At 63.3% G+C, this 46,395-nt stretch carries 46 protein-coding genes and 2 pseudogenes; 21 read left to right on the top strand and 27 right to left on the bottom strand.

Annotated elements, in window-relative coordinates; all coding sequences use genetic code 11:
• The 8 genes from AC0L3S_RS34340 to AC0L3S_RS34305 all read left to right on the top strand — a co-directional run.
• Positions 1-216, top strand: a 216-nt coding sequence (locus tag AC0L3S_RS34340) for a hypothetical protein (RefSeq protein ID WP_473284146.1), incomplete at its 5' end; no start/stop codon positions are given.
• A gap of 593 nt (positions 217-809) precedes the next feature.
• Positions 810-1,073 carry a hypothetical protein gene (locus tag AC0L3S_RS34335; RefSeq protein WP_473284144.1) on the top strand — a complete coding sequence of 88 codons (264 nt, stop codon included), beginning with the start codon at positions 810-812 and terminating at the stop codon, positions 1,071-1,073.
• A gap of 192 nt (positions 1,074-1,265) precedes the next feature.
• Positions 1,266-1,463, top strand: coding sequence for a hypothetical protein (locus AC0L3S_RS34330; protein WP_473284142.1), 198 nt, complete (start codon positions 1,266-1,268; stop codon positions 1,461-1,463).
• A 49-nt stretch (positions 1,464-1,512) separates the two neighbouring features.
• Entirely contained in the window at positions 1,513-1,851 is a 339-nt protein-coding gene (locus AC0L3S_RS34325) for a Rap1a/Tai family immunity protein (RefSeq protein ID WP_063995445.1), read from the top strand.
• Positions 1,852-2,947: 1,096 nt separating this feature from the next.
• Positions 2,948-3,580, top strand: coding sequence for a response regulator transcription factor (locus AC0L3S_RS34320; RefSeq protein ID WP_106945058.1), 633 nt, complete (start codon positions 2,948-2,950; stop codon positions 3,578-3,580).
• Between the two features lie 331 nt (positions 3,581-3,911).
• A complete protein-coding gene (locus tag AC0L3S_RS34315) occupies positions 3,912-4,142 on the top strand; it encodes a hypothetical protein (RefSeq protein WP_473284139.1) in 231 nt (76 codons plus the stop codon).
• 266 nt (positions 4,143-4,408) lie between these two features.
• Positions 4,409-4,777 carry a response regulator transcription factor gene (locus AC0L3S_RS34310; RefSeq protein ID WP_473284137.1) on the top strand — a complete coding sequence of 123 codons (369 nt, stop codon included), beginning with the start codon at positions 4,409-4,411 and terminating at the stop codon, positions 4,775-4,777.
• Between the two features lie 1,044 nt (positions 4,778-5,821).
• Complete coding sequence (locus AC0L3S_RS34305; protein WP_473284135.1) at positions 5,822-6,019, top strand: hypothetical protein; 198 nt, start codon at positions 5,822-5,824, stop codon at positions 6,017-6,019.
• Positions 6,020-6,789: 770 nt separating this feature from the next.
• On the opposite strand, the gene AC0L3S_RS34300 is transcribed toward AC0L3S_RS34305, so the two are convergent.
• Positions 6,790-8,373, bottom strand: a complete 1,584-nt coding sequence (locus tag AC0L3S_RS34300; protein ID WP_473263686.1) for a porin — start codon at positions 8,371-8,373, stop codon at positions 6,790-6,792.
• A 506-nt stretch (positions 8,374-8,879) separates the two neighbouring features.
• Between AC0L3S_RS34300 and AC0L3S_RS34295 the strand changes: the two genes are divergently transcribed.
• On the top strand, positions 8,880-9,359 hold the full coding sequence (locus AC0L3S_RS34295; RefSeq protein WP_106942150.1) for a MarR family winged helix-turn-helix transcriptional regulator: 480 nt from the start codon (positions 8,880-8,882) through the stop codon (positions 9,357-9,359).
• Positions 9,360-9,435: 76 nt separating this feature from the next.
• On the opposite strand, the gene AC0L3S_RS34290 is transcribed toward AC0L3S_RS34295, so the two are convergent.
• Both AC0L3S_RS34290 and AC0L3S_RS34285 read right to left on the bottom strand, forming a co-directional pair.
• Positions 9,436-9,993, bottom strand: a complete 558-nt coding sequence (locus tag AC0L3S_RS34290) for an alpha/beta hydrolase family protein (RefSeq protein ID WP_473284133.1) — start codon at positions 9,991-9,993, stop codon at positions 9,436-9,438.
• Positions 9,974-10,507 carry a hypothetical protein gene (locus AC0L3S_RS34285; protein ID WP_473284131.1) on the bottom strand — a complete coding sequence of 178 codons (534 nt, stop codon included), beginning with the start codon at positions 10,505-10,507 and terminating at the stop codon, positions 9,974-9,976. Before AC0L3S_RS34285 ends, AC0L3S_RS34290 begins: the two co-directional genes overlap by 20 nt.
• 860 nt (positions 10,508-11,367) lie before the next feature.
• Between AC0L3S_RS34285 and AC0L3S_RS34280 the strand changes: the two genes are divergently transcribed.
• The gene (locus AC0L3S_RS34280) at positions 11,368-12,432 is read left to right on the top strand and encodes a ketopantoate reductase family protein (RefSeq protein WP_007595931.1); all 1,065 of its coding nucleotides are present in this window, start codon (positions 11,368-11,370) and stop codon (positions 12,430-12,432) included.
• Between the two features lie 287 nt (positions 12,433-12,719).
• Positions 12,720-14,228: a helicase HerA domain-containing protein gene (locus tag AC0L3S_RS34275; RefSeq protein ID WP_473284129.1), complete on the top strand. Its 1,509-nt coding sequence runs from the start codon at positions 12,720-12,722 to the stop codon at positions 14,226-14,228.
• Between the two features lie 16 nt (positions 14,229-14,244).
• Here AC0L3S_RS34275 and AC0L3S_RS34270 read toward each other — a convergent pair whose 3' ends face one another.
• The 9 genes from AC0L3S_RS34270 to AC0L3S_RS34230 all read right to left on the bottom strand — a co-directional run bounded on the left by AC0L3S_RS34270 (position 14,245) and on the right by AC0L3S_RS34230 (position 23,299).
• Positions 14,245-15,276 (bottom strand): HoxN/HupN/NixA family nickel/cobalt transporter, encoded by a 1,032-nt coding sequence (locus tag AC0L3S_RS34270; RefSeq protein ID WP_473284150.1) that lies wholly within the window; start codon positions 15,274-15,276, stop codon positions 14,245-14,247.
• Positions 15,277-15,447: 171 nt separating this feature from the next.
• Positions 15,448-16,188, bottom strand: a complete 741-nt coding sequence (locus AC0L3S_RS34265) for an ABC transporter ATP-binding protein (RefSeq protein WP_473263690.1) — start codon at positions 16,186-16,188, stop codon at positions 15,448-15,450.
• Complete coding sequence (locus AC0L3S_RS34260) at positions 16,185-17,027, bottom strand: ABC transporter ATP-binding protein (RefSeq protein WP_473284127.1); 843 nt, start codon at positions 17,025-17,027, stop codon at positions 16,185-16,187. Before AC0L3S_RS34260 ends, AC0L3S_RS34265 begins: the two co-directional genes overlap by 4 nt.
• Positions 17,027-18,850 (bottom strand): ABC transporter permease, encoded by a 1,824-nt coding sequence (locus AC0L3S_RS34255; protein ID WP_473284125.1) that lies wholly within the window; start codon positions 18,848-18,850, stop codon positions 17,027-17,029. The genes AC0L3S_RS34260 and AC0L3S_RS34255 overlap by 1 nt, the downstream gene beginning before the upstream one ends.
• A 13-nt stretch (positions 18,851-18,863) precedes the next feature.
• A complete protein-coding gene (locus AC0L3S_RS34250) occupies positions 18,864-20,021 on the bottom strand; it encodes an ABC transporter substrate-binding protein (RefSeq protein WP_473284123.1) in 1,158 nt (385 codons plus the stop codon).
• A 60-nt stretch (positions 20,022-20,081) separates the two neighbouring features.
• Positions 20,082-20,666: an alkylhydroperoxidase domain protein gene (locus AC0L3S_RS34245; protein WP_473284121.1), complete on the bottom strand. Its 585-nt coding sequence runs from the start codon at positions 20,664-20,666 to the stop codon at positions 20,082-20,084.
• 12 nt (positions 20,667-20,678) lie between these two features.
• Positions 20,679-21,296, bottom strand: coding sequence for a CMD domain protein (locus AC0L3S_RS34240; RefSeq protein WP_473284148.1), 618 nt, complete (start codon positions 21,294-21,296; stop codon positions 20,679-20,681).
• Positions 21,297-21,333: 37 nt separating this feature from the next.
• Positions 21,334-22,368: a putative FMN-dependent luciferase-like monooxygenase gene (locus AC0L3S_RS34235; protein WP_473284119.1), complete on the bottom strand. Its 1,035-nt coding sequence runs from the start codon at positions 22,366-22,368 to the stop codon at positions 21,334-21,336.
• Positions 22,369-22,504: 136 nt separating this feature from the next.
• Positions 22,505-23,299 (bottom strand): MetQ/NlpA family ABC transporter substrate-binding protein, encoded by a 795-nt coding sequence (locus AC0L3S_RS34230; RefSeq protein ID WP_473263731.1) that lies wholly within the window; start codon positions 23,297-23,299, stop codon positions 22,505-22,507.
• A gap of 389 nt (positions 23,300-23,688) precedes the next feature.
• Here AC0L3S_RS34230 and AC0L3S_RS34225 point away from each other — a divergent pair, with 389 nt between their 5' ends.
• Positions 23,689-25,476, top strand: a complete 1,788-nt coding sequence (locus tag AC0L3S_RS34225) for a peptide ABC transporter substrate-binding protein (RefSeq protein ID WP_473284118.1) — start codon at positions 23,689-23,691, stop codon at positions 25,474-25,476.
• A gap of 55 nt (positions 25,477-25,531) precedes the next feature.
• Here AC0L3S_RS34225 and AC0L3S_RS34220 read toward each other — a convergent pair whose 3' ends face one another.
• The 3 genes from AC0L3S_RS34220 to AC0L3S_RS34210 all read right to left on the bottom strand — a co-directional run bounded on the left by AC0L3S_RS34220 (position 25,532) and on the right by AC0L3S_RS34210 (position 26,551).
• Entirely contained in the window at positions 25,532-25,717 is a 186-nt protein-coding gene (locus AC0L3S_RS34220) for a hypothetical protein (protein WP_473263699.1), read from the bottom strand.
• Between the two features lie 336 nt (positions 25,718-26,053).
• A complete protein-coding gene (locus tag AC0L3S_RS34215) occupies positions 26,054-26,236 on the bottom strand; it encodes a hypothetical protein (protein ID WP_473263732.1) in 183 nt (60 codons plus the stop codon).
• Between the two features lie 120 nt (positions 26,237-26,356).
• Complete coding sequence (locus AC0L3S_RS34210) at positions 26,357-26,551, bottom strand: hypothetical protein (RefSeq protein WP_473263700.1); 195 nt, start codon at positions 26,549-26,551, stop codon at positions 26,357-26,359.
• A gap of 71 nt (positions 26,552-26,622) precedes the next feature.
• On the opposite strand from AC0L3S_RS34210, the pseudogene AC0L3S_RS34205 reads away from it, so the two are divergent.
• Positions 26,623-26,790: pseudogene (locus tag AC0L3S_RS34205) on the top strand (DUF892 family protein); the annotation flags it as partial.
• 103 nt (positions 26,791-26,893) lie between these two features.
• On the opposite strand, the gene AC0L3S_RS34200 reads toward AC0L3S_RS34205, so the two are convergent.
• Together AC0L3S_RS34200 and treZ are read right to left on the bottom strand one after the other, a co-directional pair.
• The gene (locus tag AC0L3S_RS34200) at positions 26,894-27,751 is read right to left on the bottom strand and encodes an SDR family oxidoreductase (protein WP_473284116.1); all 858 of its coding nucleotides are present in this window, start codon (positions 27,749-27,751) and stop codon (positions 26,894-26,896) included.
• 63 nt (positions 27,752-27,814) lie between these two features.
• Positions 27,815-29,626, bottom strand: a complete 1,812-nt coding sequence (gene treZ, locus AC0L3S_RS34195) for a malto-oligosyltrehalose trehalohydrolase (RefSeq protein ID WP_473284114.1) — start codon at positions 29,624-29,626, stop codon at positions 27,815-27,817.
• 276 nt (positions 29,627-29,902) lie between these two features.
• Here treZ and AC0L3S_RS34190 point away from each other — a divergent pair, with 276 nt between their 5' ends.
• The 4 genes from AC0L3S_RS34190 (at position 29,903) to AC0L3S_RS34175 (ending at position 34,256) form a co-directional block, all read left to right on the top strand.
• Complete coding sequence (locus AC0L3S_RS34190) at positions 29,903-30,184, top strand: hypothetical protein (RefSeq protein ID WP_473263703.1); 282 nt, start codon at positions 29,903-29,905, stop codon at positions 30,182-30,184.
• 19 nt (positions 30,185-30,203) lie between these two features.
• Entirely contained in the window at positions 30,204-32,441 is a 2,238-nt protein-coding gene (glgX, locus tag AC0L3S_RS34185) for a glycogen debranching protein GlgX (RefSeq protein ID WP_473284112.1), read from the top strand.
• Positions 32,442-32,545: 104 nt separating this feature from the next.
• Entirely contained in the window at positions 32,546-32,839 is a 294-nt protein-coding gene (locus AC0L3S_RS34180; protein WP_473284110.1) for a hypothetical protein, read from the top strand.
• A 145-nt stretch (positions 32,840-32,984) separates the two neighbouring features.
• On the top strand, positions 32,985-34,256 hold the full coding sequence (locus AC0L3S_RS34175) for a DUF892 family protein (RefSeq protein ID WP_473284108.1): 1,272 nt from the start codon (positions 32,985-32,987) through the stop codon (positions 34,254-34,256).
• 3 nt (positions 34,257-34,259) lie between these two features.
• Here the strand turns inward: AC0L3S_RS34175 and AC0L3S_RS34170 are convergent, their stop codons facing one another.
• Positions 34,260-37,376, bottom strand: a complete 3,117-nt coding sequence (locus AC0L3S_RS34170) for a DEAD/DEAH box helicase (RefSeq protein ID WP_473284106.1) — start codon at positions 37,374-37,376, stop codon at positions 34,260-34,262.
• Between AC0L3S_RS34170 and AC0L3S_RS34165 the strand changes: the two genes are divergently transcribed.
• Positions 37,375-37,605: a hypothetical protein gene (locus AC0L3S_RS34165; protein WP_473284104.1), complete on the top strand. Its 231-nt coding sequence runs from the start codon at positions 37,375-37,377 to the stop codon at positions 37,603-37,605. The genes AC0L3S_RS34170 and AC0L3S_RS34165 overlap by 2 nt on opposite strands.
• A 158-nt stretch (positions 37,606-37,763) precedes the next feature.
• Here the strand turns inward: AC0L3S_RS34165 and AC0L3S_RS34160 are convergent, their stop codons facing one another.
• Positions 37,764-38,024 (bottom strand): hypothetical protein, encoded by a 261-nt coding sequence (locus AC0L3S_RS34160; protein ID WP_007614033.1) that lies wholly within the window; start codon positions 38,022-38,024, stop codon positions 37,764-37,766.
• 120 nt (positions 38,025-38,144) lie between these two features.
• Between AC0L3S_RS34160 and AC0L3S_RS34155 the strand changes: the two genes are divergently transcribed.
• The gene (locus AC0L3S_RS34155) at positions 38,145-38,876 is read left to right on the top strand and encodes a DUF3750 domain-containing protein (RefSeq protein WP_473284102.1); all 732 of its coding nucleotides are present in this window, start codon (positions 38,145-38,147) and stop codon (positions 38,874-38,876) included.
• 272 nt (positions 38,877-39,148) lie between these two features.
• On the opposite strand, the gene AC0L3S_RS34150 is transcribed toward AC0L3S_RS34155, so the two are convergent.
• The 7 genes from AC0L3S_RS34150 to AC0L3S_RS34120 all read right to left on the bottom strand — a co-directional run bounded on the left by AC0L3S_RS34150 (position 39,149) and on the right by AC0L3S_RS34120 (position 44,169).
• Positions 39,149-39,457, bottom strand: coding sequence for a DUF2934 domain-containing protein (locus AC0L3S_RS34150; protein WP_473284100.1), 309 nt, complete (start codon positions 39,455-39,457; stop codon positions 39,149-39,151).
• Between the two features lie 261 nt (positions 39,458-39,718).
• A complete protein-coding gene (locus tag AC0L3S_RS34145; RefSeq protein WP_007595988.1) occupies positions 39,719-39,880 on the bottom strand; it encodes a DUF2934 domain-containing protein in 162 nt (53 codons plus the stop codon).
• Positions 39,881-40,026: 146 nt separating this feature from the next.
• Positions 40,027-40,683: a hypothetical protein gene (locus AC0L3S_RS34140; protein WP_473263711.1), complete on the bottom strand. Its 657-nt coding sequence runs from the start codon at positions 40,681-40,683 to the stop codon at positions 40,027-40,029.
• Between the two features lie 14 nt (positions 40,684-40,697).
• A complete protein-coding gene (locus AC0L3S_RS34135; protein ID WP_473284098.1) occupies positions 40,698-41,192 on the bottom strand; it encodes a type II 3-dehydroquinate dehydratase in 495 nt (164 codons plus the stop codon).
• A gap of 32 nt (positions 41,193-41,224) precedes the next feature.
• The gene (locus AC0L3S_RS34130) at positions 41,225-42,505 is read right to left on the bottom strand and encodes a TRAP transporter large permease (protein WP_473284096.1); all 1,281 of its coding nucleotides are present in this window, start codon (positions 42,503-42,505) and stop codon (positions 41,225-41,227) included.
• A 61-nt stretch (positions 42,506-42,566) separates the two neighbouring features.
• On the bottom strand, positions 42,567-43,076 hold the full coding sequence (locus AC0L3S_RS34125; protein WP_007614042.1) for a TRAP transporter small permease: 510 nt from the start codon (positions 43,074-43,076) through the stop codon (positions 42,567-42,569).
• A gap of 76 nt (positions 43,077-43,152) precedes the next feature.
• Positions 43,153-44,169 carry a TRAP transporter substrate-binding protein gene (locus tag AC0L3S_RS34120; protein ID WP_018453915.1) on the bottom strand — a complete coding sequence of 339 codons (1,017 nt, stop codon included), beginning with the start codon at positions 44,167-44,169 and terminating at the stop codon, positions 43,153-43,155.
• Between the two features lie 226 nt (positions 44,170-44,395).
• Between AC0L3S_RS34120 and AC0L3S_RS34115 the strand changes: the two genes are divergently transcribed.
• Together AC0L3S_RS34115 and AC0L3S_RS34110 are read left to right on the top strand one after the other, a co-directional pair.
• Positions 44,396-45,055, top strand: a complete 660-nt coding sequence (locus tag AC0L3S_RS34115) for a GntR family transcriptional regulator (RefSeq protein ID WP_473284094.1) — start codon at positions 44,396-44,398, stop codon at positions 45,053-45,055.
• Positions 45,056-45,088: 33 nt separating this feature from the next.
• The gene (locus AC0L3S_RS34110) at positions 45,089-45,988 is read left to right on the top strand and encodes an SMP-30/gluconolactonase/LRE family protein (RefSeq protein WP_473284092.1); all 900 of its coding nucleotides are present in this window, start codon (positions 45,089-45,091) and stop codon (positions 45,986-45,988) included.
• Positions 45,989-46,036: 48 nt separating this feature from the next.
• Here AC0L3S_RS34110 and AC0L3S_RS34105 read toward each other — a convergent pair.
• Positions 46,037-46,123: pseudogene (locus AC0L3S_RS34105) on the bottom strand (short-chain dehydrogenase); the annotation flags it as partial.
• Positions 46,124-46,395: the final 272 nt, after the last annotated feature.

Here is a 46,395-nt window from a genome sequence, read left to right as displayed (position 1 = left end):
GGAGACGGTGAACTGTATCGGCTGTTCTTCCGGTGGCGCTCGTCGGAGGCGAAACTTACACGCCGTCAGCGCATTCGTCTGCTCACGCGTCTCAACCGGCTCACTGAAGCTAACCCAATCGAGGCGTTCAGTGACCGGACATCACCTGTGCACACCGAACTCGTGGCCATTCTCCACCAACTGGCTTCGCCGCCCGCCGCGTCGGCGCACGCCTGATTGCGACATGACGCTACCAGGACCCGGCTTCTCCTTTTGGGCAGATAGCCTCATTTTGCTGAATTGCGGAGTTTGATTGCTGCGGGGGTTGGCGCATTTGAGTAGCACGACCCGCGCTACACACTGCTGCAACTGCAACCATGGATTTTCTCGCACCGGATAGCCTCGATGACTGGCGTCGCGCGGTCCCCGCATTGCCGGGCTGTCGGAAGGACGCAGCCGTCGCTCTCAGCGAGTTTTCGGCCGCCGTCTTTTGGCCTCGTTAGCCTTACCAACGGTTTGGACGCCGGGTTTAACCCTTACGCTGCCGCATTGGCTTAAAACCTCCTGAGAACAAAAGGGAGAGAGAAATGCGTCGAATGGCTTCAGCATTGGTAGCGGCGGTTGCCGTGATGATGACCGCTGCCGCTGCGCCCGCGATGGCCTGCGGAGGCGGACTGTTTCAAAGTTCGTGCTCGCCTTGTGGCTCCACCGCTTGCGCGCCGGTCTATGTCGCTCCTGTCTATTCAGGCTGCAATGCAGGATGCGGCGGCGTTGGATACGAGGCATTTTCTGACGCAAGCAGTCTTGCTATCGAGCCCGCCTATGAGACGATGCCCGCTTACGCTGGCTACGGCTATGGCGCGGTGGGCTACGGTTACGGCATCCGTCGCAGCATCGGCTATGGCTACGGTGCGGGTTATGGTCTGGGACGCGGCTATGGTTACGGTTATGGCCTCGGTCGCGGCTACGGTTACGGCGGGCGTTACATTGGCGGCGGCTTCGGCGGACGCTACGGCTTCGGCGGGCGCGGTTACGGTGCGCGCTACGGCATGGGCTACGGCGGCTATCGCGGCGGGCGTCTCGGCCGCTACTGATCAGGATAGCTAAGAGTTGCTCCGCCCGTTCGCCTCCAAAGGCGAGCGGGCGTTTGCGCGTGGCTGCGCCAACGGTTCCAGGACCAAACCAAGCAAAGGTTGGCAAGCGCGCCGCGACGCGGCATCCTACGGCGGGGCAGGAGCGGGGCACATGGATCGGACACCAGCAAGCCCGGCGCAGCGCAGCCCGTCATGACGGTTGCCATCGTGCTGACGGCTGGCGGCATCATCACCATCGCGCTGATCGTGGCGATCCTCATCCTTGCGGCGGGAGCGCTCTGGCGACAGCGGCGGCGCAAGCGGCTGCAGGCGAAGCAGCAGGCCGCCTTGCTCAAGGCCGTCGAGAAGTCGGTGCGACCATCGCGCTGGCCGTGGATCAGAGGCACCTGATCCATGATCGACCAACCACTGAGCGCCACGGGCGCATTGAGAGGGACAGATGCGCCTTGCGATCCTGACCGGCATGTACCTGCTCGCGATCACTCCGGCTGATGCGGGGGCAGCGTGGAGAACGCCCGGCACCGAAATGTGGGGCGCTTGTGCTCGCGCGCTGCTTCCAATGACCACGACGGACAAGGCCTACAACGCCGGTCTTTGTGGTGGAGTAGTCAATGCCGTGGCGTTCACGAAGGACGACATCTGCCTGCCCGAGCAAGTTACACGCTATCAAGCCACCCGCGTTGTAGTTCGCTACTTCGAGACGCACCCGGAGCAGCTCCATCTCGACGGGGTCGCCCTTGTGGCCACGGCGCTGCGCGAGGCGTGGCCATGCAAGTGATAGAGCCCGTCGATCACCGGGCATCTCGCTCACCGTTCGGGAACCGCGGACTGCCGGACAAGGAGCGGCATCACGCCAGCGTCGATCGCCCACCATCGCGCCAGCCGTAAGGCCGTAGGAAGCCCGTACAGCGGTCCGCCAGCGCAGGGCTACAGACACACCGGGGTAAGCCGGGCCAGTTTGCCAGCCGCTGCCTCCGTCGTGCGTTGTGTCAATGCGCTGGCAAGGCAGGCATCTGTACACGCGCAGGCTTTATGAATTCCGATCTCTGGCGATCTTCGAGCAGCGTCATTTCGCGCTCGCAGTTCTCGCACGCGGGAGGTCGCTGGGCATCATCGTGTGGTCGCATGAAGATTGCGATTACTCGATCTGCGAAGGCCGGGACACTCGGAGTTCCACGCGGGAGGCTTGCCCGGATAGCGAACGAGCCGCATGGTCGAGCGACTTGGGCAGCGGCGTCGCCGGTTGCTCATCGGCTAAGTTACTTTCTGACGGGTTGGCTGCCGCTCGTCTTCTTTGAAGCGCTGCGCCGACTAACCCGGCGAACACGAGCAAAGCGCCGCCGATCATAAGCCAGTGTGGGAATTCCATGTTTACTTCCCCAGCTCTGGATCATCCATCCAGCGGCAGCACCGACTGCAGTAGTTGATCAGGATCAACGTTCGGCCACCAACCGGGACCGGGCTAGCTGCGGGCGACGGGCCACGCCGTCAGGCGTCAGTGTCGGGCCACAGGAAGGCCGCAGGGAGGCCCCCACAGCGCGCTGCCAGCGCAGGGGCAGGCCCGGCCATCGCATCCAGTAGGCCCGCCGACGCGATCCGCCGGGCCACCGCCAGCCGTAGCGCGTCAGCCCGTCTGTCGAGCAGATCAGGTTCGACCAACCAACTGGTACATGGTTTCAAGTTGAGCCATTTTTTCAGGTCACCATCACCTCGTCATCGTCACCACGACAGGCGACGCGACGCGGTAGCGCGGCAGTGGCACAAACTGCATAGTCGTCTTCGAACGGACAGATCAGCCATGCCCCCAAAGAGGAAAAAAAGATAATCAATTACTCTGAATTGCCCGGTACCATCCTTTCAACGGAGGGGGACCGGTGCAGGGGCTCGTGCATATTGTTGACGACGATCTATCCTTTCTGACGGCGATGGAGCGTCATTTGAAGCACGCCGGTTACCAGGTCGCAGCCTATTCGTCGGCGCAGGAGCTGCTCGACCGACTACCGAGCGACGGCATTCCGGGTTGTATTCTTCTCGACGTGCAAATGCCCGATCTGGACGGCTCGGCCTTGCAAAGAAAATTGGTCGAACTCGGCTCGGCATTGCCGATCATATTTCTCTCCGGCCATACCGACATTCCTCTCACCGTGCGGGCCATAAAGGCGGGTGCTCGGGATTTCTTGAGCAAGCCGGCAAGCTCCGAAGACCTTCTTCGCGCAATCGCAGGAGCGTTGGCACACCATCAATCGACGCTAGACCTGCAAAACAAAATAAGTGCGGCCCGTGCTCGTCTCGCTACATTGACGCCGCGCGAGCGACAGGTCTTCAACTTTATCGTTCGTGGCAAAATCAACAAGCAGATCGCTCACGCGCTTGGAACAACGGAGCGCACGATCAAAGCTCACCGTCACGGTGTGATGGAAAAAATGCAGGTCCGGTCGTTAGCCGAGCTGGTGTCTCTTGCCGAGAGGATCGGAGCTCTTTCCCCAGCCACGGAACAGACCCTCTAAGCTGGAGCGATTATCACAGTTAAACGCCACGGCTCGGCACAGTCTGATAGCGCTTATGCACCCAGAGCGACCAAAGGGCGCGGCGTTCGAAGCAGGCAAGTCATAGTGATGACGATCCCGGAATTCTGAGGGCAGAAGCGGAGCACGACGGAACCCTTCCATGAACCCCGCTCGCAAGATTGCGGCTCTGTCCGCGCGGGAGGTTGATGTAGATCAATGGGCGTCCTTGCTTTGATGGAACCTCTTGCGTCCGTAGCGATAGCACCGAACTCAACTGAACTTGGGTCTCAACGCTGTACTCTGAGTGCAATCGTCCAACTGAGCGCTGGAAATGAACTGGTTTCGTATCTTGTTCGGCATTGCAATCGCGTTGTTTGGCCAAGATGCCTTCGCCAAGCAACGTCTAACCGACCCCATCAAGATCGCACGAGAATGCAAAAGCGACATCGAGCTTTTGTGCAAAGGACTTCGCCCCGGTGGCCAGCGCATTATTAATTGCCTCAAGGAGAAGGCGACTGAATTGTCGCCCGCGTGCTGGGGGGCGATCAGATCAACGGAATAGCTGAGAATATATTTGGACGCCGGGCCTCTGATGGCGACTGGCGGAGCTTGTCTCAGTTCCTGACCGGGCGGGTGTCTCAGGTTGCGCATCCAACAGCAAACATGCGGCCTCATCACCTCCAGCAGCTCTACAAGGGCCTTCAGTACAATGGTAAACTAAGCGCTCCGGGAGTACCCATTCGCTCCGCCGGGTCATTTTGGCGATTTGGTAGTTCTCTACTCGTAGCGACAAGCGTCCGTTGACACCTCTGGCAAACGGAAAACTTCTTGTGCAACAAGAATGTCGTCCTTGTCGTCGATGACGACGCCGCAATGCTGAGAAGTGTAGCCCGACTCCTGCGACAGTTTGGCTACGCCAGCGTTCTGTTTCCGTCTGCGGAGGCTTTTGCAAACTGCAGCGAGTTTGACAGCGCGCTTTGCGTCGTTCTCGACATCAATCTGCGCGATGGATCAGGCATCGACTTGAGGCACCGCCTCAAGGCGGCTGGGAACAGTGTGCCAGTCATCTACATGACCGGGAACGATAGCCCTTCGGTTCGCGAGGCCGCCCTTCGATCCGGCTGTCTCGCCTATCTCACCAAGCCATTCTCGTCGCGCGAACTGATCGAGCCGCTCAAGAAAGCGTCGGGAAGGTAATGCTAAGTGCCCGAGTTCCGGGCCCTTGCACTCTGTACTTTGGGACAATGCACCACAGGACAACTTTCGCTAAGTTGATTTCTGAGTTTGGATTGTCAGGTACCAGCCCCCCAATCAATACAGGTACACAGCCCCCCGTGGCCCCAGTTTCCCCAAGGACTGGGGCCACACCCTTCACGGTCTCGGCGCTCGTTTTTGTTCAGCGGCGAGCGCGAAAAAAAGTCGTCACCGCTTCCTCCCCGTGGCGGCTTTCCTTTTGTCCGGCGCGAATAGGCAGGGGCGGCATTACAGCGTGAAACACACTTGGTACGTCACTTTTGAAGTGCCCCCAAATGGCACGCTGTCAAGACGGCGACATCCGCGCCTAACCAAGATGTTTTCAACCAAAGCGGAGGCGCAGGATTTTGCGCGAACCAAATATTACGACGGGCTGATCGTCACTGCGGGGACCATCATCCCGCACCTGCCGAGAGTGTCGATCCCATCGACCGAGATACCAGCATGGCTTGAACGATCCGGCCAAGTTGATCCAAATCAATAAGCAAGCCGACGACGGTAGTGAGACTGCTCAGGTGGGGCAGCAACCGGGAGCCTGACAATGAGTGACCGTTCGGGGCCGAAACAGGTCTGTCGTCGCAACGCACTAACCTTTCTTGGACACGCAGGGCTGTTTGGGCTCGTGGCTTCGTCCTCAATTTTTGCGGCCTCAGAGGCTGTGGCCCAAACCGCCGCGCCAGCCGCCGCGCCTATTGCGCCGCCAGCGGACGCGCCGAAGTCAGGCACAGAACGCCGTCAGGAACGGCGCAGCGGGCGAACCGAGCGGCGGCAGGAACGCCGCACCGGACGCACAGAGCGGCGTCAAGAGCGGCGCACAGGCCGCGACGAGCGACGGGATGCGCGCGACGGCACCACAAGCACCCCAACCACCACCGAGCCGAAAAAGTAGTCCCGTTTATCGGTCCAACTTCGGCAACCGGGCCGCCTCAGCGCAGGCCCGGGAAAACCGTAGAGCGGGCCGCCAGCGCAGGGCCAAGCGGGATAACCATGTCCGAGTTGCGGCAAGCTAGATTCAAAACCACATCCGTTTGGGCCGACCAATCCATGCTGGATATCCAATTAAACAGCGGCCTACATGACGATTGGCGCATTGTGACAGTTGTTTTCCAACCTGATTTCACAGACGCGCTGGCAAACAAGCATCGCGCCTCATACGTCACGATTTGGGAGCGCAAAGATGCCTAGAGCCGCGCCGAGGGGCGGCTCGCGCCAGCACGTCCAGCAGGCCAGCGCCGCGATCCGACGGCCATCCAAGCGCAGCCGACCGGGTCCGCGCGGACCTAGCCCCCAAACTCTTTCTTAAGCGGCAGCATGTCAAACTAGGGCCTAATAGGGCCCGGCGGGTTTCCGCCAGCAGCGGTCGCGGACGCCGCCACCAACTAACCCCTTTCATTAAAAAGGGTTTTGTATTTTTCCTCACGGCACGAAATCGCTGGACGACAGGACCACACGGTTTTGCCGTACGCACGGTTCGCCATTTCGCCGCAGTATTCCCAGCCCTGTCGACGGAGCCAGAAACTTACAGACGAGACGAAGCCTGACAGCGCCGCTCGTCGGAACGCAGCCTTGGGCTCACGGAGAGCAATCCGCCCTGCCCTTGGCCACTCGCACCCGAACGCTGCCGCGTCCACCGCAAGCCCGGCTCGCGAACATGACGACCACAAGATCGCCCCTCGAGGATGAGCCGGGGTGGTCGACACATACGCCATTTCCGAATTTCGGTAAAGCGGGATATATTTGCATGAGCGGATTGACAGAGGCGACACAGAGGAGGTCCGGTAGCCGGATGGAGCGCAAGCGTAATCCGGGAAGGTGCCCGAGGCAGCGCGAGCAGCCCCGGATCATACTTGCTCCATCCGGGCGCCGGGGCTTCGCCGCCTGACATCATCTGCCTTGCGCAAAAAAAACACCCGGCGGTTTCCCGCCGGGTGTTCGTTCATGTGTTTCGACAGATCTTACCAGTTGCGCTGAGCGCGGAGGATCATGGCGATCGAGTCCTGGTCCTTCAGTTCGTAAACCGCGGCGGGCTTGGCGGTCACGACGTTCGGGACGAGGCCAACCGTTCCAGAATACTTCTGGTCGAGATGGGTCCAGGACACGTCCGCCGAGAAAGTCAGGTTCTTGACCGGGGTCCACCGGGTGACGACACCCAGCTGGCCGATCGCGAAGTCCGGGTTGCAACCCGTCACACCCGCCAGGCCGCCGAACACACCGCCGCCGCCGCCAGCACCGCAGAGAGTGGTCTTGGCCAGCGTGCCGAACTGGGCCTGAGCGTAGGCACCGTACAGCGAGGAGTTCCAGTATGGATCCCAGTTGTGGGTGTAAGCGCCGCGGAAGCCCCAGGTCTTGACGGTTTCCTGCGAACTGCCGGTCACGAACACCGTATCGGGAGCGCTGGCGAAGCCGATGCTGCCGTAAGAGCCAGCAATGCCCGAATTGCCGTACAGCGCGTAGCTGCTGCCCGACAGATTCTGGAAGTTGTAGCGGGTCGCACCGTCGGTGTAGACGCCCTGAATGTTGATCGTGTCACCCGCGCCGGTCGGGATGTTCTTGATCGACAGAGCGAGCTGAACCGCCCAACCCCATTTGTCGTCGGGGTGGCCGGTCGTCTCGGTCGCGCCGTAATAACCGACGTGGTTGTCATGCGCGGCCACCGACGCCTGGAACAGGCCCCAGGCTTGGTCGACACGAACCTGACCGACGAGGTTCGGCGAACGAGTGCCGCCGATCGCGTTGGTGCCGTACGAGCCGCCGATCATGCCGCCCGCGGTCGCGCCCGTCATGTTGACGTTGCCGGCCTGATAGTAGGCCGAGACGTCTTCAGCCGAGAACGACGCCGTGATGCCCTGACCGAAGTCGGCGGTGTAGGTGAACTGGTTGACACCAGTGACCGTGCCGCTGCCGCCGACGAGGTTGTCGGTGAGATTGCCCGGATAGTTGGTCCAGGGCGCGTCGAACTGCGACACGGCCTTACCCATGGTGAAGCCGGCGAACTGGATGAAGGCATAGTACACGCCGAGCGCACCACCCGAGGTGTTGCCGTCGGTACCGTTGACGTTGCCGCTACCGTTCGAACCGACGAGGGCGGTGCCCGCAGCGTTCAGACCGAGCGTACCGCTGTATTGAGTGCCACCCGTTGCCGAACCAGTCGGGGTGTAGTTGCCGCTCGTCCAGGTGAAGACACCGTCGAAGAAGGTGCGGACCACGCCGTACTCGGTCGCGGTGCGGGTGTCGATGTTCAGGTCTTCACGAGCGCGGAAGGTGTAGTAGTTCATCAGACGGTTGCGCGCACCGGCAGTACCGCCCTGGTTCGGATTGAAATCCGAGTTGGTGTTGAAGTTCGCGTCAGCGCGCACGTAGCCGCCGAGCTTGATGCAGGTATCGGTGCCCGGGATGTAGTAGAAGCCGGCGCCGTACAGCGAGCAGATCTTCACGTATTCGACCGCCTTGGCCTTGACGGGAAGATCGGCAGCGAACGCCCCGGAGGCGGCCATCAGGCCGGCAGCCGAGCCGAGAAAGAGTGTCTTCGTCAACTTCATTAGTAAACCTCCAGGTCGGTTCAGTGGGCTCGGGGTCCTCGGTGGACGCCGCTTTACCCTCTCAATTTCGATCAATTCAGATCCGCACGAGGGTCCGGACTGAAACGACAGTGAGGTGCCCCCCCTCCGTCGTGGCTTCACATATAGTTTATAAAAACAACTGCCTCAATTTATTGATTTGATGAATCGACAGTTCGGGCCGCGATGTGTCTTGAGAGCAACAGCGGCGATATCTCCTGAGAAAAACCATGCAGAAAAACGAGTAAAGCCCTCGGGGGGCATCCCGAGGGCTTCTTGGAGGTCTCGCATCGCTGTCCATCGCGTGGGTCAAGAGCAGCGAAATAGAGTGGGGTAGTCGATAATAAAATTAATTGTTCTTTGCAAGCAATAATTGAGCCTACGATTCCTTCCCTGCGGTATCTCTCTTTGGATCGGCGCGCGATTTTCGAGACGCTTCCAAGATATCCCACTAAAGATAGGCAAGGGATAAACGGGGAGGGAGCCACATGATCGAGAAGAAACTCGACAGGGCGATTACGGACTTCATCTGGAACGTCGTCGAAATTCATTCCCAGCTGGAAGACATCCACACCAGCTGGGCCGGACTGCTGGGCATTACCGAGCCGCAGTGGCTGATCCTGATGGCCATCACGGAACTGGACGAGGGGCGAGGTGTCGCCGGAATCGACATCGCAAACAAGCTGCGGGTCCACCCGGCCTTCGTGACCAACCAGACCAAGGCCCTCGAAAAGGGCGGTTTCCTGTCGCGACGGCCGGCAGCAGACGACGCACGCTACGTCCTGATGTCGCTGACAGCGAAAGCAACGACGGAAATCGAAAAACTGTCGAAGAGAAAGCTCGCCTTGAACTCGACCATGTTCAACGAGCTCGACGAGAAAACCTTAGCCGATCTGAATGCCGCGCTCGCAACGATTGCCAAGAATGCCCGGCTGGCCGCACGGTTGCTGGCCATCGACGCGTCCTGACCCACTGACGTCGGGCGCGGAGCGTGGGCCTCGATTCATCCTCAATCTCTTCTTGCCTTCGCAATCTTTTGGCACCCTAGAGGTAGGTCACAGAATCCAGCTGACGGGCAATTCCAAGTTTGCTGTCGAGCCATTCGAAAATGAAATCGTCCACCGCGATGAAATTCTCGACCTCGCCCAAAGGGTGAGGAATGCAGTTCGGCACGAGGGTCGCGCAATCGGCTCCGGCCTGCCGATAATCGGCTTGCAGCTCGAGAGCATCCTCCTCCCAAACCATTGAGCGGCTCCCGACGACCATCAGAAGCGGGCAAGGTATCCGACGCGACGGCAGCAACGAACCTGTCGAGGTCCCGGCACGGACCGCCTGCTCGACGCCGATCATCCAGCGCAGCGATGCCCGGCGCATGACCGGCGTCGCAATGCCGCCGTCGCACACGGCGGCAGCCATCCTGCGATCCAGGAGGGCAAGACGGGACGCGTGACTGGCGGCCGCCCCCTCGCCGTAGACCGCGATCTGCTGCGAATCGACGTCCGGACGAGCTTCCAGGTAATCCAGCCAGCATTGCAGAATATGCGCCGGCTTGAAGGGGCTGCGACCGGATGAATTGCCGGTATCAACGAGCAGGAGTGACATGTTCCGTCGCCCTGAGGCCGGCCATCATCGAGCCCACGGTGATGTCCTCGTCGCTGACACAAAGAACCGCGGGTGCGAAAGACCGATCGGGGAACGCCGGCAGAAAATAGCCCGCAAGCGAGCCTTGATCAAAGCAGTCGATCTCCACGCGCTCGATCGCCGAACCGGCGTCCGCCTCGAAGCCCCTCAGGCTGAGTCCGACCTTGTCTACGAGGTCGGTACTCCCGGGATCTCCGGGCCAAGACAGGTTCCTCGCGACTTCAAGAGCCGTCAGCGAGCACAGCCACGCTTCCCGCGCGGTCTGAGCCGAACCGGTTACGCGCGTCGATTCGGCGAATATCCGGTACTCGCCTGAGATCCTCAACCAGTCCGAAATCCACCGATGCCTGTGCGCCTCGCGCACGAGTTCCGCGACCGACAAGCTTTCGAAAAAATCGGACGCGCGTTTCCGCAAGCACGCCAAGCTTCGACCGGCGCCGTCGCACGCGCCGTGAGGCCAATGATCATGTTCCATGTCAGTCCCCGAACGGCGCGGCGGCGGTTGCTTGGACCAGGCGCAGCGCTGTCAGCGCAACGCCCTGCATGTCTGCTCGAGGCGATGTCACGCGTGCGTGATCGCGCTTGCGTCTGCCGTCCCGATGATCGTTCCGCTTTCCCTTCGCGGGCGGGGGCACTGGACCAGACGGACTACACTCCGAACGAGCCGGTCGCAAAGCCAGTGTCACGCCGACTCCAACTCAATCGTCACGTCTCAGCTCCGTTGCTGACACACAGTTTGGGCCCCGCACCACTCTGCCATTTTTTGCTGTCTCGCGTTTGCAGTTTTTTGTTGCGATGGACGACTAAAATTGGAGCTCATTTGACGAGGGAGAAGGCATCGCCTGTATCGGCTTCCATCATGAATTTCTCATGACGCCGATCCCGCGTGCCACCAATCACACCGGCGATAAAAGATGCTACGGGTTGCCGCCTGATCGATGCCGACGGCCTTCGCCAAGGGACTTTCCGGCTCTCAGCGCCGTAGGAAAACCGGTGCGACAAAATCCTCGAAGTCGCTCATGCGCACCCGGCGCGCGAGACGTGACGAGGTATGATCGCGTTTTGGGTGAGCCCGGGCGAACGGGACGTGCAACATTTTCTACTTCGGTAAGCCAGTTATTTGAGCAACTCAAGGACCTGCAGAGCCCGTCGCCGGTGAAGCGTCGTCGCGCTTTCGGCGCCAAGCAACACGCCGGGCCACCTGCTGAGCCCTCCGCGGCCTTGTATCCATTATCCCAGTTGCCATCGCCTGGCACTTTGCCTTACATGCCCGCCAAACTCGCCTGCGGATGACGGCCGGGGCTCAAAAATCACAAATTGTCAAAGGGACGAGACATGGCACGTAACATCCTGATTCTCGGGGCTTCCTACGGCTCCCTGCTGGGCACGAAGCTGCTGATGGCGGGGCACAACGTGACCTTGGTATGCCGCGCCAAGACCGCGGAGCTGATCAACCGCGAGGGTACCGAGGTGCGCATTAAGTTGCGTGACGAGGCGGTTCACCGCGCCATCTTCTCGCGCGACCTGCCGGGCAAGCTCGACGCCGTGACGCCGGCCAATGTGGACTTGTCCCGTTACGACATGGTCGGCCTTGCGATGCAGGAGCCGCAATACACCAACCACACGGTGCGCGTTCTCATGGTCAGGATCGCGGCGGCGAAGCTGCCGTGCCTGTCGATCATGAACATGCCACCGCTGCCCTATCTGAAGCGGATCCCCTCGCTCGCAGACATGGATCTCGAGGAGGCCTACACCAATGCGCAGGTGTGGGAGCGCTTCGAGCCGGGGTTGGTGACCCTGTGCTCGCCCGACCCGCAAGCGTTCCGTCCGCCGGAAGAGGCTGCGAACGTGCTTCACGTCGGTCTGCCCACGAATTTCAAGGCATCCGTGTTCGCCGACGAGAAGCACAACAAGGTGCTGCGCGAGCTCGAAGCCGACATCGACGCGGTGACCCTCGATGGTCACGACGTGCCGGTGAAGCTGAAGGTGTTCGATTCTCTGTTCGTGCCGCTGGCGAAATGGTCGATGCTGCTGACCGGCAACTACCGCTGCATCACGCCGCACGAGCCGCAGTCGATCCGCGATGCCGTGCACGGTGATCTCGCGCGCTCACAGACGATCTACGAGCATGTCGACGCCATCGCCCGGCGTCTCGGCGCCGATCCGCAGGACCAGGTGCCGTTCGCGAAATACGCCAAGGCTGCCGAGAGCCTGCTCAAGCCGTCGTCGGCCGCACGCGCGGTGGCCGGCGGCGCGCCCTTCATCGAGCGCGTCGATCTCTTGGTGAAGCTGATCTCGCATCAGCTCGGCGCGCCCAATGCAGAGATCGACCGCACGGTCGAGACCGTGGACCTGAAGCTCAACGAGAAGATCGTGCAGGGCGGATCTGGCGCGCTGTAGCGCCGCGATCCCCTGGCCGGACTTCGCGGACCGCTCATTGACGGGGCGCATGCCCGGCGCACGGCGCAATGGCGGTTTCGCACATCAACGGGTCAGGCTGGAACTCGGCTCGAGCGATACCCGAGGACGACGATCCGCAAGCCCTCTATCGGCCCGCACTTCTACGGCAATCGAATCACGCCTGAACTGCGTCGTGGGCAACGGACCATGATTGTCGCCGTGGCGCTCGACGCGCCCCGGCCGGGTTGATAAGCCCCTGTCCGCGAATGATGGGACTTGAGTCGGGCATGACGGTTGCGATCGAGATGGGGCAGACCACGGCGGGCGCCGCGGCGGCCATGGACCTCGAGGAACTGCTGGCGACCCGCCTTTTGGTGCAGGGCAATTCGGGCTCCGGCAAATCACATCTGCTGCGGCGGCTGCTGGAGCAGAGCGCGCCCTGGGTGCAGCAGGCCATCATCGATCCCGAAGGCGATTTCGTCTCGCTTGCGGAGCATTTCGGCCATCTCGTGATCGAGGCCGAGGATCACACCGAGCGCGGCCTTCAGGTGGCCGGCGAGCGCGCACGGCTGCATCGGGTCTCCACCGTGCTCAATCTCGAAGGGCTCGACGCCGAGAACCAGATGCGCCGCGCCGCGGCGTTCCTCGGCGGGCTGTTCGACGTGGACCGCGACCATTGGTACCCGATGCTGGTGGTCGTCGACGAGGCGCAGCTGTTTGCGCCTGCGGTCGCGGGCGAAGTCTCTGACGAAGCGCGAAAATTGTCTCTGGGCGCGATGACCAATCTGATGTGCCGCGGCCGCAAGCGCGGGCTTGCCGGGATCATCGCGACCCAGCGGCTGGCAAAGCTCGCCAAGAACGTCGCGGCCGAAGCGTCCAACTTCCTGATGGGCCGCACCTTCCTCGACATCGACATGGCGCGCGCCGCCGACCTGCTCGGCATGGAGCGGCGGCAGGCCGAATCGTTTCGCGATCTCGAACGCGGACAATTCATGGCGCTCGGCCCCGCACTGTCGCGACGCCCCCTGCGTTTGAATATCGGCGCGACCGAAACCCAGCCGCGCAATTCCACGCCGCGGCTGATGCCGATGCCTGAAGCCGCACTCGAAAATATGCGCGCCGTGATCCTGGCCGCGCCGCCGCCCGATGCCAGCCGGCCGCAGCGCCGGCCCGCGCCGGATCTGCTCGAGCAACTCCGCGCCGCCAAGGCTGCGGCGCCGGAGATCGGCCCCGAAACGATCGAGGTCCCGACAAGTGCCGAAGAGCTCGCCGAGCGGCGCGAGCGCGTGGATCGGACCCTTCGTGCCGTGCTCGCCGCGCCCGATGCCGGTTTCCGCGCGGTCGGCGTGCTGTACCAGGAGTTCGTGGTTCGCTGCCGCATCGAGGGGCTCGGCTCGGCGGTGCCCGACCTCACCGAATTCCGCCGTATGCTGACGCGGGCGCGCGCCGGGCTCGGCGCCGAGCATGCCGAGGACGACGCCTGGCAGGATGTGTCGCTCCGCGCCTCGATCCTTCCCGACGACATGCAGGGCGTGTTCATGATGATCGCGCGCGCGGCGAAAGAAGGCTGGCCGTGTCCTGGCGACGCCGCGATCGCCCGCGCCTACGGCTCGCATTCGCTGCGCCGGGCGCAGCGCCTGCTCGGCTACATGGAAGAGCAGGGCCTGATCGTCTGCCAGCTCGACGGCGCCGGCCGCCGGATCGTGACGCTGGTGGAACTGGCCTGGGCCACCGCGCCGGGCGATCCCAACGCCGACGATCTGCCGGCGGAGCAGGTCGCGAGCGCGTCAGCCTGAGCCAGCAGATTGTCGATCAGGCCGCTTCGGTAGCATCGGCGCCAATAAGCGCATCCGCCGCGCGCCGCCGCTCAACTGCAAACATGCGCCGATAGAGCACGACCGAAACGAGCCAGGCGACCGCGAACAGCGCGACCACAGCAAAGCCGACATTGGCGAGCGAGTCGTTGAGCGCGTCGACCAGTGCCCACACGCCGCCGGACGGGCCGAGCCGGTCCGCGATCAGCCCGAGCGCCTCGATTCCGCCGATCAACAGCGCCACCGCCACGGAAGCCCCTGTTATCGTGAGATTGTACCAGAGCTTTCGCAGCGGATCGACGAAGGCCCAGCGATAGGCGCTCACCATCAGCGCGGAATCGGCGGTGTCGACCAGCGCCATGCCCGTTGCGAACAGCGCGGGAAAGACCAGGACATCGGCAAACGAAGCACCGCGCGCGGCTTCGCCGGCGGAGACGCTGAGCAGGCCGATTTCGGTTGCGGTGTCGAAGCCGAGCCCGAACAGGAAGCCGAGCGGATACATGTGCCAGGGCTTTGTCACCAGGCGGAACGTCTGGCCGAGCAGCCGCGCCAGGAGGCCGCGATTGGCAAGCTGGGCATCGAGGCCCTCCGCGTCCTGAATCCCCTGCTCCCGTACCGCGCGAAACGTCCGCCACAGGCCGGCCAAGATGACGAGATTGATGGCCGCAATCACCAGCAGAAATAGCGCCGAGACCGAGGTGCCGATGAAGCCGCCGATCTCCTTGAGCAGGCTGTCGCCACCGAGGCTCACGACGCCGAGCGCGAGCAGCATGGTCGCGACCACGACGATCGTGGAATGGCCGAGCGCGAAATAGAGACCGACGCTACGCGGCGTGCCGCCTGCCTGCATCTGCTTGCGCACGACATTGTCGATGGCCGCGATGTGGTCGGCATCGACGGCGTGGCGCAGGCCGAACACCCAGGCGAGCAGCGCGGTCGCCATCACCGTCGGCCGGTCACCGAACGCCACGAAGGCCCAGGCCCAGGCCCCGATGTTGGCCGCGATCAACCCGCCGAACAGCAGCACCATTCCGGGCTCGACCGCCCGCAAAGATAATTTCGTCACGACAATCATCCACTGCACGCCCATCGCACGAGCGGTATGATCTTTTCATAAGGTGGTCATACTGACCAGCCCCGGATCGCTGCGCGACGATCGTGTATGCGGATCTGCGGGAGGGAGGAGACGACAGCGGACTCCTTACGCCGCCTCGGAGCCGCCGAGATAGGCATCGCGGATGCGGGGATCGTCCTTCAGCGCGCGGGCGGAGCCGGAGAGAACGATCTTGCCGGTCTGCAGCACATAGGCCTCGTGCGCGATCTCGAGCGCGAGGCTGGCGTTCTGCTCGACCATGAAGACCGAGACGCCCTCCTGGTTGATGGTGCGGATCAGCTCCAGCACGCGGTCGACGTAGAGCGGCGACAGGCCCATGGTGGGCTCGTCCATCACGATCATCCTGGGACGGCTCATCAGCGCACGCGCCATCGCGACCATCTGCTGCTCGCCGCCGGAGAGCGAGCCGGCGCGCTGCGACAGCCGCTGGCCGAGCTTCGGGAACAGCGTGAGCATCTTGTCGAGATCCTGCGCGATCGCCTCTCGGTCGTCGCGCACGAACGCACCCATCAGGATGTTCTCGCGCACGCTCATGTCCGCGAACAGACGCCGCGCCTCCGGCACCGAGGCGATGCCGCGGCGGACGATCTGCGGCGTGGTCAACCCGAGCAGCGAGGCACCGTCGAAAGTCACCTCGCCCGAGCGCGGCTTCACCAGACCCAAAATGATCTTCATCGTCGTCGATTTACCGCTGGCGTTGCCGCCGAGCAGGCAGACGATATGGCCGCGCGGAACTGATATCGACAGGTCGAAATGCACCTGGGCCTGGCCGTAGAAGGTATTGACGTCGGTCAGCGCGAGCAGCGCATCGGGAGGCGGGTTCGTCATGCCGCGCTCTCCTGCTTCGTCGTCAGGCCGTGGCCGAGATAGGCCTCGATCACCTTGGGATCGCCGCGCACCTGGTCACCCGGCCCTTCCGCGATTTTCTTGCCTTCATCCATGACGATGACACGGTCGGAGAGGCGCATCACCATTTCGAGCTTGTGCTCGATCAGCAAGATCGTCAGCCCTTCGGCTTTCAGCTCGGCGATGAGCCCCTGCATTTCCGTGGTTTCGGTGGGGTTCATGCCGGCGGTCGGCTCGTCCAGCAGCAGCAGGCGCGGCCTCAAGGCGAGCGCACGCGCGATCTCGACGCGGCGGCGGTTGGCGTAAGAGAGGCTGTAGGCCGGCTGGTCGATGCGCGGCAGCAGCCGCTCGCCGAAGCGCGCGAGAATGACCTTCACCTCCTCGCGCAGCCGCTCCTCCTCGGCCTTGACGCTGGCGGGGCGCAGCAGCGCCAACCCCAATTCCAGCAGTGGCCCGATCACCGGCACGGCCGGCTTGACCGCACGCAGCCGCGTGTGGGCACCGATCAACACGTTATCCATCACGCTGAGATTGCCGAACACGCGACCGAGCTGGAACGTCCGCGCGATGCCTTCGGCGGCGAGCCGTTCCGGCGAGAGACCCGTGATGTCCTGACCTTCGAAGCGAACCGTCCCGGCGTCCGGCAGGTCAAGCCCGGTCACGAGGTTGAACAGCGTGGTCTTGCCGGCGCCGTTCGGGCCGATGATGCTGATCAGCTCGCCTTTGGCCAGATCGAGATCGATGGCGTCGACGGCGGTGAGGCCGCCGAAGCGGCGCGTCAGCCCGCGCAGGGACAGCATGGTCGTGTGCTGCTCAGCCATCAGATCGTCCCCAACAGGCCCTGCGGCCTGAACCGCACCAGCAGCAGCAGCACGATGCCGTAGATCAGGATGCGGTACTCCGCCGCGATGCGGAACACTTCCGGCAGGCCGACCAGCGCCACCGCTCCGAGAATGGCCCCGACGACATTGCCGAGGCCGCCGAGGATCACGACAGTCAGCGCCAGGATGGACTGCTGCGTGTTGAAGGTCTCGTGGTTGATGTAGGAATAGAGATGCGCGGCGATGCCGCCGCTGACACCGGCGGCAAAGCCACCGAAGATGAAGGCCAGCGATTTGTAGCGGTTCAGGCTGAGCCCATAGGCGCGCGCGGCGATGTCGTCGTCGCGGATGGCGCGAAAACTGCGGCCGAGATGCGATCCGAGGAGGCGTCCCTGCAGCAGCGCCAGCACGACCATCACGATGAAGCTGAACCAGTAGATCGAAATCGGGCTGACCAGCTCATAGCCAAACAGCGACAGCGGCGGGATGCCGGAGATGCCGATCGGCCCGCGCGTGACGCTCTCCCAGTTCAGGATCACCAGCGAGACGATCTCGCCGATCGCGAGCGTTGCGATCGACACATAGTGTCCGCGCAGCCGGAACGACGGCGAGATTAACGCAGTGCCGAGCGCAGCACTCATCAAGCCGCCACCGATGATGGCAAGGCCGACCGGGATGCCGAACGTGAGCGACAGCAGCGCGGAGGTGTAGGCGCCGATCGCGAGCAGCGCGGCGTGCCCGAGCGAGACCTGGCCGATGGTGCCTGCAACAAGGGTGAGGCTCAGCGCGAGCATGCCGAGCAGCCAGGCGTTGATCAGCGTCTGGAGCACGTAGAAGGACACCGGCAACAGCGGCAGGATCGCGAAGACGGCGGTCGCGATCAGCAGCGCCCAGCGCGGAATGCGCACCGGGCGGCTCGGCGCAATGAACGTGCCGGTGAGCGGCTCGGGCGGCGCCTGCCGCGCGCTGGCGAACAGGCCGTTCGGGCGCAGCACGAGCACCACGACCAGCAGCAGGAACGCGAACAGATTGCGGTAGCTGGTCCCGAACACAGCAACACCGTAGCTCTCGACCAGTCCGAGCAGCAGGCTGCCGATCACCGCACCCGGCACGTTGCCGGCGCCGCCGACGACTTCGGCAACGACGCCCTTGAGCGTCGCCTGCAGGCTCATCGCGGTGTCGATCTGGTTGTAGTACATGCCGACCAGCAGGCCGGAAACGCCGCCGAGCGCTGCCGCAATGCCGAACACGGCCTGATTGACGCGATTGACGTCGACGCCCATCTGCATCGCGGCGTCGCGGTCCTGCGCGGTGGCACGCACGGCCCAGCCGAGCTTGCTGTAGCGCAGGAACACGAACAGCAGCAACGCACTGGTGAGGCCGACACCGGCGATGAGCAGATCGAGCGGCCCGATGGTGCCGCCGCCGATCTGGAAGCGGACATCCGGCAACTGGCTCGGCAGGGCGCGCGGATTGGGCGAGAAAGTCAGCATCACGAGCTGATCGAGCACGAAGCTGATGCCGATCGTCGCCAGCAGCGGCGCGATGCGCACCGAGTTCTGCAGCGGACGCAGGCCGAACCGTTCGATGATCAAGCCGACCAGCGCCGCCGCCACCGCGACCACGATGATGGTGAGCGGGAGCGGCGTATGCAGCTGCACCACCGCGACCCAGCCGATATAGGCGCCGACGAGGTAGATCGAGCCTTGCGCAAAGTTGATCAGCCGGCTGACGCCGAAGATCAGCGCGAGCCCGACCGCAACGAGGGCGTAGACGTTTCCGACGATCAGCCCGTTGATCGTGTAGTCGAGCCAGGAAGACACGCAGAAAATCCCCTCAGGTCGGCTTGCCGTCCCAGAGCGCGAACTGGCCCTTGCGCACGACGAGCTCGGCGTTCATGGCGCCCTTGACGCGCCGGCTCTCGACGTCGAACGTCGCTTTGCCGAAGATCACGCTCGATACGTCTTTCACTTTCGTGAAGGCGTCGCGGATCGCACGCCGGTCGGTGCCGCCGATCTTCACCACGGCGGCGGCCATATTCATCGCGTCATAGGCGTAAGCGTTGAACGCGTCGGGCTCCACCCCGTTGTACTTCTTCTTGAAGCCCGCGATGAATTTCTGCACCTCGGGGCGCGGGTCTTCCGGGAAGTAGCGCGTGCCGACATGGACGTCTTCGACGGCCTCGCCGCCGAGCTCCAAGAATTTCGGCGAGTAGACCGAGCTCGCGGCGCAGATCACCTGCTTCAGCCCGACCTGGCGCGCCTGGCGGGCGATCAGCGCACCGTCGGAATAATAGGAGATCAGGATCAGCCCGTCCGGATTGGCGTCACGGACCCGCACCAGCGTGGAGCGGAAGTCGCGCTCTTCCGCGATGTAGCCTTCGGTGACGGCGATTTCGGCGCCGTGCTCCTTCGCGGCCTTGACGAAATAGTCGCGGCTGGTGCGGCCCCAGTCGGTGTTGAGGTGCAGCACGGCGAGCTTCTTCAGCCCGAGACGCTTGACGGCATAGGCCGCCAGCAGCGGCTGCTCGTCAGCCTGACTGACCGAGGTGCTCCACATGAAGTCGCCGCCCTTGGTGAAATCGGGATGCGAATTGGTGAAGCCGAACTGCACCAGCCCGCCGCGCTGATAGATCGGCGAGGCCGCCATCGAGGCGGGGCTGGAGAAGTCGCCGAGCTCCATGACAATCCTGGGATCGGAGACGAACTTCTGGGCGATCGCCACCGACTGGCGCGGGTCGCTCTGGCTGTCCTCGAAACTATAGGCGAGCTTGCGGCCGTTGATGCCGCCCGCTGCCTGGATCTCGTCGAGCGCTAGATCAAAGCCCTGCTTCCACTGCGTGCCATATTGTGCGTTCGGCCCGGTCAACGGACCGCTGACGCCCAGCAAGATTGGTTCGGACGATTGCGCAAGCGCGGCGCGCGAGAAGGCCGCTCCCGCCATGATAGTGGCAAGCGAGCCCTTGACCAGGGTACGACGATCGATGTTGCTCATGGATGGCTCCATCCTGTCAGGTGTTGAAACAACCAGCAATTTCTATGCCGGTGAGATTGGCTATTTCGAGGGCTCGCCGAGCGACAGCATCAGCCGGTTCGCCCAATTGAAGAACGACGCGCCGTTGATGACGTCGACGATCTCCGCATCGTCGAGACCGGCGCGGCGCAGGTCATCGATATTGTCGGGGCCGAACGCGATCGGCGTCGCAGCCAGCGCCACCGAGGCCTTGACGACCGCATTCCAGCGCTCGCCGAGATCAGCGCCGACGCCGTCGTCGAGCAGCCGCTGCACATCGTCGCGGCGCTTGGAATAAGTGCTGGCGAAACGCGCATGCACGGAGGCGCAGTAGATGCAGCCGTTGTAGCGCGAGGTCGCAGCCGCCGCGAGCTCGCGCTCGGCGCGCGGCAGGCCGTCGGCGACGTTGTAGAAGATGTCCTTGTCGGTCTTGGTGCGGGCCTCCAGCACCTCGGGATCGCGCACCAGCAGGCGGAAATACTCGGACTTGGAACGGGACCGATCGACGAGGCCGGCGAAATGCCGCTCGGTCAGCTCGGCTTCGGGCAGCGGATCGATCCACGACACCCAGCCCAGTTCATCCTGGGTGAAGACGACAGGCGGATCGACATTGTTTACAGCGCTCATGATGCAGCCTCCTTACGCGCCGGCCGCGGTGCGCCCGAGCGAGGCACCGAGCACGCGCAGTCCGGTGACGACGCGCACCTGGAACGACAGGAACGCAACGAGCTGAGAGAACGTGACGATGCCGGTGTTCGACCAGCCGGCGGCGAGCAGAGCCTTCATGTCGGCTGCAGCCGCATCGCGCGGGCGGAACACCAGCAGATGCGCATGTTCGAACGCCGCAGCGAGCCGGTCCCCGAGATCGGGCTTGCGCTCCGCGCTGACGCGATAGATCAGGCCGGCCTTGTTCTCGACCGACAGGGGGCCAGCTGGAAACGCACCGTAGGGGCCCGAGGTTTCGCCCCGCGCGATTTCGACATCGACCGCTTCGACCAGCCGCGCGCCATCGGCTGTCGCAGCTAACTTCGCCCGGTAGAAGCCGGCCGTCGTGGGCTCGCGGTGAAGACCGATGACGAAGAGCGCGACCGCAGCGCGCTCCACCAGCGAGACATCGCCGGGGTCGATCGGCTCGAACAGCGAGAGATAGCTCTTCTGTGCATTGTCGCGCGCCTGCAGGCGGCGCGCGCGAATGGCGTCGAGCGCCGAACCCGGTTCGATCCCGGCGAGCGTGTCGATGATATCCTTGGTACCCATCATTGAGCCTCGTGCAACGCGATTCCGTTCATTCCGACTAACCCGCCAGTGCCACGTCGGGTGCGGACCGCGCCCAGCCCAGCGCCGGCGCGACCTTCTCCGCGACCAGCTCGATCGAGCGCAGGATATGGGGATGCGGGGCATCGACCGAATGCGCCTGGAAGACGAGATCGGTCACCCGCTCCAGCGTGGCGTCGGCGCGGAGCGAAGCGATGACGTCGTCGGCCGCTCCGACATGGGTGTCGAACGCCGCGATCATCTCCTCGAGCGTCTCGCCCGGCTTGGCGTGGCCGCCCTTGAGGAATTGGGGCAGCGCGCGCCGCAGCCCGAGATCGGCAAGGCGCATCGCCTCAGTGCGGTCGTCGGCGACGAAGACGGTGCGCGAAGCCATGATGCGGGGCTCGCGTCCCGGCGGCAGCGCTTCGAGATAGGCATCGATCACCGGATTCTGAATCTCGGCCAGCGTTGCCTTCGGCGCCTCCTTGATTCGAGGCTGGGTGCGCGACAGCAACAGGCCATCGCCCGCCTTGCCGGCACGCGCCCCGCCCGCCACAGAGAACGTCGCCTGCCAGATCCGGTTGTCCAATTGCGGCCCCTGCGGATAGAGCGTGTCGCCACCGTCGAGCGGCTTGCCTATCAGCGCGGTGCGGACGATTTCCAAATTGCGCGCAAAGATCTCGTTGCGCTGGGCGCTATCGAGGCCGAAGGCGGCAAAGGCCGAGGGATTGCCGCCGGTGCCGACACCGAGCTCGAAGCGACCGTTGCAGAGCAGATCGAGCACCGCGGCGTCTTCCGCCACCCTCACCGCGTTCTCCAGCGGCAAGGTGACGATGCCGGTGCCGAGCCGGATGCGCGAGGTTTGGGCTGCGACGTAACCGAGGAAAGTAAAGGGCGACGGCAGGCCACCCTCGCGCTCGTGGAAATGGTGCTGCGCAATCCACGCGGAATCGAGGCCCGCCTTCTCGGCGCGCACGATCTGCTCGGCCGCGAAGCGATATCGGTCGGCGGGCGGGGCCTCGTCGAGAAGCCGCGTGAAAAACCCCAGGCGTTTCAGGTTTGCTAAGCGTTTCATACGACCCCTGTCGGACGAGGATGGGCCCCGATGATGTCGGTTGCCGCAGCTCCAGACAAGCGGGCATTGCGCAGGGCTAGTACGCAAGCCTGCCCGCCGGGATCGCCCTGAGCTGAACTTTGGCTGGGCAGACTGCCTACCAGCTCGGCAGAACCGCGCCCTTGAACTTGGTCAGGACGAACTCCTTGACCTCCGCCGTGTGGTAGCTGCCCACCAGGATCTTGACCCAGGGCTTGTCCTTGTCGGCGGCGCGAACGGCGATCAGGTTGACATAAGGCCCCTTCGGGTCCTCGCGCAGGATCGGGTCCTTGACGGGATCGAGGCCCGCCTGGGTTGCGTAATTGGTGTTGATCGCGGCGGCATCGACATCGTCGAGCGCGCGCGGCGCCTGCGCCGCGTCGACCTCGATGAACTTCAGCTTCTTGGGATTCTCGGTGATATCGAGCACCGTCGGCTTGAAGCCCGTGCTGTCCTTCAGCTTGATCACGCCCTTGTCGCGCAGCAGCAGCAGCACGCGGCCGCCATTGGTCGGATCGTTCGGGATCGAGACCTTGCCGCCTTCGGGGATGTCGGCGAAGGCCTTGTGCTTCTTGGAATAGACACCGATCGGGAAATTCACGGTCAAGCCGACGGCTTCGATTTTGTAGCCACGGTCGGCCTTCTGGTTGTCCAGATAAGGCTGATTCTGGAACGAATTGGCCTGGATCTCGCCAGCATCGAGTGCGGCGTTCGGCACGACGTAATCGGAGAATTCGATGAGCTGGATGTCGAGACCCTGCTTGGCGGCGATCGGCTTCACGGCCTCGAAGATCTGGGCGTGCGGCCCCGGCGTCACGCCGATTTTGATGGTCTCGCCTGAAGCGGCGGCCGACCAGGCGGCGAGCACGGTCGCAAGGATCAGGGGGAGGCGAAACGACATCTTGGTCTCCATGACTTGGCGGAAATGATTGGAACCGTATTCGCTTCTCCGCGGCGCGAAATCAATGAAATGGAAATCCATATTGGTCTCCTGGCGCGGACGACGCTTCTCCGTTCGTCCGCATGTGGGGAACGAATGCACCTGCGCAAGCGTGAGGCGCATCACGGCAAAACCGCACTGATCGTTGTCCTAGCCCGATGGAGCGAAGCGCAATCCGGGGCGCCGCCTGCGCGGCAGGACCTATCCTGGTTTGCGCTCGGCTCCATCCCGGCTTCAAACCTCCGCAAATTCGTCATTTCGCCGCAGGGTTTTCTGACCCTGTCGGCATTGCCGCCTCGCCCTCGATGAAACATGATGGGCCCTGGCCAGTGACGACTTGTCCGTGAAGTGGGGATCATTCGATGAACGAGAACGAAATCCGCAAGTCCATCGCTGAGGTGAAGCAGGGCACGCTGTCGCGACGCTCGTTCATGCAGACGATGGCTGCGATCGGGATCGCAGCGCCGGTCGCGAGCCAGATCCTGGTCTGGAACGACGTGGCGATGGCGGATGCCACGCTGCAATACAAACCGACCAAGGCCGGCGGCGGCGGCCCGCTCAAGATCCTGCTCTGGCAGGCCCCGACGCTGCTCAATCCGCATTTCGCGCTCGGCACCAAGGACCAGATCGCCTCGCGCGTTTTCTTCGAGCCGCTCGCCGGTTGGGACAAGGAGGGCAACCTCGTCCCCTGCCTCGCGGCCGAAGCCCCGTCAAAGCAGAACGGCGGCCTTTCGCCCGACGGCCTGAGCGTGACCTGGAAACTGAAGCAGGGCGTGAGATGGCACGACGGCAAGCCCTTCACCGCCGATGATGTCGTCTTCACCTGGCAGTACGCCTCGGATCTCGCCACAGCGGCGTACACGACCGGTTCCTACAAGGACATCACGGTCGAGAAGATCGACGACCATACCGTCAAGGTGCTGTTCAAGGCGCCGACGCCGTTCTGGGCCGATCCCTTCGTCGGCTCGGTCGGTCCGATCCTGCCGAAACATCATTTCGGCGACTATGTCGGCGCGAAGTCGCGCGAAGCGCCCGGCAATCTGAAGCCGGTCGGCACCGGTCCCTACAAATTCGTCGAGTTCAAGCCCGGGGACCTGATCCGGGCCGAACGCAATCCCGACTATCACGTCAAGAACCAGCCGCATTTCGACACGCTCGAAATCAAAGGCGGCGGCGATGCAGTGTCCGCGGCGCGCGCCGTGCTGCAGACCGGCGAATATGACTATGCCTGGAACATGCAAGTGGAGGAGGAGGTCCTCAAGCGCATGGAGGCTAGCGGCAAGGGCAAGCTCGACGTCACGCCCTCCGGCAATGTCGAGTTCATCATCCTCAACACGACCGATCCGTGGACTGAGGTGGACGGCGAGCGCTCCAGCCCCAAGACCAAGCATCCGACGCTGTCAGATCCCGCCGTTCGCCGCGCGATGAACCTGCTGATCGACCGCGAGTCGATCCAGAAGTTCATCTACGGGCGCGGCGGCGTCGCCACCGCGAGCTTCGTCAACGCACCCAAGCAGTTCAAGTCGCCAAAGCTGAAATACGAGTTCGACGTCGACAAGGCCAACAAGGTCCTGGATGAAGCCGGCTGGGCCAAGGGCGCGGACGGCCTCCGCGAGAAGGACGGCAAGAAGCTGAAATTCGTCTTCCAGACCTCGACCAATGCGCCGCGTCAGAAGACGCAGGCCATCATCAAGCAAGCCTGCCAGAAGGCCGGCATCGAGATCGAGATCAAGGCGGTCACGGCATCGGTGTTCTTCTCATCCGACGTCGGCAATCCCGACACCTACTCGAAGTTCTATGCCGACATGGAGATGTACAACACGACGCAGCCGCAGCCCGACCCGGAGCGCTTCCTGAACCAGTGCGTCTCCTGGGAGATTTCCAACAAGGACAACAAATGGCTCGGCCGCAACGTCTCGCGCTGGTCCGATCCCGAGGCCGACAAGGCCTACAAGGCCGCGCAGAACGAGCTCGATCCGGTCAAGCGCGCCGCGCTACTGATCAAGGTCGACGAAACTTTTTGCGAGGCCAACGTGTTCCTGCCGCTTCTATCCCGTAACATCGTCAACGCAGGGGTCAACAACCTCATGGTCGACATGTCGGGCTGGGACGTCACGACCTGGAATCTGGCGAGCTGGTACCGCAGCTGAAGCTTGCAAATTCCATCCTTGCGAGCTCAGTCCTTGCCAGCTCGATCCTTGCAGCTCAATCCCTGCCGCCGAATTGACGGTCGAGGCTTGACGCCGTGTCGGCGCTTCTCAGCCGTTTCATCAGCTCATCCCGCTCCTTGCCGTCGGGCAACGACTCGGCCTTTTCACGGATGGTCCTGGTGAACTCCGCAAGCCGCTCTTGAAGCGTGGTGGTTTGCTGAACGCGACGCCGCCTGTGCACGATCGGGTCTCCATGTCATGGGCACATGCTGTGCCTTCTGGATGGCCAATGATATGAGCGAGCCCAGCCATATCTATATCAAATGATGTAGTTCACGCCATTTGGTGCCGGCGCCCTCTGTTTACATGTGAACAGTCGGCGCTGCTTCAGCAGAGCCGTTCAGGAACGAAAATGCCGGCTGTTACATTGACGCGGCGGAACAGCACGGACGCGCCATGGGCAAGATATTGATCAGCACCGTCGTCGTAAGCCTGGCGCTCATCATTGCCTTCGCGGTCTATGTCATCACTCTGTGAATTGCCGACAGCAGAAGCCGATGATGGTGCGGCTCGGACATCACCCGCGCGCGCAGCAATCGACCAACAGGTCCCAGATCCGCTGCGCCTCGGCCGGCTTGCGGGTTTCGAGCCCCTTCTCCGGGTCGGACTGCGAGTGGCCCGCCACCGATTGCGCTTCGCGCGGCACGATCCATCTCTGGGAGATGGGGTCGTACCATTTTCCGATAATCATTTCAGTCACGCTGATCGACCCACCGATTTGATCCTGGGCGGCGCTACGGCTCGGGCTTCGTCGAATCCCATTCACCGCGCCTCGCCCATTTTACAAATCGGCTTCTTGCCTGATCGTTCCTGCCGCGGCTCAGCCAGGCCGCGCCGGATGAAGCGTACGGGGATGCCGCTCGTGCAACAGCCGCGCGAGTTCTTCCCGCTCCGCAGGCCGTCCCTTCATGGCGGTCTCGAACAGCGCTTCCTGGATGTCGCGGGGCATGTCGCCCCACACGTCCATCGCCGCTCGTCCGAGCAGGCTCGCAAGATGATCCTCACCGTCGCTCATTCGGCTCTCCTGATCTGGTCACGGGAATGGAACAGCTGCGGCTGTGCGGCGTTCCAGTTCCATCATTGTGAAAGGTGTTCGCGAAGCTCGGCAAGGAGCCCAGCGGCCAACATTGTCCCGCCGTCGACGGCATTATCGAGGAGGCCGATGAGACCGCCGGCGAGATCGACGAAGGGAAAGCCGCCAACACCAAGCTGAACGCGGTGGCGCTTCGCAAGGGCGTCAATGCCAAGGCGTCCCAGCGCCGCTTGATCGAGACGCCGTGGTCAAGACGTGCTGGTGAAGATGTACTGGACGCGGCGGCCCGCCCGCGGGGCTGCCACGTTCTCGTTGCGCGCTGGGTCAGATGAACGGCTTCCCGCCGGTGACCGCCAGGGTCGCTCCCGATGTGTAGCTCGAGAGCGGATCGGCGAGCATGACATAGGCGGTCGCGAGTTCGGCCGGCTGGCCGGCCCGCTGCATCGGCACCTGCTTGCCGAAGTTCTTGACCTTGTCCTCCGGCATCGTCGACGGAATCAGCGGCGTCCAGATCGGGCCCGGAGCGACCGCATTGACCCGAATGCCCTTCGCCGCCAGCATCTGGGCGAGCCCACCAGTAAAGTTCTGAATGGCGCCCTTGGTCGTGGCATAGGCCAGCAGGGTCGGATTCGGCATGTCGGAGTTCACCGACGCGGTGTTGATGATCGCGGCTCCCGGGCGCATGTGGGGCACCGCGGCCTTCGTGAGATAGAACATGGCGTGAATGTTGGTCTCGAACGTCCGCTGCCATTCCTCATCGCTGATATCAGCGATCTCCTTGAACGTGTCCTGATGGGCAGCGTTGTTGACGAGGATGTCTATTGCGCCGAACGCCTCGACGGTGCGCTGGATGATCGCGCGACAATGATCGGGATTGCGGATGTCGCCGGGGATCAGGACGACCTTGCGTCCCTCGCGCTCCACCAGCGTCTTGACCTCGGCGGCGTCCTCATCCTCGTTCAAATAGGCGATGACGATGTCTGCACCTTCCCGGGCATAGGCGATCGCGACCGCACGGCCGATGCCACTGTCGCCTCCGGTGATAATTGTCTTCTTTCCGGCCAAGCGGCCCGAGCCTTTGTAGCTCTCTTCGCCATGATCCGGTCGCGGGTTCATCGTGCGCGTCGAACCGGGCATCGATTGCTGCTGCGGCGGAAAAGGCGGCTTTGGATAGTCGGTCATGAAGCGGCTCCAGCGATTTACTCCCCTAACGGAAAGCTTTTGGAAGCGTTCCTCGCGGTTCCATCAAGCCTCGTGGCCAAGCCGCACGATGATGTCGTTCGGCAACAGGGCTGGCGCGTCGGCGGCGCCCAATCGCCATAGGCTCTCGCCCGCAACCAGCGCCGGCATGGGCAATTGGCGATCGGCTAAATTGGCGACAATCTGCAAGATGTCTCCCTTCTCCGTCCGCCACCGGGCATCCAGGCCGCCATTACGCTGGTCCTCTCCCAGCAACTTGCAATGAGCCGACACGAAACCCTGCTTGATCAGCGGCACGATTCTCTCGCGCCGTATCTTCAGCAATCGGGTTGTGAGGCCGCGAAACCTGGCGCTGGCGGGAGAGCGGTCGATGCCGGTCCAGTCGAGCTTCGATGCCGTGAAGGTTTTTTCGTCGCACGGGTCCGGAATCCTGGCGCGCATGTCGGGCGTCGAGAATGCCTTGAAATGCGCGAACTCCTTGCGCCGGCCTTCCCGCGTCAATTCGGCGGCTTCGCCGGACCAGTCGGCGAAGAACAGGAACGGCGTCTCGGCCGCGGCTTCCTCACCCATGAATAGCATGGGGATATGCGGGTTCAGGAGAACCAGCGCCATGGCCTGATCCAGTTTTTCCGGACCGACCAGCGCGGAAAGCCGCTCCCCGAGCGCGCGATTGCCTATCTGGTCGTGGTTCTGGGCGAAGAAGATGGTGGCCTCAGGCGGCAGATGCGCGCTCGGCTCGCCGCGCGGTTCGTCATGCAGCGGAAAGATTTCGCCCTGGTAGGCAAAGCCCTCGGTGAGCGCTCGCGCGAGATGTTCGAGCGGCCTGTCTGCGAAGGCGCGATAATAGCCTTCGTCCTCGCCCGTCAACAGGACGTGGAGCGCGTTGTGAAAATCATCGCCCCATTGCGCGTCATAGAGCCGGGTTCGCCCTGGCGCCCGGTCGAGCAGGCGGGCCTGATTGTCCTCGTTCTCCAGCATCAGATGCACGCGCCGGCCCGGCAGCTGACTGCGAACCGTCTCGGCCAGCTCGATCAGGACATGGCGGTCGGAATCGTCCTTCAGCGCGTGAACGGCGTCGAGCCGCAAGCCGTCGAACCCGTAGTCGCGCAGCCACATCAACGCGTTCTCGATCAGGAACTCGCGCACGAACGCGCCGTCGTGTCCCTCGAGGTTGACGGCAGGGCCCCAGCCGGTGCTGTGGCGCTTGGTGAAGAAGCTTTCCGCATAGAGATGCAGATAGTTCAACTGCGGCCCGAAATGGTTATAGACGACATCGAGATAGACCATGATGTCGAGGGCATGCGCCGCGCGCAACAGCCGCTTGAGGTCTTCCGGCCTGCCGTAGCGTGCATTTGGCGCATTCAGCAGCACGCCGTCATAGCCCCAATTGTGCCGGCCGGGGACGTCATTGAGCGGCATCAGCTCGATTGCGGTGATGCCGAGATCGCGCAGATAGGGCAGCTTCTTCTCGACGCCGGCATAGGTGCCTTCCTCGCTGAAGGTGCCGACATGCAGCTCGTAGATCACGGCCTCCGCCCAGGGGCGGCCGGGATAGAGCACCGAGTCCCGGAACGTCGCGGTGTCGATCACCTCGCTCGGCGCCCCGACGTCGTCGGGCTGGAAGAACGAGGCGGGATCGGGAACGACCAGGTCTGCGTTGATTCTGAACTGATAGCGCGTGCCGACGTGCGCGGTGGGACTCAACGATTGGTACCAGCCATCGTGGTCGCGCGTCATCCGGAGTGGCGGCCGGCCGGCTTCGAGCAATTCGACCGATTGCGCCGTCGGCGCCCAGAGGTTGAAGCAGACCCCGTGATCGAGGCATCGAGGGCCGTGGTGTCGCGCTTGCCCGGCCATTCCCAATCTGTGACTCAAACCTAGCCGCCTTTGCGTGGCTGGAAATAACAGCAAGCTTCGCGAGGCCCGATTTTGCGATCGCTCAAGCATGCTCAGGACGGGAGAAGCCGAGATGCAGGCATTCGTTCCTCAGGCCGGCGCCACACCGATGCGCCATGCTCGTTGTGTGCACTTTTGGGCCAAGGTGCGGCGACGATGGTTGGGGAAGATCACTGTTGCAAACAGGGAACGGAATCGCCTGGGCGACGGTTGCAATTCTACACGGGAGATTTCGCCATGCGCCGCTCGAAGCCACAGCCGATCCGCAACAAGCTCGACCTTGCCGACCCTACTCAGGTCCGCCTCGTCAGAAAGCGTCTGGGACTGTCCGACGCAGAGCTGACCAGCATCGTCGAGCGGACCGGCAACTCGATTGCGGCCATCAGCAAGGAGGCGGCGCTGCAAAGGGCAACCACGCTGCCCAAACCGGACGATGTGCCTCCTGCCGCCGTAGTCGCTTCGGCGGCGGTTGGCGACCAAACCACCGGCGAAGTGGCGGCGACTGCACCAATTTCTTGAACGGCATTTCGGGGCAATAATGGACCAACAAGCACATTCAGACGACGCCCTGACACGGGCAGCCTCGAGCCTGCGTCGCTCGCGGATCAGCGAGGGCAAACCGTTTCCGCTCGGCGCCACCTGGGACGGGCTTGGTGTCAATTTCGCGCTGTTTTCGGCCCATGCCACCAAGGTCGAACTCTGCCTGTTCGACGACGGCGGCGAGACCGAATTGGAGCGGATCGAACTCCCGGAATATACCGACGAAGTTTGGCATGGCTATTTGCCCGCGGCCCGTCCCGGCACCGTCTACGGCTACCGCGTTCATGGCCCCTACGAACCCGACGGGGGACACCGCTTCAATCCCAACAAGCTCGTGCTCGATCCCTACGCCAAACAGCTGGTCGGCCGGTTGCGTTGGGGACCGGAGCTGTTCGGCTACCAGCTCGACCATGCCGACAAGGATCTCTCCTACGACGAACGCGACAGCGCGCCCTTGATGCAGAAATGCCGCGTCATCGACCCGGCCTTCACCTGGGGCGCCGCGCGCAAACCGGAAGTGCCGTGGGAGCGGACGATCGTCTACGAGATGCACGTCAAGGGTTTTACCCAGCTGCATCCGTTGGTGCCCGACGCAGACCGTGGCACGTTCTCCGGTCTTGCGCATTCGGAGGTGCCGGCCTATCTGCGATCGCTCGGCATCACCAGTGCAGAATTGTTGCCGATCCATGCCTTCGTCGACGACAGCTATTTGGTCGAGAAAGGCCTGCGCAATTACTGGGGCTACAACTCCCTTGCCTTCTTCGCGCCGGAGCCGCGTTACCTCAAGACGCCGTTCGCGAACGAATTCAAGGCCATGGTCAACCAGTTCCACGCCCATGGCATCGAGGTCATCCTCGACGTCGTCTACAATCACACCGCGGAAGGAAACGAGCTCGGCCCGACGCTGTCATTCAAGGGCATCGACAATGCCAGCTATTACCGCCTCCTGCCGGACCAGCGGCGCTATTACATCAACGACACCGGTACCGGGAACACGGTGAACCTGTCGCACCCGCGCGTGCTGCAACTGGTCGCCGATTCCCTGCGCTACTGGGCGACCGAGATGCGGGTCGACGGCTTCCGCTTCGACCTCGCCACCATCCTGGCGAGGGAGCCCTACGGTTTCGACGAAGGCGGCGGCTTCCTTGATGCCTGCCGCCAGGATCCCGTGCTCTCCAGTGTCAAGCTGATCGCCGAGCCTTGGGATATCGGTCCGGGGGGCTATCAGGTCGGCCAGTTTCCGCCGGGATGGGCGGAGTGGAACGACAAATTCAGGGACACGGTGCGCGCTTTCTGGAAGGGCGACGAAGGTACGATCGCAGACTTCGCCAAACGCGTGTCCGGATCCGGCGATCTCTTCAACAAGCGCGGCCGCCGGCCATGGGCCAGCGTCAACTTCGTCACCGCCCATGACGGTTTCAATCTCAACGATCTCGTCTCGTACAACGACAAGCACAACGAAGCCAACGGCGAGGACAATCGCGACGGCCACAGCAACAATCATTCCTGGAATTGCGGCGCAGAGGGACCGACGGACGATCCGGAAATCATTGCGCTACGCGAGCGCCAGAAGCGCAATCTGCTGGCGACCATGCTGTTGTCTCACGGCACGCCCATGCTGCTTGCCGGCGACGAATTCGGACACACCCAGCACGGCAACAACAACGCGTACGCCCAGGACAACGAGACCACATGGCTCGACTGGATGGGCATCACCGCGAACGGCCGCAGCCTGCGCGAATTCACGCGCAAACTGATCGCCACGCGCAAGGCATTTCCGATTCTCTACCGCAGCCGCTTTCTCGTCGGCTCGCACAACGAAGAGCTGGACGTGAAGGACGTGACGTGGCTCGCGCCGTCCGGGGAGGAGATGACGACGGAGCAGTGGCAGGACGGCAACGCCAAATGCTTCGCTTTGCTGCTCGACGGCCGCGCCCAGGAGACCGGGATCAAGCGCCGCGGTTCGGACGCAACCATGCTGCTGATCTACAATGCTCATCACGACGTCGTCAATTTCACCTTGCCCGCTGTCGCCGAGGGACGCAGCTGGATCGGGTTGATCGACACCAATCAACCGGAGGGGCAGATGCCCGCATTCGACTTCGGGCATGTTTATGCGATGACCGGACGATCCCTGGTGGTGTTCGGCCTCGCCACCGAGAGCATCGCCACCCGCCGCCTGCGCCAGGGCCTCGGAGCGCTGCTGGACGTCGTGGAGGCGCCGCTGCCGGGATAGTCCGCCATGATAGCGCGAGAAGACTTTTCGAGTTGATGACGACAGGGAACGCACGCAGGTCACCGGCGTTCGAGTAGATGGGGCATCAGTCGGAGAACACCGAGATGAAGTTCACAGGTGCCGTTATCCTCGCCGCTCTCGCGCTGCCTGCAGCAGCTTGGGCGCAGGCCAGCAAGCCTGACGTTTCGTCCGCGCCAAGCGCGCAGAATTCGGGTGCCGGCATTGCCGGACAGCCCGGCAACAAGAACGGACCGGCCGCCAAGCCTGGTGAAACCGTCGGATCGAATTCGACGAGCTCCACTGGCAACACCGCCGTGCAATCGCAGGACCCGTCGAATATTCAAGGGGCTCCCGGCAACAAGAACGGGCCTCCCGCCAAGCGCCCGGATCAACGCTGATCGAATTCGTCCACAATCCTGCCGCCGACATCGAATGATCTGCGCCGCATATCACCGGCGCAGATCATTTGGTTAGGAACAAACCATTGGCGCCGCCCGTTCGGGAAGCATCTTCTTCCACAATCCCCAGATCGAGAGTCCCCCCATGTATCATCACGTCAAGAAGCTGATGTTCACCGTTCGCGTCGACGAACCCGATCCGCGCTTTGGCAACATGCTGCTGGAGCAGTTCGGCGGCGCCAACGGCGAGCTTGCGGCCGCGATGCAGTACTCGATCCAGGGGTTGAACTGCGAGGATCCCGATCGCAAGGACCTCCTGATGGACATCGGCACCGAAGAGCTCAGCCATCTGGAAGTGGTCGGCACGTTGGCGCGGATGCATCTCAAGCCCTCGAAGTTCGACCGCCAGGCGGCCGAAGCCGATCCCCTCATCGCCATCGCGGGCGGCGGCGGCGTCAATCTCTTCAACTCCCAGGGCAATGCCTGGACCGCCGACTATCTGAAGATCACCGGCGAGCTCGACGTCGATCTGCGCAGCAACATTGCCGCAGAGGCGCGGGCCAAGATCGTCTACGAGCGGCTGATCAATTTCTGCGACGATGCCGGCAGCAAGGATGCGCTGCAGTTCCTGATGACTCGCGAGATCACGCACATGAAGGCGTTCGCGCTGGCGCTCGAGAGCATGGGCAAGCCGGCCTTCAGCATCGGCCGCATCGCGCCGACGCCCGGCCTCGTCGACCAGTTCTTCAACGATTCCACCGGCGCCGGCGACCATGGCGAGATCGACACGCGTGGGCCGTGGAACGAGGGCGGCGACTGGGTCTTCACGGACTCGCCGGCAATCCAGGCGGGCGAACCGGGTCCGGCCACAGCCATCGTCACCGAGAGCTCGCCGCCCGCGGACGAAGCGGGTCTCGGCGATCTGCTCATCAACGAGCTGCGCGATATCCTGCATGCCGAGAAGCAATTGACCAAGGCGCTTCCCAAGATGGCGGAGGCCGCCCGCTTCGACCAGTTGCGCGAGCTGTTCGAGCAGCACCTCGCGGAGACCGAAGCGCAGGTCGAGCGCATCAACGAATGCTTCGAAATGCTCGGCAAATCCGCCCGCGCCAAGCCCTGCAAGGGCATGATGGGCCTCGTCGAGGAGGGCCAGGAGATCATGGCCGAGGGCGAGGACAAGGAGGACGCGGCGGCCGACCTCGCCCTGATCGGCGCAGCACAACGCGTCGAGCATTACGAGATCGCAGGCTATACCACGGCCCGCAACCTCGCCCAGCAGCTTCGCCACAGTGCCATTGTCGCCTTGCTGTCGAAATCACTCGCGGAGGAGGAGAACGCCGATCAGCTCCTCAACCAGGTGGCCCGCTCGCTGATGTCGGTGGCGAAAATGCCCGCGGCAGTCGAGCAGACCGAATGATCCTCAGGCGTCGAGGAGTTCGAGGAATTCCTCGACGCGCCTGAACGGGTCCTGATCACGGCGACCGGCGTAGACGACGCGGTCGCCGTCGCGTTGTAGCGCTCCCGCCTGCGACTTCGCCCTCGATTTCCGCAGCCGCCCCGGCAGGAACGTCGCGGCGACGGCCTCCGGCCCGACATCGAGCCTAACGATGCCGCGCCGTTTGCAATCGATACGGAGCCTGGCGGATGCGAAGAAGTCGCGGGCCTCCGGCGGCAGCCTGCCGAAACGACGCGAGATCTCCTCCTCTAGATCTTCCAGATCGTCGTCGCTTCGGCACCTGGCAGCGCGCCCATAGATCTCGAGCCGGACCGCTTCCGATTGCACGTAGCCTTCGGGCAGCATGTCGGCCAACGGCATATTGAGATCGGGCACCCACAAATCGGCGCCGGCATCGCTGCCACGCTCGGACGCCCGCTTCAGCAGATGACTGTAGAGCACCGGTCCGAACACCTGGACGTGACCGGACTGCTGTTCCGAAAACAGATCGCCGGCGCCCCTGAGGTCGAGGTCGCGCTCGCTGATCGCAAAGCCGGCACCCGGCTTGCTGAACTCCTCCAGCACCGCCAGACGCTTCTCGGACTGCTCCGAGGTCGATTCCGTCAGCAGATGGGCAAAGGCGCGCGTGCCGCCGCGTCCCACCCGTCCCCTGAGCTGATGCAGCTGCGCAAGTCCGAATTTTTCGGGCCAGCACACGACGATGGTGTTCGCGCGCGGAATATCGAGACCGCTTTCCACGATATTGGTCGCCAGCAGCACGTCCGCCTCGCCATCCACGAAACTCATCATGCGGTCGTCGATCTCGTCCACGGGCAGTCTGCCGTGAAGACAGACGATGCGCAGCTCCGGTGCCACCGATTGCACCCGCGCCAGCATCGGCTCCAGATCCTGGATGCGCGGGCAGATCAGAAAGCTCTGACCGTGCCGCCTGCGCTCGCGCAGCAGCGCCGCGGCGATGGCAGCGTCGGACAGCGGCGCGATCCTGGTCACGATGGGAAGGCGATGAACCGGCGGCGAGGCGATCACGCTGAGATCCCTGAAGCCGGCAAGTCCCGCGGCGAGCGTGCGCGGGATCGGCGTGGCGCTCATCCACAGCGAATGGGCCCCCTTGGCGAGGCCCGAAAGCTTCCCCTTCTCGGCCGCGCCGAAATGCTGCTCTTCGTCGATGATGACGAGGCCAAGGTCGGCGAACTTCACGTCCTTTGCCGCAAGCGCCTGCGTGCCGACCACGACTTTCAGCGTGCCGCGCCGCAGCCCCTCCTTGGTCTCTCGCGTCTCCGGGCCTGAGCTGGCCCGCGACAGGCTTCCCACCTCGATTCCGAGGGGGCCGAACCGCTTGCGGAAGGTCTCGACATGCTGCCGCGCCAGCACGGTCGTCGGCGCAGCGATCGCCACCTGCTTGCCGGACAGCGCCACTGCGGCCGCCGCCCGCAGCGCGACCTCGGTCTTGCCGAATCCGACATCACCGCAGATCACCCTGTCCATGGGATGGCCCGCCGCAAGATCGTCGAGGACGTCTTGAATCGCCTGGCCCTGGTCCGCTGTCGTGAAATAGGGGAACCGCGCGACGAATTTTTCGTAAGCCGGCCCCGGCGGCACCAGTTTGGGTGCACGGCGGCGGAGGCGCTGGCTGATGTGTTTGGCGAGCGCCTTGGCGGCGACCTGGATTTCCGCTTCCGCCTCGGTGCGCCGCGCCCACCAGCTGCTGCCGTCCGCCTTGTCCAGCGTCAGCTTGCCGGGCTCGCCGGCATAGGGCCAGATCACGGCGAGATCGGACGGCGGTACGAGCACGGCATTGTCGCCCGCGAATTTGAGCCTGATCATCTCGCGTCGCGATCCCTTGCCCATGTCGAGGGTCTGCAAGCCATCGAGCACGGCGAGCCCGCGTTGCAGATGGACAATGGCGGCGCCCTTTTCGGGCACATCGGGATGATCGAATGCCGGATTCCAGGCTCGCGCCATCGGCTGGGGATGATGAGCCCGGCTGCCGAGCACGTCGGAGGCGGTCACGACGACAAGCGGCTTGCGGCCGGCGCCAATGAACCCCGCGTCGAAATCGGCCAGCAGCGCACCTTCGCGGCTCCGTGCCTTCGTCACCTCGTTCCAATCGGCCAGGCGCTCCGCCTTGATGCCGCTCATGCGCTCCATCGCGCGAAGGTCGTCCTCGACAGCCGCGACGAACAGCAGCCGCGATCCGCCGCGCTGCATGTCGGCGACGAAGGCGCGAAGCGCCTTGCGCGGCGAGGCCAGCTTCGAGAACTCCGGAGTCGAGATGAAGGCGGCCTTGCGCGACAGCACGCTGATGCGCTTCTTCAGCTGCTTCCAGTCCTGTTGCCCCAGGTATTCGCGCTCCGCATCCCTGCGGCCGGCGGCGTCCTCGATCGTGCCCAGCCAGCTCTCGGCGTGGGTCGATACCCCGGCATCCGCAATCCATCGCGCGCGGCTGCAATAATCCGGCAGCGTCGCCCGCTGTCCGCGCGTAGCTCCCAGTGCGATCCGCTCGGACATGGGATCGATGATCAATTCGGCGGTCTCGTAGACGACCTCGTGCTCGATGGGATCGACGGCGACGATCTTGCGGATCGTGTCTCCGGAATGCTCGATCCGGAAGGGAGCGAGCGCGCCGGCGGGAAACACTTCGAACGTCTTGCCGTGGAACAGGACGCCGCCCGGATACTCCGCCTCTTCGTCGAGATCGTAGCCGAGAGCTTCCAGCCGCGTCTCCAGCTCGGGCCCGGAATAGGGCGCGCCCACCTTCAGCGTGAGGCTCGACCGCGACCAGCTCGCCGGCAGCGGCAGCCGTTCCATGATCGCTTCCGCGGTGGACACCAGGAAGACGGGCTTCTTTGCCTTGGCGAGACGCCGCAGCACCGAGCTGCGCCGGCCCGCGATCTCGCGGGAGGGCTCGAGGCCGTCGAAGGGCAGCGTGTTCAGGCGCGGAAACACCAGCACGTCGACCGAGGGATCGAGGGCGTGGATCACACCGCCCAGTCGCTCCGCCCTGCTCTCGTCGTCGCAGAGGAAGACGAGGCCGTCACGGCCGGACTTCTCCCACTGCTCGAGCAGATGCAGCGCCAGCATGCCGAGCGGCGATGAGGAGGCGACCGCGGAACGCGAGGCGCTCTTCTCCAGGCGCTGGCCTTTCGAGCTCGTGCTTCTCGAGCTCGTGCTCTTCGTGCTCTTGCGTTTCGCGCTTTTGCTTATCGAGCCTTTGCTTTTCGAGCTCTTGCTTTTTGTCTTTATCGCGCCGGTCGTGGCCCGGGCTTTCCTGGTGGGCGCCAATGTGTATCCAACTTTGTTTCGCAAATAGAGGCGAGCGACGACGAGCCCTCCCGTCGAACTCCGTCGATAACGCGCCTCGGGCCTGAGCGCCCAGTGACGTCATTACAATTTTGCAATTGCGTTGAAAAGCAGAGACAGCGGGGGAAGGCAAGCGGCCTGAGCGGGCAGAAGCTAACGGACAGGCGGCTATTGCAGGACCTTCGGCAGCACCACGACCACGTCCACGCTCTGCGCGAGGATCTGCGTGGCGACCACAGCGAGCTGGTGCGAGAACTCGTCCTCGATCTCGGCCGCGCAGTCCTCGTCGCTGGCGATGGCAAACAGCAGATTACCGTCGATCTCGTCGAACCGGATGCCGGCGAACAGGCGATCGAAAATCTCGGCGCCCGCGATGTACGCGATTCGCGCCTGGATGGCCTGGTCCTCGACGAGCGACAACTTCCTCATGGACGCAACATATGGCCGCACCACCCGAATGCAAGAGCAGGAGAGCGCTGGCGCGGCGTGCCTTGCGAACTATATTGGTGGCATCGTCCCGCCTGACTGCGTTTGCCCTTGAGGAAATCCTTGATTCTGTTCCTGTTGCTGATCTTCCTGCCGATCGGCGTATCGGCCGGCCGCTATTACTTGCGCGGCGACGGCCGCGGCAACTGGCAGACCGCGGATCGCTCCAGTGCCGGCCTGCTGCCGCCCGCATCCGCCAATCCGGATGCGCTGATCCGCGTGTTCGCCGCGCGCACCGTGCGCTGGCGCAGTATTTTTGCCGTCCACACCTGGATTGTCGTCAAGGAGAAGGGCGCCCCGACCTACAGCCGATACGACTACACGGCCTGGGGCGACCCTGTTCGCAGCAACGGCTTTGCGCCCGACGGCCGCTGGTTCGGCGCCTTGCCGGAAACGGTCGTGGCGGTCGACGGCGCGCGGGCCGAAGCGTTGATCCCGAAGATCCATGCCGTCATCGAGAATTACAGGTTCCGCGCCTATGGCGACTACAGCGCCTGGCCCGGACCGAATTCCAACACTTTCGTGCAGGCGGCGCTGGACGCCGTTCCCGAGCTGCGCGCCGTGCTGCCGCCGACTGCTATCGGCAAGGACTTTCCCTACAGCGGACGCTGGGCCGGCATCACGGCGTCCGGCACCGGCCTCTACGCCTCGCTGTCGGGCTATCTCGGCATGACCATCGGCTGGGTCGAAGGGGTCGAGATCAATTTCCTCGGCGCGGTGCTCGGCCTCGACATCCGCCGCCCCGCGCTGAAGCTTCCAGGCATCGGCCGCCTGGGTATCGCGGCCGGCGCGTAAAGCCATGACGGAGCAGTCCCATCAAAGTCGGTGCCCTCCCAAGCTTGCCGACATCGTCCTTCCAATGTGTGCTTCAGGTCACAGCAGAATCGAGCGCCTTGGCCTAGACTGAACTTGCATGGCCGCAAACAAGGTAACGGCGGTACGCACGAGGCTGGAGAGGCGACCAACAGCTACGGACTTTTGAAGCCGCCAGGTGAAGAACTCGGCGGCTTTTTCTCTGTCGAACGCGCGGCCGAAGCTTGTTAGCTGCCGATGTGCTACCGGAACTTCTACCGTTTGTCTGAGGAATCCGAGAGCCTCCGCTGATCGCGCTCTTCTTCGATCTGCCGTTCCGCTTCGACCCAGAACTCCACATCGCGATCGTCCGGGCGACCGGCTTGCTCCCAGAGCTCGTACGCGCGCGCTCGCACCTTGCCGCGCCGCATCATGCGAAGCAGCTTTTGCTTCAGATCCTCGGCGAACGTCCTGAATCTCTGGACAGTGGTTTCGTCTTTGACAAGGGCTGCCGCTCGCGTTGCGAGTTCGATCTGGTGCTCTATCTTTTGCCGCTCGTCCACCGCAAACCCCGCCGCAGCCACGGGCCTGCGTCGCAGCCCGTGCTGCTCACAACCTCAATTCCTGCTGGAAGCCTCTGTTCCGCCTTCAATGCCAGGTCCTTCAATGCCACGTGGTGTCCGCTTCGACGATCACCGCCCTTGTTTCGGGATCTTCCGTCGCGTTGCAGGTGCAGGGCATGCCCTCACCGCATCGGCAGCCGCCCAATTCGTCGCTCCAGGCGCGGAGCGGATGGTTTTCGCAGACCCATCCCAGACCGTGGCAGAATGGGCAGCTCTTGTCGGTCACAGCGTATCCGGCGTCCGCATGGGGTTCGACTTGTCCTCGTTGCGCAACTCCTGCTCGGCCGCGTGCCAGAACTCTTCCTCGCGGCCTTCCGGCTTGCCCGCCTGTTCCCACAAGCGGTGCGCGCGTTCTCTGATGTCGTGATCGGTCGGCTCCGGCATTGCATCTCCTGCGAAGAGACACGGCCCCACCCTGGGGGGTATGGGGGCTTGGAGGCGGGGCCGTGCAGGCCAGCAAATCGGCGGCGAGGCTGGCCCGCTGAGTCAAGCCTCGATGGTGCGCAAGAGTTCCTAGCGAGACGTTGCCATCAGCCGAAATCTGCGATGCGGGCGTCGAGCGCAAACATGCTTTGATAAACTTCCGGCTCGCTCGCCCTGGCCATGACGTCGGGGGCAATTTCCGCGGCTTTCCGCAAGGCAGCCTGCAGCGACGCAACGTCGAGCGCCTCGATCAGCAAAAGCCCCGCGAAGAAGCCCTCGTTCTTCCGCATGCCCTTCTCGGTCGTCCGCACTGATGTCCGCGCCTCGTCGGTCGCGCCGATCTGCACGGCGGCAACCCCGTCGCACGCAACGAGCGCCCGGGCCAAACCTTGGGGATCCTTCGGCAAGGTCTCGATCCGCAGCGCCACGATCGATGCGCCCTCGCCCCGCCCTCCCCGTGCAATCATGACGCCGCCGCCCCGCACGAAATTTCCGAGCTTCGGCATGATGCGCTGGGACCACGGCGTCGGTGCGTTGAGGCGCGCCAGATAGGCCTCGCCGTCGAGGACTTCCGGCGTCTTCAGCTCATACAGAATGAAGAAGCGGTTGATGTCGTCCCTTGCCGCGCGGAAGACACGCGATGCCAGGAAGCCCTTCGTCGTCACGCGCTCGGTCGTGTGCTCGCGCGTCAGCCAGTGCCGGTAGTCGGTCAGGTCGTGAGCCTCGACGTCGCTCCAGATGGCGAGAAATCCCGTGCCGCGCATCCCGCCCTCCATGCCTACACCTTGCCGCCGGCCGCAAGCCCGTGCAGAGCCGGTGCGATGGCCTCAGGCAATTGGCCCAGCCGTTGGACCGCCGCGAGCATCGCGGCGAGATAACCATAGGGACCCAGGCCGCAAATGACCGCCGTGCAGGCACTCGACGTGATCGAGTGGCGGTGCAGCTCGTCCCGCGCGTGAATGTTCGAGATATGCACCTCGATCTTCACACCCTCGAAAATCTTCAGCGCGTCGATCAGCGCGATCGAGGTGAATGAATAGGCCGCGGGATTCATGATGATGACGTCCGCGTTGCCATGGGCGGACTGGATCAGGCTGACGAGTTCGCCCTCCATGTTCGATTGATGGAACGACATCGAAACGCCGAGCTGGTCGGCCAGCGCGCGGCAGCTCGCCTCGATCTCATCGAGCGTCGTCGAGCCGTAAATGTGGGGCTCGCGGATGCCCAGGAAATTGAGATTGGGTCCGTTGAGGATCATGATCCTTGCGGCCATTTTCGCTTGTCCTTCCTTTGTTGCCGACGCCTCTAGCCGCTGAACCACTTGGCCGGGATCGTCACCAATCCCGGGAATAGCACCATCGCGAACAGGACGATCAGTTGCGCGATCAAGAAGGGCCAGACGCCCTTGATGATGTCCTCCATGCTGATCCTGGAGACGCCGCAAACCACATTGAGCACGATACCAACCGGCGGCGTGATGAGGCCGATCGCATTATTGATGATGAAGAGGACGCCGAAGTAAACGGGATCGATGCCCGCCGCCTTGACGATCGGCATCAGGATGGGCGTGAGGATGAGGATGGTCGGTGTCATGTCGAGGGCCGTTCCCACGATCACCACCACGACCATGATTGCCAGCATCAGGAGCGTGTTGTTGCCCATGAAAGGCTTCAGCAGGGCGACGATCTGTGCCGAAATCTCGGACACGGTGATGAGCCAGGACGATACCAGCGCCGCTGCCACGAGAAACATCACGATGCTCGTCGTCAGCGCAGAGGAGACGAACACCTCATAAAGCTGCGACGGCTTCAATTCCCGATAGATGCAGGTCGCGACGAACAGCGAATAGACGGCGACGACCACTGCGGCTTCCGTCGGCGTGAAGATGCCGAAGCGCAGGCCGACCACGATGATGACCGGCAGCATCAGCGCCCAGAAGCCGTCAACCACCGCTTTCACCATTTCCGAGAGCGATGCTCTTGGCGGCGGCGTCAGGTTCTCCTGGCGCACCACCCACCACCAGGCCAGGCAGAGCCCTGCCCCGAGCAACATCCCCGGGACGATCCCGGCCAGAAACAGTTTCGAGATCGACACGCCCGCGGCGACACCGAAAATGACGAATCCGATGCTGGGCGGAATCACGGGCGCGATGATGCCGCCGGCCGCCACCAGACCCGCCGCGTAGGATTTCTTGTGCCCCGCCGCCACCATCATCGGCACCAGCAGGGCGGCCAGCGCCGCGGCGTCAGCTGCCGCGGAGCCCGAGAGCGACGCAAGGATGCAGGACGCGAGGATCGTCACGTAACCAAGTCCGCCGCGAAAATGCCCGACCGCGACGAGCGCAACGTTGACGATTCGCTTGGCCAGGCCGCCCTTGTTCATGACCTCGCCGGCGAGCATGAAGAAGGGAATGGCCATCAGCGGAAAGCTGTCCGCGCCGTTGATGACGTTCTGCGCCACGATCTGGGCGTCGAACATGTCGATCGTGCTCATCAAGGCCACGCCGCAGACGATCAGCGCAAAGGCGATCGGCATGCCCAGCGCCATGGCGCCGAGCAGCGAGAAGGTGAAGACGGCAATCGTCATGGCGTGATCCCGGTGATTTCCAGGATGTGAGCGCCGCGCGGCACGATACGGGGAGACAGCATCAGTGCTCCTCCGATTCCCTGACGGCGACCATGTCGGCTTCGCTGGCCTGTCCGGACATGACGCGGAACAGGTCGTAGAGAAGGATCACTCCGGCTGAAACGCCGAAGATCACGCCCACGCCATAGAAGATGCCGAGCGACAGGCCGGTCGCCGGGGCGCGGTCGTCGATATTGATGATCGTCTGACGCCAACTTCCCGAGAGCAGAAGCCAGTCGGCGAACAACATCAGGACGTAGCTGACGATGAAGCAGATGCGTTTGCCGTAAGCCGGTAGCATCCGCACAAGGCTATCGACTCCCAGATGGGCGTGCTCACGCATTGCCACGACTGCACCGAGGAAAGTCAGCCAGACCAGGAGCCAGCGCGACAGCTCCTCCGAGATCGCGATACCGGAGTTGAAGCCGTAGCGCAGCACCACGTTGCCGAACACCAGCACCACCATCACCGCAAGAAATGCGGCAATGATGCCCTTCAGCAGGGTGCAATAGAGGTCGAGAAATCGCGCCATACGTGCCGTCCGGGCAAAGTCGGGTTCAGGGCCGGCCGACTGGCCGGCTCCGCCTCTTGCATGCTGACGAGGTCGACTATTTCACGTCCTTGCGGATGCGATCGAGCTCGTCGTTGAAGAGCTTGACCGCTTCCGGCTTGAGATTGGCGGCAATCTTGTCGACGACCGGCTGCGCGGTCTTGCGCATGCGATCGAGCTCTTCCGGCGCGACGGTGTTGTACTGCATGCCCTTTGCCTGCAATTCAGAGAGGGCCTTTTCGGTCTGAAGGCGCGTCTGCTCCTTTTGATAGCCTCGGCTTTCCTCATACGCCTCGCGCATCAGGCGCTGCTCGGTCGGCGAGAGCTTGTCCCAGAACGCCTTGCTCACCAGGATGATGTTCAGGGTGAAGGTGTGATTGGTGGCGGAAACGTATTTTTGCACTTCATAGAACTTGTTGGAGAGAATGACCGTGAAGGGGTTCTCCTCGCCGTCGACGGTGCGGGTCTCCAACGCCGAATAGAGTTCGCCGAAAGCCATCGGAACGGGATTGGCCTTGAAGGAGCCGAAGGTCTCGAGGTAGACCGGGTTCGGAATCACGCGAAGCTTGAGGCCATTGAAATCCTCGACCTTGGTGATCGGCCGCGTGCTGTTGGTGACGTTGCGGAAGCCGAGGCCCCAATATCCCAGACCGATCAGCCCCTTCGACGGCAACGTATCGAGCATTGACGTGCCGAATTTGCCGGTCCCGAGCGCGTCGGCCTGCTCGATGGTCTTCACGATAAACGGAAAGTCGATGAGGCCGAACTCCGGCACGACGGTTGCGAGCGACGTCGTCGAGGCGGACAGCATTTCCTGCGTGCCGCCGCGCAGCGCCGATTGCTGCTGCAGTTCGTTGCCGAGCTGCGAGGCCGCGAACTCACGGATTTTCATCTTGCCCCCGCTCTTCGCCAGCAGGATCTCCGCAAATTTTTGCACCCCCGCGCTGACGGGGTGATCGGTGTTGTTCAGGTGTCCCCACCTGATCGTGCGCTCCTGAATGTCCTCAGCGGATGCGCCGACCGTCAGCGCCACGCAGATCGCCGTCGCAGACAGCGCCCGTACCAACAAGCTCATTTTGACCTCCCTGTTCGATCGGGGCACGACGGCGGCTTGAGCCATTTTTTTCTGCACCCTCAGGTCAATCAAAAAACATAACTACATTTCTCGGTCAAATGATAAAATGCACTTCATCGGAGATTTTGGAATACACCTGTTGTTAGGCGTCTGCTATATTGCTGGTAACATTGATGGTTCAGCCGCCCGCCACGGGGCGTTTGCGCATATTGCGGGATCGGAGAGCATGACGTCACTCGAGGGGCGCCCCTTGTCGGCGGGCGACAGCGGTTATCAGCGGATTCGATCCGACATCATTTTCGGCGTGCTGACGCCGTCCGGACGTCTCAAGCTCGACGCCATGAAGGAGGACTACGGCGTCAGCATCTCCACACTGCGCGAGATCCTCAATCGTCTGACCTCCGAGGGGTTCGTTGTCGCGGAGGGCCAGCGCGGCTTCGAGGTGGCGCCGATCTCCATCCAGAACCTGCGTGAACTCGCCGGTCTGCGCATCCTGCTGGAGCAGCATGCAATGGCCGAGTCGTTCCGCGCCGGCGACGTCGAGTGGGAGGGCCGCGTGGTGTCCGCGCATCACAAGCTGGCGGCGACCGAACGCACCGTCCTCAAAGAGGGCGACGATCCCGAGCTGCGCAAACGCTACGACGGCGAATTCCACCAGGCTCTGATCTCGAGTTGCGGTTCGCGCGAGCTGATGCAGACCCACGCGGTCGTGTTCGACAAATATTTCCGTTATGCGCTGCGCTACCGCGGCGCAGAGACGATCAATCAGCACACGGCGCTGCTGGACTGCGCGCTCAAGCGCGACATCAAAGGCGCCAAAACCGTGCTCACCGACCACATCAACGGCTGCGTCGCGCACGCCCTCGCCTCCTGGAACGAGGACTGATCGCCCGGCTCGCGGCTGCAAGCGAATATCGGGATGACCGCCGACATGATCCCCGCATATCGGGTCGAGACCGCGGTCGCCGCAGGCGACATCCTCGGCGAAACGCCCCTGTGGTGCGACCGCTCCCGCAAGCTGTGGTGGGTCGACGTCGACCGGCGGCTGCATCAATCGTTCGATCCGGCGACCGGCGCGCATCAGGTCTTTACCTACGCGTGCAACTTCCTCGGCAGTCAGGCCTTTACGGCAGATGGCTCCCACCTGCTCGCGCAGGATTTGGGCCTTTATCGCTGCGCGTCCGGCGGCGGTCATGCGAGTCAGCTCTGCGAGGTCGAAAGTGGCCTCGACAACCGCCTGAACGATGGGCGCGTCGACGCCCGGGGCCGGCTGTGGATCGGCACCATGGACAACCAGCTGCATCGACCGAACGGAGCGCTGTATCGTGTGGAGGCGGACGGCCGGACAACGCATATGTTCGGCGATGTCGTCGTGACGAACGGCATCGCGTTCTCACCCGACAATCGCACGCTCTATTTCACGGATACGAGGCGATACCGCACCTGGCAGTTCGACTTCGATCTCGATGACGGCGTGATCCGCAACAGACGGCTGTTCGCGGACTACAGCGCCTCCGGGGAGAGGCCCGACGGCGCGTGTATCGACGTCGCGGGCGGACTGTGGACCGCATTCTTCTCCGGCGGCCGGGTGGTGCGCTATCGGCCGGACGGCCGGATCGACACCGTCATTCCGGTGCCGGCGACCAATCCGACCTGCGTATGCTTCGGCGGAGCCGACCTGAAGACCTTGTTCGTGACGACGGCCAGAAAGTTTCTGGATCGCGAGCAATTGAGCCGCGAACCCCAGGCGGGTCACGTTCTGGCCATTGATGGCATCGCACAGGGGCTTCCAGAACACCGCTTCGGCAATTCATCCTGAACCCTTTTCATTCTGAACCCTTGCAGGGGCCATCGTGAACCGGCTCCGCTACCATTTCTCGCGGATGGGACGAATCTCCAGCTCGAAGGTCGAGGCACTTTTGGGTTGCTGATACATCCAGTAGGATTCGGCGACGCAGCAGCGCCGGAGAAGCCCAAGGCAAAGCCAGAGACAAGCGCCAAGACAAAGGCAAAGGCCCACCGCAGCGCCGCGTCAGATGGCTGCGTAGCGCGAGCAACGTTCGACATATCCCCGGAAATGATGCGACTGATCTTTCAAACAGCGGACATGAGTTCTCGTTCTCGCGGCGTATTTCGCCCGAGCTTTGCCTGGTCACTCCACCCTCTTGTCCAAGAGGGCGCAGGGAAGGCCGGGTGCTGACCTCGCACCCGCGGTCCGCTGCGCGA

Source organism: Bradyrhizobium sp. Ken01, assembly GCF_055807355.1.
The sequence above is the reverse complement of the archived record's forward strand: the minus strand, read 5'-3'. Positions and strand labels throughout refer to the sequence as shown.

Coding starts and splice junctions, on each gene's coding strand:
- AC0L3S_RS34300 (WP_473263686.1), bottom strand. CDS start 8,373: ATGAAGTTGACGAAGACACTCTTTCTCGGCTCGGCTGCCGGCCTGATG.
- AC0L3S_RS34225 (WP_473284118.1), top strand. CDS start 23,689: ATGAACGAGAACGAAATCCGCAAGTCCATCGCTGAGGTGAAGCAGGGC.
- AC0L3S_RS34130 (WP_473284096.1), bottom strand. CDS start 42,505: ATGACGATTGCCGTCTTCACCTTCTCGCTGCTCGGCGCCATGGCGCTG.
- treZ (WP_473284114.1), bottom strand. CDS start 29,626: ATGGCCGGGCAAGCGCGACACCACGGCCCTCGATGCCTCGATCACGGG.
- AC0L3S_RS34230 (WP_473263731.1), bottom strand. CDS start 23,299: ATGGAGACCAAGATGTCGTTTCGCCTCCCCCTGATCCTTGCGACCGTG.
- AC0L3S_RS34285 (WP_473284131.1), bottom strand. CDS start 10,507: ATGGAACATGATCATTGGCCTCACGGCGCGTGCGACGGCGCCGGTCGA.
- AC0L3S_RS34250 (WP_473284123.1), bottom strand. CDS start 20,021: ATGAGCAACATCGATCGTCGTACCCTGGTCAAGGGCTCGCTTGCCACT.
- AC0L3S_RS34140 (WP_473263711.1), bottom strand. CDS start 40,683: ATGCGCGGCACGGGATTTCTCGCCATCTGGAGCGACGTCGAGGCTCAC.
- AC0L3S_RS34325 (WP_063995445.1), top strand. CDS start 1,513: ATGCGCCTTGCGATCCTGACCGGCATGTACCTGCTCGCGATCACTCCG.
- AC0L3S_RS34160 (WP_007614033.1), bottom strand. CDS start 38,024: ATGAGGAAGTTGTCGCTCGTCGAGGACCAGGCCATCCAGGCGCGAATC.
- AC0L3S_RS34115 (WP_473284094.1), top strand. CDS start 44,396: ATGACGTCACTCGAGGGGCGCCCCTTGTCGGCGGGCGACAGCGGTTAT.
- AC0L3S_RS34245 (WP_473284121.1), bottom strand. CDS start 20,666: ATGAGCGCTGTAAACAATGTCGATCCGCCTGTCGTCTTCACCCAGGAT.
- AC0L3S_RS34210 (WP_473263700.1), bottom strand. CDS start 26,551: ATGAGCGACGGTGAGGATCATCTTGCGAGCCTGCTCGGACGAGCGGCG.
- AC0L3S_RS34145 (WP_007595988.1), bottom strand. CDS start 39,880: ATGCCGGAGCCGACCGATCACGACATCAGAGAACGCGCGCACCGCTTG.
- AC0L3S_RS34170 (WP_473284106.1), bottom strand. CDS start 37,376: ATGCTGGCGCTGCATCTGCTCGAGCAGTGGGAGAAGTCCGGCCGTGAC.
- AC0L3S_RS34175 (WP_473284108.1), top strand. CDS start 32,985: ATGTATCATCACGTCAAGAAGCTGATGTTCACCGTTCGCGTCGACGAA.
- glgX (WP_473284112.1), top strand. CDS start 30,204: ATGGACCAACAAGCACATTCAGACGACGCCCTGACACGGGCAGCCTCG.
- AC0L3S_RS34315 (WP_473284139.1), top strand. CDS start 3,912: ATGAACTGGTTTCGTATCTTGTTCGGCATTGCAATCGCGTTGTTTGGC.
- AC0L3S_RS34180 (WP_473284110.1), top strand. CDS start 32,546: ATGAAGTTCACAGGTGCCGTTATCCTCGCCGCTCTCGCGCTGCCTGCA.
- AC0L3S_RS34135 (WP_473284098.1), bottom strand. CDS start 41,192: ATGGCCGCAAGGATCATGATCCTCAACGGACCCAATCTCAATTTCCTG.
- AC0L3S_RS34295 (WP_106942150.1), top strand. CDS start 8,880: ATGATCGAGAAGAAACTCGACAGGGCGATTACGGACTTCATCTGGAAC.
- AC0L3S_RS34335 (WP_473284144.1), top strand. CDS start 810: ATGCCCGCTTACGCTGGCTACGGCTATGGCGCGGTGGGCTACGGTTAC.
- AC0L3S_RS34200 (WP_473284116.1), bottom strand. CDS start 27,751: ATGACCGACTATCCAAAGCCGCCTTTTCCGCCGCAGCAGCAATCGATG.
- AC0L3S_RS34265 (WP_473263690.1), bottom strand. CDS start 16,188: ATGACGAACCCGCCTCCCGATGCGCTGCTCGCGCTGACCGACGTCAAT.
- AC0L3S_RS34165 (WP_473284104.1), top strand. CDS start 37,375: ATGCCGAGCGGCGATGAGGAGGCGACCGCGGAACGCGAGGCGCTCTTC.
- AC0L3S_RS34260 (WP_473284127.1), bottom strand. CDS start 17,027: ATGGCTGAGCAGCACACGACCATGCTGTCCCTGCGCGGGCTGACGCGC.
- AC0L3S_RS34235 (WP_473284119.1), bottom strand. CDS start 22,368: ATGAAACGCTTAGCAAACCTGAAACGCCTGGGGTTTTTCACGCGGCTT.
- AC0L3S_RS34240 (WP_473284148.1), bottom strand. CDS start 21,296: ATGGGTACCAAGGATATCATCGACACGCTCGCCGGGATCGAACCGGGT.
- AC0L3S_RS34270 (WP_473284150.1), bottom strand. CDS start 15,276: ATGGTGCTGCTGTTCGGCGGGTTGATCGCGGCCAACATCGGGGCCTGG.
- AC0L3S_RS34110 (WP_473284092.1), top strand. CDS start 45,089: ATGACCGCCGACATGATCCCCGCATATCGGGTCGAGACCGCGGTCGCC.
- AC0L3S_RS34280 (WP_007595931.1), top strand. CDS start 11,368: ATGGCACGTAACATCCTGATTCTCGGGGCTTCCTACGGCTCCCTGCTG.
- AC0L3S_RS34290 (WP_473284133.1), bottom strand. CDS start 9,993: ATGTCACTCCTGCTCGTTGATACCGGCAATTCATCCGGTCGCAGCCCC.
- AC0L3S_RS34330 (WP_473284142.1), top strand. CDS start 1,266: ATGACGGTTGCCATCGTGCTGACGGCTGGCGGCATCATCACCATCGCG.
- AC0L3S_RS34305 (WP_473284135.1), top strand. CDS start 5,822: ATGTCCGAGTTGCGGCAAGCTAGATTCAAAACCACATCCGTTTGGGCC.
- AC0L3S_RS34275 (WP_473284129.1), top strand. CDS start 12,720: ATGACGGTTGCGATCGAGATGGGGCAGACCACGGCGGGCGCCGCGGCG.
- AC0L3S_RS34120 (WP_018453915.1), bottom strand. CDS start 44,169: ATGAGCTTGTTGGTACGGGCGCTGTCTGCGACGGCGATCTGCGTGGCG.
- AC0L3S_RS34125 (WP_007614042.1), bottom strand. CDS start 43,076: ATGGCGCGATTTCTCGACCTCTATTGCACCCTGCTGAAGGGCATCATT.
- AC0L3S_RS34190 (WP_473263703.1), top strand. CDS start 29,903: ATGCGCCGCTCGAAGCCACAGCCGATCCGCAACAAGCTCGACCTTGCC.